48 protein-coding genes and 1 pseudogene (2 of these 49 only partly in view) are annotated in these 57671 nt (G+C 43.7%); 20 read left to right on the plus strand and 29 right to left on the minus strand.

Annotation, left to right across the window (positions count from 1 at the left end; genetic code table 11):
* The 3 genes from DH10bf12_RS01060 to DH10bf12_RS01070 all read right to left on the minus strand — a co-directional run.
* A protein-coding gene (locus tag DH10bf12_RS01060) for a DeoR/GlpR family DNA-binding transcription regulator (protein WP_471736779.1) crosses the window boundary here: on the minus strand, positions 1-342 show its start. It extends 408 nt beyond the left edge of the window; the window shows 342 of its 750 coding nt (coding positions 1-342); the start codon lies at positions 340-342; the stop codon falls past the left edge of the window.
* A 491-nt stretch (positions 343-833) separates the two neighbouring features.
* Positions 834-1334: a YwgA family protein gene (locus DH10bf12_RS01065; protein WP_471736780.1), complete on the minus strand. Its 501-nt coding sequence runs from the start codon at positions 1332-1334 to the stop codon at positions 834-836.
* Positions 1335-1349: 15 nt separating this feature from the next.
* A complete protein-coding gene (locus tag DH10bf12_RS01070; protein ID WP_471736781.1) occupies positions 1350-2657 on the minus strand; it encodes an HD domain-containing protein in 1308 nt (435 codons plus the stop codon).
* Between the two features lie 604 nt (positions 2658-3261).
* On the opposite strand from DH10bf12_RS01070, the gene DH10bf12_RS01075 reads away from it, so the two are divergent.
* Positions 3262-3960, plus strand: coding sequence for an RsfA family transcriptional regulator (locus DH10bf12_RS01075; protein ID WP_471736782.1), 699 nt, complete (start codon positions 3262-3264; stop codon positions 3958-3960).
* Positions 3961-4269: 309 nt separating this feature from the next.
* Here the strand turns inward: DH10bf12_RS01075 and lipL are convergent, their stop codons facing one another.
* The gene (lipL, locus tag DH10bf12_RS01080; protein WP_471738166.1) at positions 4270-5109 is read right to left on the minus strand and encodes an octanoyl-[GcvH]:protein N-octanoyltransferase; all 840 of its coding nucleotides are present in this window, start codon (positions 5107-5109) and stop codon (positions 4270-4272) included.
* Between the two features lie 171 nt (positions 5110-5280).
* Here lipL and DH10bf12_RS01085 point away from each other — a divergent pair, with 171 nt between their 5' ends.
* The 3 genes from DH10bf12_RS01085 (at position 5281) to DH10bf12_RS01095 (ending at position 9130) form a co-directional block, all read left to right on the plus strand.
* Positions 5281-6366 carry a Fe(3+) ABC transporter substrate-binding protein gene (locus tag DH10bf12_RS01085; RefSeq protein ID WP_471736783.1) on the plus strand — a complete coding sequence of 362 codons (1086 nt, stop codon included), beginning with the start codon at positions 5281-5283 and terminating at the stop codon, positions 6364-6366.
* Between the two features lie 407 nt (positions 6367-6773).
* Complete coding sequence (locus DH10bf12_RS01090; RefSeq protein ID WP_471736784.1) at positions 6774-8414, plus strand: ABC transporter permease; 1641 nt, start codon at positions 6774-6776, stop codon at positions 8412-8414.
* 2 nt (positions 8415-8416) lie between these two features.
* Entirely contained in the window at positions 8417-9130 is a 714-nt protein-coding gene (locus tag DH10bf12_RS01095; RefSeq protein WP_471736785.1) for an ABC transporter ATP-binding protein, read from the plus strand.
* A 279-nt stretch (positions 9131-9409) separates the two neighbouring features.
* Here DH10bf12_RS01095 and pta read toward each other — a convergent pair whose 3' ends face one another.
* The gene (pta, locus tag DH10bf12_RS01100; protein WP_471736786.1) at positions 9410-10381 is read right to left on the minus strand and encodes a phosphate acetyltransferase; all 972 of its coding nucleotides are present in this window, start codon (positions 10379-10381) and stop codon (positions 9410-9412) included.
* 612 nt (positions 10382-10993) lie between these two features.
* Here pta and hemQ point away from each other — a divergent pair.
* A complete protein-coding gene (gene hemQ, locus DH10bf12_RS01105) occupies positions 10994-11743 on the plus strand; it encodes a hydrogen peroxide-dependent heme synthase (protein ID WP_039811744.1) in 750 nt (249 codons plus the stop codon).
* Between the two features lie 94 nt (positions 11744-11837).
* A complete protein-coding gene (gerQ, locus tag DH10bf12_RS01110; RefSeq protein WP_471736787.1) occupies positions 11838-12218 on the plus strand; it encodes a spore coat protein GerQ in 381 nt (126 codons plus the stop codon).
* 40 nt (positions 12219-12258) lie between these two features.
* Here the strand turns inward: gerQ and DH10bf12_RS01115 are convergent, their stop codons facing one another.
* The 4 genes from DH10bf12_RS01115 to DH10bf12_RS01130 all read right to left on the minus strand — a co-directional run bounded on the left by DH10bf12_RS01115 (position 12259) and on the right by DH10bf12_RS01130 (position 14762).
* Entirely contained in the window at positions 12259-12630 is a 372-nt protein-coding gene (locus tag DH10bf12_RS01115; RefSeq protein WP_471736788.1) for a DUF423 domain-containing protein, read from the minus strand.
* A gap of 368 nt (positions 12631-12998) precedes the next feature.
* Positions 12999-13283 (minus strand): YwdI family protein, encoded by a 285-nt coding sequence (locus DH10bf12_RS01120; protein WP_471736789.1) that lies wholly within the window; start codon positions 13281-13283, stop codon positions 12999-13001.
* A gap of 199 nt (positions 13284-13482) precedes the next feature.
* Positions 13483-14154, minus strand: a complete 672-nt coding sequence (locus tag DH10bf12_RS01125) for a uracil-DNA glycosylase (RefSeq protein WP_471736790.1) — start codon at positions 14152-14154, stop codon at positions 13483-13485.
* Positions 14155-14168: 14 nt separating this feature from the next.
* Positions 14169-14762, minus strand: a complete 594-nt coding sequence (locus DH10bf12_RS01130) for a DUF4230 domain-containing protein (RefSeq protein WP_471736791.1) — start codon at positions 14760-14762, stop codon at positions 14169-14171.
* Positions 14763-14987: 225 nt separating this feature from the next.
* Here DH10bf12_RS01130 and pdxK point away from each other — a divergent pair, with 225 nt between their 5' ends.
* From pdxK to bshB2, 4 genes are all read left to right on the plus strand, one after another.
* Positions 14988-15827, plus strand: a complete 840-nt coding sequence (pdxK, locus tag DH10bf12_RS01135; RefSeq protein ID WP_471736792.1) for a pyridoxine/pyridoxal/pyridoxamine kinase — start codon at positions 14988-14990, stop codon at positions 15825-15827.
* A 71-nt stretch (positions 15828-15898) separates the two neighbouring features.
* Positions 15899-16174 (plus strand): hypothetical protein, encoded by a 276-nt coding sequence (locus DH10bf12_RS01140; RefSeq protein ID WP_471736793.1) that lies wholly within the window; start codon positions 15899-15901, stop codon positions 16172-16174.
* A gap of 115 nt (positions 16175-16289) precedes the next feature.
* A complete protein-coding gene (locus tag DH10bf12_RS01145; protein WP_471736794.1) occupies positions 16290-16640 on the plus strand; it encodes a YojF family protein in 351 nt (116 codons plus the stop codon).
* 18 nt (positions 16641-16658) lie between these two features.
* Positions 16659-17342, plus strand: a complete 684-nt coding sequence (bshB2, locus tag DH10bf12_RS01150) for a bacillithiol biosynthesis deacetylase BshB2 (protein WP_471736795.1) — start codon at positions 16659-16661, stop codon at positions 17340-17342.
* 50 nt (positions 17343-17392) lie between these two features.
* Here the strand turns inward: bshB2 and DH10bf12_RS01155 are convergent, their stop codons facing one another.
* The 3 genes from DH10bf12_RS01155 to sda all read right to left on the minus strand — a co-directional run bounded on the left by DH10bf12_RS01155 (position 17393) and on the right by sda (position 19551).
* Positions 17393-18328, minus strand: coding sequence for an aminoimidazole riboside kinase (locus tag DH10bf12_RS01155; RefSeq protein ID WP_471736796.1), 936 nt, complete (start codon positions 18326-18328; stop codon positions 17393-17395).
* Positions 18329-18416: 88 nt separating this feature from the next.
* Entirely contained in the window at positions 18417-19286 is an 870-nt protein-coding gene (locus tag DH10bf12_RS01160; protein WP_471736797.1) for a Cof-type HAD-IIB family hydrolase, read from the minus strand.
* A 130-nt stretch (positions 19287-19416) separates the two neighbouring features.
* A complete protein-coding gene (gene sda, locus DH10bf12_RS01165) occupies positions 19417-19551 on the minus strand; it encodes a sporulation histidine kinase inhibitor Sda (protein ID WP_471736798.1) in 135 nt (44 codons plus the stop codon).
* Between the two features lie 278 nt (positions 19552-19829).
* Here sda and DH10bf12_RS01170 point away from each other — a divergent pair, with 278 nt between their 5' ends.
* Positions 19830-21191 carry a YjiH family protein gene (locus tag DH10bf12_RS01170; RefSeq protein ID WP_471736799.1) on the plus strand — a complete coding sequence of 454 codons (1362 nt, stop codon included), beginning with the start codon at positions 19830-19832 and terminating at the stop codon, positions 21189-21191.
* Between the two features lie 389 nt (positions 21192-21580).
* Here DH10bf12_RS01170 and DH10bf12_RS01175 read toward each other — a convergent pair whose 3' ends face one another.
* Positions 21581-22879, minus strand: coding sequence for an ATP-binding protein (locus DH10bf12_RS01175; RefSeq protein ID WP_471736800.1), 1299 nt, complete (start codon positions 22877-22879; stop codon positions 21581-21583).
* Positions 22880-23155: 276 nt separating this feature from the next.
* On the opposite strand from DH10bf12_RS01175, the pseudogene DH10bf12_RS01180 reads away from it, so the two are divergent.
* Positions 23156-24204 (plus strand): annotated as a pseudogene (locus DH10bf12_RS01180) (IS1595 family transposase).
* A 126-nt stretch (positions 24205-24330) separates the two neighbouring features.
* Positions 24331-24666: a hypothetical protein gene (locus DH10bf12_RS01185; protein ID WP_471736801.1), complete on the plus strand. Its 336-nt coding sequence runs from the start codon at positions 24331-24333 to the stop codon at positions 24664-24666.
* A 151-nt stretch (positions 24667-24817) separates the two neighbouring features.
* Here the strand turns inward: DH10bf12_RS01185 and DH10bf12_RS01190 are convergent, their stop codons facing one another.
* The 5 genes from DH10bf12_RS01190 to nikC form a co-directional block, all read right to left on the minus strand.
* Entirely contained in the window at positions 24818-25768 is a 951-nt protein-coding gene (locus DH10bf12_RS01190) for an L-threonine 3-dehydrogenase (protein ID WP_471736802.1), read from the minus strand.
* Between the two features lie 402 nt (positions 25769-26170).
* Positions 26171-27226, minus strand: coding sequence for an ABC transporter ATP-binding protein (locus DH10bf12_RS01195; protein WP_471736803.1), 1056 nt, complete (start codon positions 27224-27226; stop codon positions 26171-26173).
* On the minus strand, positions 27195-28229 hold the full coding sequence (locus tag DH10bf12_RS01200) for an ABC transporter ATP-binding protein (protein ID WP_471736804.1): 1035 nt from the start codon (positions 28227-28229) through the stop codon (positions 27195-27197). The genes DH10bf12_RS01195 and DH10bf12_RS01200 overlap by 32 nt, the downstream gene beginning before the upstream one ends.
* Positions 28230-28258: 29 nt before the next feature.
* Entirely contained in the window at positions 28259-29209 is a 951-nt protein-coding gene (locus DH10bf12_RS01205) for an ABC transporter permease (protein WP_471736805.1), read from the minus strand.
* Positions 29210-29225: 16 nt separating this feature from the next.
* A complete protein-coding gene (nikC, locus tag DH10bf12_RS01210) occupies positions 29226-30119 on the minus strand; it encodes a nickel transporter permease (protein ID WP_471736806.1) in 894 nt (297 codons plus the stop codon).
* A 609-nt stretch (positions 30120-30728) separates the two neighbouring features.
* Here nikC and DH10bf12_RS01215 point away from each other — a divergent pair.
* Positions 30729-32351: a glutathione ABC transporter substrate-binding protein gene (locus DH10bf12_RS01215; protein ID WP_471736807.1), complete on the plus strand. Its 1623-nt coding sequence runs from the start codon at positions 30729-30731 to the stop codon at positions 32349-32351.
* A gap of 385 nt (positions 32352-32736) precedes the next feature.
* On the opposite strand, the gene DH10bf12_RS01220 is transcribed toward DH10bf12_RS01215, so the two are convergent.
* Together DH10bf12_RS01220 and DH10bf12_RS01225 are read right to left on the minus strand one after the other, a co-directional pair.
* Positions 32737-33927, minus strand: a complete 1191-nt coding sequence (locus tag DH10bf12_RS01220) for a glycine C-acetyltransferase (RefSeq protein WP_471736808.1) — start codon at positions 33925-33927, stop codon at positions 32737-32739.
* A 241-nt stretch (positions 33928-34168) separates the two neighbouring features.
* Complete coding sequence (locus tag DH10bf12_RS01225) at positions 34169-36280, minus strand: choice-of-anchor J domain-containing protein (protein WP_471736809.1); 2112 nt, start codon at positions 36278-36280, stop codon at positions 34169-34171.
* A gap of 227 nt (positions 36281-36507) precedes the next feature.
* Between DH10bf12_RS01225 and DH10bf12_RS01230 the strand changes: the two genes are divergently transcribed.
* Positions 36508-37779, plus strand: a complete 1272-nt coding sequence (locus DH10bf12_RS01230; protein WP_471736810.1) for a tetratricopeptide repeat protein — start codon at positions 36508-36510, stop codon at positions 37777-37779.
* 63 nt (positions 37780-37842) lie between these two features.
* Here the strand turns inward: DH10bf12_RS01230 and DH10bf12_RS01235 are convergent, their stop codons facing one another.
* Positions 37843-39135 (minus strand): DUF2254 domain-containing protein, encoded by a 1293-nt coding sequence (locus DH10bf12_RS01235; RefSeq protein ID WP_471736811.1) that lies wholly within the window; start codon positions 39133-39135, stop codon positions 37843-37845.
* A 270-nt stretch (positions 39136-39405) separates the two neighbouring features.
* On the opposite strand from DH10bf12_RS01235, the gene DH10bf12_RS01240 reads away from it, so the two are divergent.
* From DH10bf12_RS01240 to DH10bf12_RS01255, 4 genes are all read left to right on the plus strand, one after another.
* On the plus strand, positions 39406-41055 hold the full coding sequence (locus tag DH10bf12_RS01240) for a PTS transporter subunit IIBC (protein ID WP_471736812.1): 1650 nt from the start codon (positions 39406-39408) through the stop codon (positions 41053-41055).
* Between the two features lie 3 nt (positions 41056-41058).
* Positions 41059-41847, plus strand: a complete 789-nt coding sequence (locus DH10bf12_RS01245; RefSeq protein ID WP_471736813.1) for an endonuclease/exonuclease/phosphatase family protein — start codon at positions 41059-41061, stop codon at positions 41845-41847.
* 274 nt (positions 41848-42121) lie between these two features.
* On the plus strand, positions 42122-43144 hold the full coding sequence (locus DH10bf12_RS01250) for a LacI family DNA-binding transcriptional regulator (RefSeq protein ID WP_471736814.1): 1023 nt from the start codon (positions 42122-42124) through the stop codon (positions 43142-43144).
* A 137-nt stretch (positions 43145-43281) separates the two neighbouring features.
* Positions 43282-46209, plus strand: a complete 2928-nt coding sequence (locus DH10bf12_RS01255) for a carbohydrate binding domain-containing protein (RefSeq protein WP_471736815.1) — start codon at positions 43282-43284, stop codon at positions 46207-46209.
* A gap of 252 nt (positions 46210-46461) precedes the next feature.
* On the opposite strand, the gene DH10bf12_RS01260 is transcribed toward DH10bf12_RS01255, so the two are convergent.
* From DH10bf12_RS01260 to ybaK, 4 genes are all read right to left on the minus strand, one after another.
* Positions 46462-47586 carry an acyl-CoA dehydrogenase family protein gene (locus tag DH10bf12_RS01260; RefSeq protein WP_471738167.1) on the minus strand — a complete coding sequence of 375 codons (1125 nt, stop codon included), beginning with the start codon at positions 47584-47586 and terminating at the stop codon, positions 46462-46464.
* A gap of 274 nt (positions 47587-47860) precedes the next feature.
* Positions 47861-48502 (minus strand): YczE/YyaS/YitT family protein, encoded by a 642-nt coding sequence (locus tag DH10bf12_RS01265; protein ID WP_471736816.1) that lies wholly within the window; start codon positions 48500-48502, stop codon positions 47861-47863.
* Positions 48503-48797: 295 nt separating this feature from the next.
* Entirely contained in the window at positions 48798-49130 is a 333-nt protein-coding gene (locus DH10bf12_RS01270) for a YflT domain-containing protein (protein WP_404405560.1), read from the minus strand.
* Positions 49131-49217: 87 nt separating this feature from the next.
* Entirely contained in the window at positions 49218-49691 is a 474-nt protein-coding gene (gene ybaK, locus DH10bf12_RS01275; RefSeq protein ID WP_471736817.1) for a Cys-tRNA(Pro) deacylase, read from the minus strand.
* A gap of 544 nt (positions 49692-50235) precedes the next feature.
* Here ybaK and DH10bf12_RS01280 point away from each other — a divergent pair.
* Positions 50236-51615, plus strand: a complete 1380-nt coding sequence (locus tag DH10bf12_RS01280; protein WP_471736818.1) for an MFS transporter — start codon at positions 50236-50238, stop codon at positions 51613-51615.
* A 143-nt stretch (positions 51616-51758) separates the two neighbouring features.
* Here the strand turns inward: DH10bf12_RS01280 and DH10bf12_RS01285 are convergent, their stop codons facing one another.
* The 4 genes from DH10bf12_RS01285 to DH10bf12_RS01300 form a co-directional block, all read right to left on the minus strand.
* The gene (locus DH10bf12_RS01285; protein ID WP_471736819.1) at positions 51759-53909 is read right to left on the minus strand and encodes a DNA topoisomerase III; all 2151 of its coding nucleotides are present in this window, start codon (positions 53907-53909) and stop codon (positions 51759-51761) included.
* Positions 53910-54170: 261 nt separating this feature from the next.
* Positions 54171-56006 carry a cation:proton antiporter gene (locus DH10bf12_RS01290; protein WP_471736820.1) on the minus strand — a complete coding sequence of 612 codons (1836 nt, stop codon included), beginning with the start codon at positions 56004-56006 and terminating at the stop codon, positions 54171-54173.
* Between the two features lie 73 nt (positions 56007-56079).
* Positions 56080-56727, minus strand: a complete 648-nt coding sequence (locus tag DH10bf12_RS01295) for a Rossmann-fold NAD(P)-binding domain-containing protein (RefSeq protein WP_471736821.1) — start codon at positions 56725-56727, stop codon at positions 56080-56082.
* Between the two features lie 135 nt (positions 56728-56862).
* Positions 56863-57671 carry the 3' portion of a transglutaminase family protein gene (locus DH10bf12_RS01300; protein ID WP_471736822.1) on the minus strand. 43 nt of this gene lie beyond the right edge of the window, so the window shows 809 of its 852 coding nt (coding positions 44-852); its start codon lies off the right edge, out of view; it ends in the stop codon at positions 56863-56865.

The following is a 57671-nucleotide window of genomic DNA, read 5'->3' on the forward strand; positions in this document are numbered from 1 at the left end:
TCCATTAGGTAAGTACGGAATCATATGACTTGTGGTTGAACCCGCATCAATGAAGATACAGTCACCTTCTTCAACGAATGATGCCGCTGTCTGAGCGATCAGCTGCTTTTGATGAAGGTTTTTGACCGATTTCTCCTCCATGCCGGGTTCATCCATTTTCCGTTCCATTCTTCTGGCTCCACCGTGAATTCTTTTAATGAATTTCTTTTTCTCAAGCTCTGTTAAGTCCCGTCTGATCGTTGACTCTGAAGCGCCCGTGACATCAATGAGTTCCTGAATCTTTACAGTCTCAAATGACTTCAGCTTATCTAAAATGATGGAATAACGCTCTTCAGTCAGCATATCCATTCTCCTTCTTGCGTAATCTATAATTTGATTATAAAGAGAACGCTTTCATAAATCAATCATTTTCTTTCAAAAACATTCAAAAACGTTCATTTTATTTTGATGGTTTTTCTATATCGGTTCATTTCCGCTTCAGGGGGACGCTTTCCGCGGCCGGGCGGTGAGCCAGCAGGCTTCGCCATGCTTTGTCTCACCTGTCCCTTCCTGCCGCAGGAGTCGCCCCCTTACACTCCAATAAATCTGAGTGGTCATCATGGTTAAAATTCACTAATTATATTTCTATCAGAAAGGGGTAGGTCTAATTACACAATTTCAGGAAGCACTTATAAAATTTCCTGAACCACCGTAGTAATCTTCTGAACACCATATGTAATTTCATGAACAAACGATATAATCTCCGGGACACCACCGGTAACCTCCGGAACCACCATCTGTCACGCCAGATTTGCACAAAACAAAAACCCCTCCATCAGTGGAGAGGTTTTCATCTAAGATAATGTCTTCAAATGGGCTATGTAGGCCAAAGCTTCCTGACATTCTTCATCTGTATAGTTCTGTTTTTCTTTCACTTTCCTGACCTTTTCAATACACTCCTGCTCTTCCAGTGAGTCAAAGTAAAGAATGGTTGAAACGAGTTCTAAAAATCTTGAGGATTGCTGGTTGAGGTCTGTCAGGAACGGCTGCAGTTCAGCTGCCGGCAGCTCCTGTGAGGCAAGAAAGGCTCTTCCTTCATCCGTGATTTCGTAGCGGTACTGATAATAGCCGCTCTTTTTCTCGTTATACTCTTTTAAAAAGCCCATATTACAAAGTTCTTCTACTCTTAGCGTCAGTTCTTCCGAGTAGGGTCCGAAGAAGTGGAACTGATATTTTTCATGAAATGCATAATCGTGCTTCTTGGCGATAAAAATGATCTTCTGCAGCTTTTTTCTGCCGACAATTTCATCTACTGCTGAAAATGCCTGCATGAGCCGGGCGTGATCCTTCATCATTGACTTTCTCCCCTTTTAGCGTTCTGATATCCCGAGAATGTCGAGGATTTTCTGCTTTGTTTCTTTATGAGATGAATCATCCATCAGGCAATCTTTTGGATAATACAATTTATGGTCTGTTCTTCTTTTCCCTGAAATCGCGTCTACAATCTCAGACTGGCGTGAAAGTTCTCTAATTTCACCGCCGGGCATTAACAAATGGATCGGAACTCTTTCTTCTTCTTCTCCAGGCCGGTAGAAATCATACGGCAGATCTGAAGACGAGTCAACCACCAGATAATAGTCCGGATTGAGCTCAGCCTCTTTAAATAGCTGTTCAAGCTGATTTAATTTTTTATATTCCTTTGAAGGATCGAATTCCACGTATTTGAAGAGTCTTCTCTGCATAAAACGGTCACACAGATCTCTTAAAATCGGATCCTTTTCATCTTCCCACATTTGAAAATAGTAAGTGACGACGGACTCATCAAGGTTCAGGTAATCTTTCAGTGTTACGTTGCCTGTAAACATTGATTTAAAATGTCTCGGCTCGTAAGCAAATTCGTACCCTTCGGCACTTAATTCCTTTGCGCGGTGAAGGATTTTCGTCAAAATGACCTCTGAGCTTCGCGTAACCGGATGGAAGTAGACCTGCCAGTACATCTGATAACGGCTCATAATATAATCTTCCACTGCGTGCATCCCGCTCGATTTGATGACAACCTGATCATCCACAGGTCTTAACACGCGCAGGATTCTTTCCATATCAAAATGCCCGTAGCTGACGCCTGTGAAGTAAGCATCACGCTGAAGGTAATCCATACGGTCAGCGTCAATCTGACTTGAGATCAGGCTGATGACCTGTTTGTTGTCATACGTTTTCGCAATGACATCTGCCACTTTCTGCGGAAAGTCCAATGAGACTTTCGATAAGACCTGATTCACTTGGGTATTGCCCAAGATAATTTCCTGCGTGAAATCCTCATGATCGAGATCAAACACTTTTTCGAACGAATGTGAAAATGGACCGTGCCCCAAATCATGCAGCAGTGCCGCACAAAGGCATAACAGCCGCTCACTGTGGTCCCATTCAGGTCTGGAGGCAAAAACGTCATCCACGATCCGGCGGATAATTTCATAAACACCAAGCGAGTGATTGAACCGGCTGTGCTCTGCCCCATGAAACGTCAGATAGGTCGTTCCGAGCTGGCGGATTCTTCTCAGACGCTGGAATTCACGTGTCCCCACAAGATCCCAGATCACCTGGTCCCGAACGTGGATATAGCGGTGAACCGGGTCTTTGAATACTTTTTCCTCAGCCAGTTTTTGCTGCGCATACGTCATGTGTGTCCCTCATCTCTTTCATTATTTCTTATTATAACTTGTTATTTTTTTACTTCACGACTTGACAAAATTCAAGGTTTTTCAAATGCCGGCGTCTCAGTTTTTGAGATGGGAAAAATAATTATATAGTCTGGTTTTTTGACTACGGCGTCTGACCTGCGTTTCAGGCGGACGCTTTCCGCGGCCGGGCGGTGAGCCACTTCCATGCTTCGCATTACAGTGTCTCACCTGTCCCTTTCCGCCGCAGGAGTCGCCGCCTTACACTCCGGTCAGCGCTGTAAATAAAATGAATTGGTTCCATGAGATAAATTAAGTAAAAATATTACGTCCTACTTAACATTGGAATTCCTCATAGATTGTATAGGTCCACTCTCAAAATTATTGAAAGTGTCAATATAAACGTAAACCAGCCATCAGTTTTATCCAAATCGCATTTTAAATATGTATGTTCTCTAATGGATTTGTTCGCTACATGTAATTGTAACTGACATGAAGTCACAGTTTCAATTTTATGCGGTGGAATCTTTTTTAAAGCGGGATGTATAAAACTTTTACACTCGGGAGAAAATGGTAGCAGAAAGATTCAAAGATTGGAGTGACGAGGATGAAAAACCGTCAGGATGCATGGATGGAAGAGGATGACTTATTGCTTGCAGACACTGTGCTGCGGCATGTAAGAGAAGGGAGTACACAACTGAATGCATTTGAGGAAGCAGGAGATAAACTGGACCGCACTTCAGCAGCTTGCGGGTTCAGGTGGAATGCCGTTGTACGCAGTCAGTTTGAGCACGCTTTAAGTCTTGCAAAAAAGCAGCGAAAGCAACGAAACCGCCTGCTCGGCAAAGATCATTCAGGCAAAAAGAAAGTATTATATCAGCCTGATTTTTCTGTTCCGGAAGGCTTTGAAATAGAAGAACCCATTTCGCTGAATGAGGAAATTGCGGAGGAGCATGCTGAATCGGTACCTGCTTTTGCACAGCCTGCCCCGCAGCCCGAAAAGCGTGTATCAGAAATATCGCTCAGTGCTGTCATCGCCTACCTTCAGCAGCTGGACCGCAGCGACTCACTGAAGGTTTCTGACAGGCTCTCTTCAGAAGTAAAAGTCTGGCAGGAAAAATGCCGCTCTCTCGAAAAGAAAGTACAATTTTTAGAAGAACGAGAGTCTGCCATGAAAGAGGATTACGACACACTCATGCAGATTATGAACCGCGCAAGAAAGCTTGTGCTGTTCAATGAGCAGGAGCCTCCGAATACTTTTAAGATGGACCGGAATGGGAACCTTGAGAAGGTTGCTGAGAACTAGGCGATCGTATGGTTTCGTCAGATGAAGTATGGCGTGGCAGTTAGAATAAATTAAAAGATGATAGATAAAATTCAAAAGGTGATGGAATAACCGGAAAGCTGACGTAATCCACACCCACTAAAATGCCTTTGATTGAATCCGTTACATTGCTGATGTAATAAACAAAAAGGTGTTGGAATTATCTCTATTGCTGATAGAATTACAAGCCCGGGCCTGCACTCAGCAAAACGTAACAGACAGGCTATCTCACAGAGCCGGACAGCCATATAAAAAAGCGAAAGACCCTCCCCCCGGTCTTTCGCCCATCTTTTATCGCCCCAACACACTCTCATTCCGTTTCACAACCCGGTCATAATAAGCCGCATACAGATCAAGCTCTTCACCATTCAGTGAACCTGCAACCAGCTCGCCGCTCACTGACTTCAGTGCATTTAAAAAGCGCAGCATACCATCCTGGACAGTCAATTCAACGCCGAACAGTTCTGATAATGATGCCATATCTTCCGGATGAATGTCGGGGTAGCTGAATTTTGTCTCTTCCCCCTGGACTGCGCGTTCATAGAAGCGACGCACAAGTTCCGCGCGCTCAGCACCGCTGCCATTCATACACAAATAGATTTGAACTGCGATGCCGCCGCGCAGACGTCTTTGTGAAATACCGGCAAATTTCCGGCCGTTTATACTTAAATCATAGCTTCCCGGACAGTATGAATGGACGATTTCATACGCTTCAATTTCCTGTCCAAAATCAGCAAACATTTCTTTCACCAGCGCATGCATGGCGTCATAGCCGCTATTGATATCAATTCCTTTATCTGCTTCAGAAAATACGAGTGAAATATTTAATACACCTTCATCAAGTACAACCGCAAGACCGCCTGAATTCCGGACGATGTATCGCCAGCCTTCTTCTTCAAGGATTTTTAACCCCTCTTCTAAATGTGGTGTCCGGGCATCCTGTGTACCAAGGACAATTGTCCGGTGATGTACCCACGAACGCGCAGTGGCCGGCGCCTCCCCGCTCCCTGAAGATGCACAGAGCGTATCATCCATCGCAAATGATTGCAGCGCTTCAAATGAAGGTCCGAGACTTGACTGGTCAATCACCCTCCAGACAGGCTGCTTTATAAGCGTTAAACCCTGATCTATCATACGTTTACATTCTCCTCTTATCAAACTGAGAAAATTATATCACAGATAAATTGAGAAAACGTTCACACTAATTTTCAAAAACCTATTGACTTGAGAATGATTATCATTATAATTTGAATAGTGCTGATAATCATTTTCAATTAAATCTACATAAGAGGAGTGTACATCATGAAAAAAGCATGGTATTTATTTGGTTTAGCTCTGATCCTTGCAATCTTAACTGCTTGCGGAAATTCAGGGGACGAGGAAACAACAGAGGAAAACGGTTCTACAGACGATTCTGAAGCAACTGAAGAATCAGCTGGAGAAGTTAATCTTTATACTGGCCGTCATTATGAGACAGACCAGGCGCTTTATGATCAATTTACTGAAGAAACTGGCATTACTGTAAATGTCATTCAGGGTGACGATGATGAATTAATCGCACGTCTTGAGCGTGAGGGTGTGGCATCTGAAGCTGATGTATTCATGACAGCTGATGCAGGACGTCTTCACCGTGCGAAAGATCTTGAACTGCTTCAGGCAATTGAAAGTGATACGCTAAATGAAAACATCCCGGAAAACCTGCGTGATGCTGACAATCAGTGGTATGGACTAACAAAGCGTGCACGTGTATTCGTATACGATCCGGAAAAAGTTGATGCAGAAGACATCCAGACGTACGAGTCTTTAACTGAAGAAGATATGGCAGGCCGCGTACTGATCCGTTCTTCTGAAAACATCTATAACCAGTCATTAGTAGCATCTTTCATCTCACTTAACGGTGAAGAAGAAGCAAAAACATGGTCACAGGGAATTGTGGACAACATGGCCCGTGATCCTGAAGGCGGAGACCGCGACCAGGCTAAAGGCGTTGCAGCGGGTGAAGGTGATGTAGCTGTTATGAACACTTACTACCTTGGTCAAATGCTGAACTCTGAAGATGAAGAAGAAGTGAAGGTTGCTGAAGGTCTTGAAGTTGTCTTCCCTAACCAGGATACAACAGGTACTCACGTAAATATCAGTGGTGCAGGCGTAACAGCAAGCAGTAAAAACACTGAAAACGCTCAGGCTTTCATTGAATTCCTTTCATCTGAAGCTGCACAAAAAGAATTCTCTGAAGCAAACTATGAATACCCTGCTAACGAAAACGTTGAAGCTTCAGAGCTTCTTCAAAGCTGGGGCGAGTTCAAAGAGCAGGACATTAACCTGACTGAACTTGGTGAAAACAATGCACGTGCCCTTCAGATCATGAATGAAGTTGGCTGGAAATAAGATTTAATCAGCTGTATCGCCTGTTATCAGGTGATACAGTTTTTTTATGCTTTTTAAACCACATTTTGTGTTATATCTTTCACCTTCTTATGTATTTCGCTCACCTTCTGTCTTTTTCATCACCGGAGGCTTAACACTGCGATTTTTAAGCCGACTCCGGCGATATATCAATCACCTCGCCTCTTTTTTCAATCATCTTTCTATTTTTTCGAACCAGCACTCCGCCCCGACCCGGTATACGCAATTTGTCTAATTTTTGACACGTAGTACACCCTTTTTCTCGGAAATTCCTGCTAAATAAGCGTTTTCAACTATACAAAACAAATGAGAACTGTTATCATTATCAGGGAACGATTGCAAGCTTTTTGTTTGTACATTGAATTGCAGATTTTAAGGACGTGTCCAGCTTGAAGGTGTTTCGAAAAATACCAGGTTATTTGAATATCTGGTCACTCTTAAGCTTAATCATTGTAATATTGATTTTGCTTCCAAATTTAACGATCTTAATTAACTTTTTTACTGAAAGAGCAGAAAACTGGGCACATATCCAGGAATTTATTCTGCCTGACCTGTTAAAAAATACAGGTTTGATTATGTTATTTACCGGATTGTTCACGATTTTAGTCGGCACCAGCCTCGCATGGCTTGTATCTGCCTATGACTTTCCGATGAAAAAGTTTTTCAAATGGGCACTAATACTGCCGCTTGCGATCCCTCCGTTTATCGCGGGATACACGTATAACGGGATTCTCGATTATACCGGTGTGATTCAGACGACGCTCAGGAATAACTGGGATATCAGGCTGAGCCAGTCATACTTTGATATTATGAATCTGCCTGGTGCAGTATTTATTTTTACCATGTTTCTTTTCCCATACGTATATACAATTACACGCGCGTTCCTTGCGCATCAGTCAGCATCACTTATTGAAAATGCGAGGCTGCTTGGCAGGAATTCATGGGACATTTACTTTAAAGTCGTCCTGCCGATTTCCCGCGGTGCGATTGTCGGCGGTGTCAGTCTCGTACTGCTTGAGGTGCTGAATGATTATGGTCTTGTACAATATTTTGGTGTTCCGACGTTCAGTACAGCCATTTTCCAGACGTGGTTTGGCATGAATGACCTGAACTCAGCGATCAAGCTCGCAGCAACATTAATGTTTATCGTTTTTGCGATTCTGATTCTGGAAAAAGTGATGCGCGGACGGAAAAAATACAGTTCAACGACTGCCAAAACCAGACCGCTTGCACCGATCAGATTAAAAGGTTCGAAGGCATGGATTGCTTTCAGCTACTGCCTGTTTATTTTCATGCTGGCATTTCTGATACCATTTATTCAAATGGTGGACTGGATGATCTTAACGTTTGAAAAAATTGCATCACCTGCATTTATTTCATTTATTTCAAATTCAGTGCTCGTTGCATTTATCGGAGCGGCACTTGTCATGGTGTTTGCGGTGATCATCGCAAACTTTGCCAGAATGCATCAGAGCTTTGTTTCCAAGTCTGCAGCCCGCGTGACGATTCTCGGTTATTCAATCCCAGGAGCCGTTATCGCTGTGGGTATCAGTACGATCTTTATTGACCTTGATAAATGGCTGTTTGCCTTTTATGAAGCGGTTGGCATGGAGCCCACGCTTTTCCTGAGTACAAGCTTATTCATTCTGATCTCAGCATATATTATCCGTTTCCTTGCGATCGGCTACAATTCAGTTGAAGCAGGCTTTGATAAAATCGGTAACAAGTATACTGAAGCGTCAAGAATGCTCGGTGAAAATCTGACGAAAACATTTTTTAAAGTAGACCTGCGTATGATAAAAGTTCCGCTGATCAGCGGATTCATCCTGGTCTTTATTGATATATTAAAAGAACTACCTTTAACCCTGATTTTACGGCCATTTAACTTTGACACTTTAGCCACTAAAGCTTATCAGTACGCCAATGATGAACAGATCCATGAGGCTTCACTTGCTTCAATTCTGATCGTCGTCATCAGCGGTATTGCGATCTATATCTTCCATCAAGTTTTAGAAAAGGAGCCGAATTGATTATGTTCGTAGAAATCAAAGATCTTTGCTTTTGTTATGGAAAAACGAAAAACAATACAATTAACCATTTTCAATTAGAAATTGAACAGGGTGAAATTATTTCAATCCAGGGTGACAGCGGCAGCGGTAAAAGTACTGTACTGCGCCTGCTTTGCGGACTTGAAGTCCCTTCGAAAGGTAAAATTTCAATTGACGGTGCAGTGATGACGGATGACCGCCGCTTTGTGCTTCCTGAAAAGCGCGGAATCGGCATGGTATTCCAGGATTACGCCCTGTTTCCACATATGACAGTGCTTGAAAATATTCAATTCGGTTTAAAAAAACTCAGCCGCCGCGAAAGAAAGCAGCGCGCTGAAGAAGTACTTGAGCTTGTCAATATGACTGCTTTTGCAAAGCGCTATCCGCACGAATTAAGCGGTGGCCAGCAGCAGCGTATCGCACTTGCACGCGCACTTGCACCCAAGCCTTCTCTTCTATTGCTTGATGAGCCGTTCAGTAACCTTGATGCAGGCCTGCAGATCAAAATCCGCAGTGAGCTGAGAGAGATTATTAAAAAGACAGGCATCACATCGATCTTCGTCTCGCATGACCTGGAAGATTCCAAAGCCATCGCAGACCGTATTGTCACTATGCGAGACGGCGCAGCCCATGACTGGGAGTCGATCTGTACGACGAAGAAAGAAAAGCCTGAGCTTCAGTTGGTTGAAATGAAATAAGGTTTTGAACAGCGGAGAGCGGATCTCCGCTGTTTTTTTGTCGAGGTTAAACTGGTGAGGGTTGGTGTGTGATGGCATTCAGGTTGACGGATATCGCACTCGATTGGTTTTATACAGCACTCAACTGGGTTTATGCAGCACTCAACCCGGGTGTATCGCTACCTCAAAACGCTGCATACAACCTCCAATCTAAAACATACGACATTTCAACCCCCAATAAAACGCTTCGCACACCAAAAAAACCCCCGGTCTGAACATCCAGACCGGGGGTTGGTTAAATTACAGTGACTGACCTGCAGTAATTAACGCAAGCTTGTACACGTCTTCTTCGTTACAACCACGTGAAAGGTCGTTCACCGGTGCGTTCAGTCCCTGAAGGATCGGGCCTACTGCTTCAAATCCGCCAAGGCGCTGTGCGATTTTGTAGCCAATGTTACCTGCTTCAAGGCTAGGGAATACAAATACATTTGCATCACCCTGAATTTCTGAATCAGGCGCTTTACTTTTCGCTACTGAAGGAACGAAAGCTGCATCAAACTGGAATTCACCATCAAGTGTCAGCTCAGGGTTCACTTCTTTCGCGATTTTAATGGCATCCGTTACCTTCTCCGTTTCAGGAGATTTCGCTGATCCTTTTGTTGAGAAGCTCAGCATTGCAACGCGTGGGTCTACATCGAACATTTCAGCAGTCTTTGCACTTTCAAGTGCGATTTCAGCAAGGTCGCTGCTGTCCGGTGAAATGTTGATTGCGCAATCAGCGAATACATACTTTTCATCGTCGCGTACCATAATGAATACGCCAGACGTTTTCTTAACGCCTTCTTTTGTCTTGATGATCTGAAGTGCCGGGCGCACCGTATCTGCAGTAGAGTGTGCCGCTCCACTTACAAGACCGTCTGCACGGTTCGTGTATACAAGCATTGTGCCAAAGTAGTTTTCATCTAAAAGAATTTCGCGTGCCTGTTCTACTGTCGCCTTCCCTTTACGGCGCTCAACGAATGAAGAAACGAGTTCGTCGAATTCCGGATAAGATGACGGGTCAATAATATCGCAACCATCTAAAATAACGTTTGCTTCATTAGCTTTTTCAGCAATCGCGTTCGGATTACCGACAAGAATTGGTGTTAAAATATTTTCTGCTGCAAGACGGCTTGCTGCTCTTAAAATACGCTCGTCTGATCCTTCAGGGAATACGATACGTCGTTCTTTACCAGTTAATTTTTCTTTTAATCCTGTGAATAAATCGCTCATGATTCATCCTCCTAAATTGGTCTCTACTTGTAAGCATACCCCATCTGCAAGTGAATTCAACCAATAGCCTTTATGTCAACGTTTTCATTGGAGAAGTTTTAGTTTTCGGACAATTTTATAAATGAGAGAGTTAAAATAAACCGCTGATTTCCGCTGCGGATGGGCGCTTTCCGCGGCCGCGCAGTGAGCCTCCTCGGACGCTTCGCACCTCCGGGGTCTCACCTGTCGCTTCTATGCCGCAGGAGTCGCCCATCCTCCGCTCCAATCAGCTAAAATATCTTTTGGTATAAAGTAGTACAAAGAGACAATTATTAGATAGCTTGTTTTACAGAATGATTGAATTCATATGTCATACTCAGCTTATTGTAGTGGAAGGCGAGGGACTCCGGGAAGATTAGTGTGAAGCTGAGACCCCGCAAGCGGAGCTGAGCGATAAAGATTGGACCACAAAACGGTCCTCCGTCCGGAAAGCCTCTCGCCTGGAACGGAAATAAGCGGGACTAAAACTCCAACAATTTCATGAACCCTCCCCCTCATTAGCTGTCACACATTCCTTTATGATAAGATAGAAACAGTGAGTTTATATGACATTTCATTTAGGAGTGACGGAATATGAGTGAAGCAGCAACTACGCTTGATGGCTGGTATGGCCTGCATGATTTTCGTAAAATGGACTGGACTTCATGGAAGCAGCTGACAAGCGATGAGCGCACAGCAGCGATAAATGAGTTCCAGCAGTTTTTAAAGAAACTGAATGACGTACAGGATCAGGATCAGGGAAGCCATTCGTTCTATTCAATCGTTGGACAGAAGGCAGATTTCGTTTTATTTATTCTGCGTCCGACAATGGAAGAGCTGAATGACCTTGAGAATGAATTTAACAAATTAACGATTGCTGATTATACAGTACCTACTTATTCGTATGTCTCTGTTGTTGAGCTTGGAAGCTACGGTTCTAAGGAATCTGATGAAGATCCATATGAAAACCCTTATGTGAGATCACGTCTGTATCCAAAGCTGCCAAAATCAAAGCACATCTGCTTCTATCCAATGGATAAAAAGCGTGAGGGCAATGATAACTGGTATATGCTTTCAATGGAAGATCGTAAAAAGCTGATGTATGATCACGGCATGATCGGACGACAGTACGCAGGCAAAATCAAGCAGATCATCTCAGGTTCAGTCGGCTTTGATGACTGGGAATGGGGCGTAACGCTTTACGCTGATGATGTACTGCAGTTTAAGAAAATTGTATATGAAATGCGTTTTGATGAAACGAGTGCGCGCTACGGTGAATTTGGTGCGTTCTATGTAGGTAACCTGCTTGAAGATGAGGACCTGCCGAAGTTCCTTCACGTATAACTTTCTTCCTCCAGTCAAATTTGGCTGGAGGTTTTTTTATGTATAAAAACGTTTTACTTTTCATATGGTGTAATTGATTGGAGGGAGAATTAAAATGACAATGAATCCATCTTATTCTACTGGGCAGTACGGGACGGGTCAGTATGGCGGTTACTATCCTAATTATCAATATTACTACGGCCAGCAACAGCAGGCGCAGCAGCCGGCACGTCCGCCTGTGGAGGAATCCTATATTGAGAATATATTCAGGCTGAACCGGGGGAAGCCGACGACGGTCTATATGACATTTGAGAATAACAAGGACTGGAACGCTAAAATTTTTAAAGGCATTATCGAAGCAGCCGGACGAGATCATTTAATATTAAGTGATCCGAATACAGATAAAAGATACTTACTTCCGCTCATTTATCTCGATTATGCAACGTTTGATGGAGAAATTGAATATGATTACCCATTTAACGGCGGAGGCCGGTAATACAAAAGGAGAGTCCGGAATTCCGGACTCTCCTTACTGATTATAAAACTTTCGTAATTGCAATAATCAGGCAAACCCAGCCGCCTAAAAATAATAGACCGCCGATTGGTGTGATGGCGCCGAGTACGCTGATGCCAGTCAGACTTAATACATAAAGGCTTCCTGAAAAGAATACAATTCCCCCGGCAAATAGCCAGCCTGCAGTACCGAAAAGACCTGATGCAGGGAGCGTGCCGATTAATACACCGGTGATTAAGATCGCTGTTGCGTGGAACATCTGATACTGCACCGCTGTGTTCCATGTATCAAGATATTTCGGCTCTACTCTGCCTTCAAGTGCATGTGCACCGAAAGCTCCGAGCGCGACTGATAGAAATGCGTTGATTGCACCAATAATTAATAGAATTTTCATTTGAGACTTCCTTTCCAAGATAAGACTGTGAGAAGCGCTTATGATTTCCGCTTCAGGCGGACGCTTTCAGGACGGCGGTTGCTGAGCCTCCTCAGGCTTCGCCTTGCGGGGTCTCAGCTTCCCGCTATTCGTCCCAGAGTCGCCGCCTTACGCTCCAATCAACGCTTTGTAAAGTTCGTAAATAGTCATCGCAGGATTATATTTAGTATAAATATCCACACTCAGCTTGACCTTGTAGTGGAGGACGGAGACTCCCGCCCCAGGAAGGGACAGGTGAGACCGAGCATGGCGAAGCCTGCGGGCTCACCGCCCGGGGGCAGGAAAGCGTAGTCCTCCACGGAAAGGACAAGCGGTCCAATTCACATATTTTAAAAATCAAACAACGAATCACCATTGCCGCCATCAGTTTCGATCGGCTTTTCCTGCAGCGGGCTTGGCTGCTGGTATGATTGAACCTGCTGTGGCTGCACTGGTTGCTGAACCGGCGCAGGCTGTTGTTTTACAGGTACTGACGATTCCTCATGCCCAAGTGCGAGCTCACATAATGTCTGGATTGAACGCAAATGCTCTCGCTGACGTCCTGGTGCTGCCCCCTGTGCACGATTTGCTTCCTGCGCAATTTTCTGCAGCAGCTGTTCATATGAAATATTCATGTTGATCTCCTTCCCTGTTTTGGTTCGAATGCATAGCATGGCTGTCCTGATGCCCTGAACACTTCCAGTGACGGAAGGTGTCTGGTTTTAAACCCATGCGCTTTGCATCCTTTGGGAAAGTTCGGATCCCAGGTTACATAATAGTATTTACACGCATTGCAGTTAATACGCTTTGATTCAGTCAAAACGGATGCCTCCTTCAATCAAGTGACCAGTCGATTGGATCAATGCCATGATTCTTTAAGAAATCATTCGTTTGGGAAAATGGCTGACTGCCGAAAAATCCTCTGTGTGCAGCGAGCGGACTTGGATGTGGCGAATTAATAATCAGATGTTTATCTGTATCGATTAATCTGCTTTTAGCCTGAGCGGGCTTGCCCCATAAAATAAACACAAGCGGCTCTTCTCTCTCGCCTAAAAGCCTGATTGCCTCATCAGTAATCTGCTCCCAGCCTTTCCCCTTATGCGAATGAGCCTGTCCTTCCTTTACTGTCAGTACCGTATTCAGTAAAAGAACGCCTTGGTCTGCCCATTTCGATAAATCGCCGGACTGTGGCGGATCAACATCTACATCTTCCTTCAGTTCTTTAAAAATATTCTGCAGTGATGGTGGAATTCTCATTCCCTCCTGCACAGAAAAGCTCAGTCCATGTGCCTGACCTTCCCCATGGTACGGATCCTGTCCAAGAATAACCGCCTTTACCTGGTGAAAAGGTGTTCGTTTGAATGCTTCGAAAATATCATTCATTGGTGGAAATACTTTACCTGAGCCGTATTCCTGCTTAAGAAATTCTCTTAACTGCTGGTACACCGGTTCATTAAAGACCGGCTGGAGCTGATCCTGCCAATCGTTTTGAATATTAACACCCATACGTGATCACCTCATTATTCGAAAGTTATGTCTGCATCGTACCCGGTGAATTCAAAGAACTCAGTCAATGCCAGTTCAGCATGGGTTTCTGCACGCTCAAGCACACCCTGATCAATCGCCTCTTTTTTGATTTTTTCCTGTGCTGCAGCTACAAAGCCAACACTTTCTTCAAGATCCACGTTGCTTCTGAAGAGTCCTTTAGTCGTGAAAGTTTCCACTTCATCCATCTGAATGGCAGGCTCCTGGAGCAGCGTTGCACGCGGCAGTGTCAGAGAAACTGTTTTATTTTCTTCATCTACTTTAACATCTCCCTCTGAAAGCTGATCCATGTTTACACCAGCGAGGACTGTTCCTGGAACAACCATAAAGACCCTGCGTTCTGTACCAGGCAGATTAAAATTAATGTCCCACCCGAACACTTCATTATCTTCCTCGTCTATGACTGTTTTAACAAAAGCCTGTGAAGTGGCCAGCGCATTCATATCTTTAATCTGTTCCACGAATGTTGCTGACCGTTGATTGTTACCTCCGGCTACATATTGATAACCAAAGAAACTTACTCCGGCAAGCAGGACGATAAATAATAGCGCAAGAATTGTATTTTTCATTTCATCACCATTTAATAGCCCGAAGGCATTGATTTTTATTACCATCACTCATTATACGGAATTTGCCGAACATTGGAAACCTGTTCCTGATATCAGTTGACAGGCAGTGCTTCCCTGCGACAAAACTCTGTCAAAATTCCTCACTATTTCCCGGGAAATGCAGGACGTTTTCAAACATTCCTCACGCGTGCTATGATGTAGAAAATAATCTTTGGAGGGTTTTTTATGTCCTTAAATAAAACATTAACAATCGCAGGATCAGATACAAGCGGCGGCGCAGGGATTCAGGCTGACCTGAAAACTTTTCAGGAGCACGGCACGTACGGGATGACGGCTCTTACGACAGTGGTAACGATGGACCCGGCAAATCACTGGGCGCATAACGTTCATCCACTGCCAATTGATACGCTGAAAGCACAGATCGACACTGCGCTCTCTACAGGCATCTCTGCTTTAAAAACAGGTATGCTCGGATCAGTTGAAATCATTGAAACTGCAGCTCAGGCAATCGATCGCGCTGAGACTGATAAAGTAGTGATTGATCCAGTTATGGTTTGTAAGGGTGAAGATGAAGTGCTGCACCCGGAGACGGTTGGCGCTATGCAGGAGCACCTTCTGCCGCGTGCAATGGTTGTTACCCCTAACCTGTTTGAAGCATGGCAGCTGTCAGGTGTAGGACCGATCCGCACAATTGATGACATGAAAGCTGCAGCAGCTAAAATTGTAGAGATGGGTGCAAAATCTGTTGTCGTAAAAGGCGGCAAACAGCTTGAACACGATAAAGCAGTTGATCTATTCTATGATGGTGAAACGTTTACTTTACTTGAAGCTGAAAAAGCAGACACTTCTTATAACCATGGTGCAGGCTGTACATTTGCTGCAGCGATTACAGCGAACCTTGCTAACGGTCTTGAGCTGAAAGAAGCTGTATCAAATGCAAAAGAATTTGTTACTTCAGCGATTCATCACGGCTGGCGTTTAAATGAATATGTAGGACCTGTTATGCACGGTGCACACAGCCGCTTCGGCAAGGTAACAGTAAATAAAGAAACACTGAATGCGTAATACAAAGTTTATACTTTCTATTTTAAGGAATATACGTAAGAAATAAGAATTCCTTAAAATGAGGTGAAACGATGATTAACTTTATTATCGCAATTGCTGTCGTGCTTGGCGTATTCGGCGGATTTTATCTAATTACCGGATCTATCGGTATCTCTATTATTGCCGGGCTGATCGGCGGCGTGATCGCTGTTATTGCTGTCGGAGCATATACCGGTCAGCGCAAACAGCAGATCAAGCAAAATAATGAAGCACAGCTCCATACAGACCGCACACCTGAAAGAGAAAATAAATCAGGCTATAATCCTGATAAAGAAAATGAACGCAAAATTAAAGATCCATCAAAATAACAAAAAGCCGCTGAGCGGCTTTTTGTTATTTTCAGGACAATCAAAACAGCCTTTTCGCATTCCGGAAAGTTTTGCAGTAAAATAGAATATATGATGAAAGGCAAGGAGGAGCAGCATGGAGCCTGTCAAAATAGATGACATACAAAAACTGATTAATAGCTTTGCAAATAAGGAAGTATATATCCACTTAGAGACTACGAACGGATCTTACGCTTCTCATTTCGATGAAAAGTTTTTTAACGCAGGGGCTTTTATCAGAAATGCAAAAGTAGAATATGAACTTGGTAAAATCATTGGCGATCCGCCATCACGAGTCGGCTTAAAGCTTGGAAACCTTGGATGGATTTATGCTCAGGGTATTACGCATTATGAGCTGGATGAAAAAGGACGGCTGCTGATGGCTGGACATGACCATCAGGGTAAACTCGCCGTCTCACTGCAAATCAGCGAAACACCTTTTGAGTAACAGGAAGGAGTCAGAAATATGATTGAACAGGAAAATCACGTGTTAGTCGTGTTCCCTCACCCGGATGACGAAGCGTTCGGCGTATCCGGCACGATTGCATCACATATTAAAAACGGTACCGGTGTTACTTATGCATGTCTGACACTTGGACAAATGGGAAGAAATCTTGGCAATCCACCATTTGCAACGAGAGAATCTCTTCCTGAAATTCGTAAAAAAGAGTTAAAAGCAGCTGCAAATGCAATGGGCCTTGCTGATCTTCGCATGATGGGTCTGCGTGACAAAACAGTTGAGTTTGAAGATGATGAATATATGGTTGAAATGATGGAATCCCTTATTGAGGAAACCAACCCTTCACTTGTCATCACATTCTATCCGGATTATTGCGTTCACCCTGATCATGAAGCGACTGCACGTGCAGTTGTCAGAGCGGTCCACCGGATGAACGAGAGCGCACGGCCAAAGCTTCACTGTGTTGCGTTTGCTAATAATACAGCCGAACAGCTTGGCGAACCTGATGTGATCAATGATGTAACTGAGGTAATGGATATTAAGCTAAATGCGATGCGCGCCCATATCTCCCAAACAGCATGGATGCTTGAGGATCTTGAAAAAAGACTTGGCGAAAATGATCCTGAAGCGATCCAGTGGGTGACACAGGAGAGATTTTATAATTACAGATTTGACCAGGGATATATCTAAAAAAGCACCAGAAAAACGCCCATTTGGCATCTGCCAAATGGGCGTTTTTATTATACCTTTTTTAACTCTTCAATCGTCGGCAGTGCAGTCATGGCACCTTTCACCGAAGCAGCAAGGGCACCTGAGCGGCTTGCAAGCTCCACCATTTCAACTGCCTGTTCAAGCTTCAAGTCGCGCACGTCCCCTTCATATTCATGAAGTGAATACAACATACCTGATACAAATGCATCTCCAGCACCAGTTGTGTCAACAGCCTGTACTTTTTTGGCAGGTACATGACGCGTCTCTGTCTGCGTGAATACCCAGCTGCCTTCAGAACCCATTGTGATCAGCAGCAGTGGTATACCGAACTGCTTCATCACTTCCGCACCTTTTTGAATATCGGAGGTACCTGTTAAAAACTCCAGCTCTTCTTCTGAAATTTTCACGACATCCACCTGATCAAGCATAGAAGAAATGGTTTTGCGGGCTTCTTCTTCATTTGGCCACAGTGACATCCGGAGATTTGGATCATATGAAATGATCATTCCTTTTTCACGCGCCAGCTCAACTGCTTTTTTTGTTGCGGTTTTAGACGGCTCACTGATCATTGAAATCGAGCCAAAATGAAGCATTTTTGCTGCTTCAAAAAGTGAAGGATCCAACTCCTCTGCCTCTAAGAATCTGTCAGCACTCGGATCTATGTAGAAATCAAAGCTGCGCTCCCCGTTATCGAGCGTCACAAATACTGCTCCAGTTCGATGATTCTGATCAAAATGAAGATGATCCGTATTTACGCCATACTGATTTAACGTACGTTCTAAAAACCTGCCCAGTACGTCTTCCCCTACTTTTCCTGCAAAATAGGATGGCAGTCCAAGCCGCGCTACACCTACAGCTACATTAGCCGGTGCACCACCTGGACTTTTGTAATAATAATCATTTGTCTCATCTGTTGGAATAAAATCAATTAAAGCTTCACCTAAAGAAATGATACCTTTTTTCATCTGAGATCCTCCTGTGACGATATAATAGTTAAAAGTTTATCATATAAAATAAAAACAAGCCGCTCCCAAAAGAGGATACGGCTCAATTTTAAACTTTCGCTTCAGTTTCAGTTAATTTACGGATGGCTTTTGCTACGCCTTCTTCACGATTTGTTGAAGTGACAAACCGGCAAATTTCCTGAATATCTTTCGGTGCATTGCCCATCGCGACTGACCAGCCGGCAAGCTTCATCATTGAAACGTCATTGTAGTTATCGCCGATCGCCATTACGTCTTTTAGATCAATGCCACGCTGCTTAACGTACCAGTCGAGCGCAATGCCTTTTTGAGCTTCGACACTTGTAATTTCAAGGTTTTCTTTACCTGATGAGCTGATTGCGAGGCCGCCCATCTGATGAAGTGCTTCTTTTGCCTGCTCAAGTTTTTCTGGCTTCGATGAAAACGCCAGAAACTTGTAAACCGTCTCCGATGAGTTAAATACTTCGTGGTAATCATTTACTACATGTACGTGACCATCATCATAGCGGTTTGCAGCTTCTTCCTTTACGTGCGGAAGTGGCGTATCCGGATTAGATGTGAGGAAGATATCGATTAACAGCTGAATGCCGTGTTCTTTATGATTGGTATACGTACCGTTTTCAGTATAAATCTCAAAATAAACGTCCAGCTTTTCAAGGACATCTGCCGCCTCTTCAGCTTTTTCAGGAGTAAGCCCTTTTTGATAAAGCTGCTTTCCTTCTGTATCCCTGATCTCAGCACCGTTCACTACGATTAAAGGAAGTGATAGGCCCGCATCTTTAATAGGGAGAATTGCTTCTTGATAAGCTCTTCCAGTTGCTATGATGACTTCAATCCCGGCATCTTTTGCTTCTTTAATTGCGCTGATCGTTTCCTGACCAACTTCATGACTGCCATTCAACAGTGTCCCATCCATATCAGATGCAATTAGCTTAATCATCTTTTCACCTTCTTATATTTGATTGGACCATTGTATCATAGCGCAGGAAGTGGAAACCTTTTCACTGCTCAGTCTTAACAAATGTTATACAAGTGATCCTGACAAAAATAAAAACAGCAGGCGTCTGCTGTTAAGAACACATTTGTGCGCGCAACCCGCGTTTTTCCACTTCTTTTTCAAGAAGCAGTATAAAATCCTGTTCAAGATTTTGTTTTCTTGCAGATCTTAATGCTTCCAATAGTTTTTCATCTGATAAATGATTCAACGTCTCCACCCAGCAGCACCTCGATTTGTTTTTATAAATTGTTCCCGTCACTTTAATTTATTAAACCTTTAAATGTGCGATTATACGAAATATTGTTCGTGAAAAATTTGACAACATCATTGATTAAACGGGTCGTTAGTGATTAAATTAACCTGAAAGCGCTTACTGAAAGTTTTATAAGTAAATCATTGATTTCACTGGGGGTGTGAATTAAAATTGAACTTGGCTTATTTTTATTCACTTTATTTTAAACAGTCCATTTATAAAGGAGAAAATCGATGAATACATTTACAACAAAAGATTATTTGCGCTTTATTATCCCTTCTATCATCGGGATTTTTCTATTCATGATGCCTCTTCCATCAGAAGATGCAGTTACGATTCCAATTGCCATTCTATCTGATTGGCTTCAGGGATTAATCGGTGGTGCCATTCCTGCAATTATGACCTTCATTATTGTGATTACAGCAGTGCTGTCTCTAATCGCACGTGCAGGAAAGCCTGACTTCATTACGAACAATGACTTTAGAAATACATTATTCAATGTAACATGGTTCTGGGTAATCGTCAGAATCCTTGCAGCAGTATTTGCGCTGATTACATTTTTCCAGATTGGAGGAAGTTCAACAGAGCTGATCTGGTCTGAATACACAGGCGGATTACTATTAGGTGAAGGCGGTCTGATTACGCTATTATTCTCTCTATTCCTATTTGCAGGATTGTTCCTGCCATTACTTCTGAACTTCGGTTTACTGGAGTGGTTCGGTACACTGATGGCTAAGATTATGCGTCCGTTATTCAGACTTCCCGGCCGTGCTTCAATCGACTCTCTTGCTTCATGGCTTGGAGACGGTACGATCGGTGTTATGCTGACAAACAAACAGTATGAAGAAGGACATTATTCAAAGCGTGAAGCTGCAGTTATCGGAACAACTTTCTCAGTTGTTTCTATTACTTTCAGTATCGTAGTCATTGAAACTGTTGGTCTTGCTTCATACTTTGTTCCTTTTTATCTGACGGTTGCATTTTCAGGTTTCATTGCGGCGATCATCATGCCGCGTATTCCACCTTTGTCTTTGAAAAAGAAAACGTATATTTCTGAGGCTGAAGAAGAAGATTCCATTGAAGATGTTCCTGACCATAAATCCCGCATTCAGCACGGTACAGAGCTTGCCATTCAGACTGCAAGAAAAAACAACAGTGTCGGTCACTTCTTTAAAAGTGGTATGAAGAATGTGCTTGATATGTGGCTTGGCGTTGCACCAGTCGTTATGGCCTTTGGTACAATCGCACTGATACTGGCTGAAGAAACGAGCTTTTTCGTGATCCTTGGTACACCATTTGTTCCGATTCTGGAACTGTTACAGGTTCCGGAAGCTGCAGATGCTGCACAAACAATGGTTGTCGGCTTTGCGGATATGTTCCTGCCCGCGATTATCGGTGCTGATATTTCATCTGAAATGACGCGCTTTATTATTGCCGCGGTGTCTGTTACACAGCTGATTTACATGTCTGAGGTCGGTGGTGTTCTACTTGGCTCAAAGGTACCGGTTAACTTCCTGGACCTTGTACTGATCTTTCTTCTACGTACGCTGATCACACTGCCAATTATCGCAGGTATTGCGCATATTTTATTCTAATATCGAAAAGCGGAAGGCGCTTGTTCAGCTCCGACAGGCATAAGACGCGCAGCGGAAAACGGGTGCAGTTTCCCGTTTACCGATGTGTGGCTTATGACCCGAGGAGCTAGCGCCTGAAGCTGGACAATATCGAAAAGCGGAAGGCGCTTGTTCAGCTCCGACAGGCATAAGACGCGCACCGGAAAACGGGTGCAGTTTCCCGTTTACCGATGTGTGGCTTATGACCCGAGGAGCTAGCGCCTGAAGCTGGACAGCCTAGAAAAGCAGAAGCGCCTTGTTCAGACCCGACAAGCGTAAGACGAGCTGAGAGAAATGGGCGACCTTTCCCATTTTCTCAGATTGACTTACGACTCGAGGGTCTAGGCGCTGAAGCTGGACAAAAAAGACACTTACGACGTTGTAAGTGTCTTTTTCTTTGAGTACAGTGGCAGCTGTACAATCGCGTTCGTTCCGCCCTCAGGCAGGTTTTCAAATGCCAGCGAGCCTCCATGGGCATGTACGATACGGTGACAGACTGTCAGACCGAGACCCATTCCTTTTTCTTTCGTTGTATAAAAAGCTTCTGAGATTTTTTCAATCATCTCTTCAGGAATACCAGGACCGCTGTCGCGCAGTTCGACCTGAATTCCATCTCCCTGTATAGAGGGCTTTATTAAAATTTCTCCATTTTCCTCAATCGCTTCTATACTGTTTTTCACTAAATTCATAAATACCTGAACGATCTGATTCCGGTCACCATAGACAAACTTATCGTCTTGATTTAACCTCTTGACTTTAATATCAATATTTTTTGATTCCGCCTGGTGCCTCATAAAATTAATGACATATTCAACTGATTCACAGATTGAGAATTGCTCATGCTTTTTAATTTCAGGCTTTGAAAGGATCAGCAGTTCTTCTGTAATTGCATGTATGCGGTCGATCTCTGACGCCATCATATTAACTCTCTCTTCAGTTAAAGAGCCAGTTTCCTGCATTAGCTGAACATAGCCCTTCAGACTGGTCAGTGGATTTTTGATTTCATGCGCAATCCCTGAAGCAAGTTCCCCCGCTACTGAAAGCTTTTCTCTTCTCAGCAGCTGTTCTTCAGCCGCTTTTTGCTGGGAAATATCACGTCCGATCGTAATCAGTGCTTTCCGACTGCCGTCTTTGTGAAAAATAGGCACTTTTATCACGTCGAAGGATTTATATTCACCTGATTCAACGTAAAAGGATTCCTCACTGCGGTCAGTCTCTCCCTTTTGCCACGTTTGTTCATCCGTCACGACACAATAATCGAACGCTTCTTTAAAAAAGGGATTGACTTCCCCAAGTTCAGCGTCAGTTTTACCGATATAATGCTTACCTTTTAAACCATATAACTCCAGTCCGAAGTCATTCGTTCTGATCCATCTTCCTTTACCATCTTTAAAGCATACAAAGTCAGGCATTGACTGGATCATTGCAGACATTTTAAACTCTTCCTCTTCCATATCCTTAAAAAGACTTCTTAGCGCTGTAGCCCGCCTGTAAATCATCAATGCCAGCCACAGCAGTATAATTGCTACAGCTACCTCAATTACAATGTAGGTTACAGTGGAAAACCACCCGTTAAAGCCTGCAAATATAAAGATGATCTGAACAATAAAAACAAGTCCGATAATCCCAATCAGGCCTTTGATTTGTGAGAACGTATAGGATTGCAGCATTTTATCACCTGCCAATCTTAAAATTAGTCCGACTGTGATTCTTATGTATATGGTAAATATTTGCGTATAACAGCACCAAAAAGAACCATTCAATACTCCTATCATACCATGTCGATTTTTGAAGGAAAAGGTCGAAACAATTACGGATAGTTTTCTCTACCCTTTCCAGTATTGTAAAAGTCCTGTTTTTTTAAAAGGCTATGTTAAAGGCTAATGTTGATATTTGAATTTTACGAACGTTTGTTCTATAATGAAAGTATCAACTAAAGGCTGGTGATGGCAGTGAGAGCGACAGATATTATTAAGGAAATACAAAAATTAAATCCCGCAGAAAAACAAAGACTTCGAGCATTTCTTATAGATGCTCTCACTGCCTCCTCTTCAACAGGAAACGTTTTACAAGAGATTTCTGAACGCAAAAACAAGCAAGGGTACACCTGCCCTCGTTGCCAATCCAAACAAGTTGTCAGATTTGGCAAATACACTACTCTTGTAGATGGTGACGAAGTAAAGAAACAACGTTATCGCTGTAAATCCTGCGCTACCACCTTCACCGATTTAACCAACACCGCACTTTATAGAACCCGCCGTCTGAATAAATGGGTAAAGTTCATTGAATGTATGATTGATGGGTATTCCTCCGTAAGTCAGCTGAAATGGTTAAAGGTGTAACCCACGTCACATTGTTTTACTGGAGACATAAATTATTATCAGCGCTAAAGCAAATTGAAATAGCGGATTTTCAGGGTATCGTTGAAATGGACGAGACCTATTTCCTGTACTCTGAAAAAGGGCAAAAGAAAATTGTAGGCAGAAAATCTCGTAAACGTGGCGGAACAGCAAAGAAACGTGGTATCAGCAAGGAACAGGTCTGTGTTTTAGTAGCAAGAGACCGTGACAAAAATACAGTTTCGACAACCCTTGGTGTAGGTAGAATAAAAAAAGAGCAGTTGGAAAAAGCCATTGGTCAAAAACTGTCATCTCAAAATATTTTATGTACAGACTCTTGGCGAGCGTTCAGAACCTACGCTACTGACAAAGGTATGACCATTTATCAGTTTAAATCAGACGGGAAGGTCCGCACAAAGGGTCTTTATCATATCCAAAACGTCAACAGTTATCACAGCAGACTAAAAGGATGGATACAGCGTTTTAACGGTGTAGCAACCAAATATCTTGATAATTACCTTACGTGGTTCCAGGTGCTTGAAAGCATACAGCACCAACTGAACGAAGTGACAGTCAATGATATGATAATTAAAGGGAATTTAATTCCAATTGTCGAAACATATGATAAACTGAGATTATCCAAATTTTCAGTATAAATATAATAAAATAACAGGGGGAGCATTATGAAAAGTCATTATTTTTCTTACTTATGAGTACAAGTTTGTTGTACGCTTGCCAACATAGCGAAACATTATCGTCTTCTGAGAAAAAGGGTGGATGAATTGCCAAAAGAAGTACGAAACTTCTTTAATAGTGTTGATAAAGAGAACGGAGTGCATTTATACAACGATGAACAGAGCAATTCTGTATTGGTTTATTTAAACGGTTATAACGTTGAACAAGGAGACTCGGCAAATAGTTTCAATAATTTTAACGTAGTAGCAGAAGGGAATAATCTCCATCTTTCTTACGATACAGATACAACAACTAATTATGACTCAGAAATCGAAAATCAATTGTATTATGAAGTAAGTTTAGATAAAGAGTACGATACCATTAAATTGTTTAATAATGGTGATGAAACAGCTTTTAATACTATCTCAGGCAACCTTGAATAAAACAATTTCTAAAAAATAGATATAAAAGATTCCTAAAAAAAGGAATCTTTTTTGTGTTCATAAAATCAACATTAAAATTTAACATAGCCTTTTAAAAAAAAGCTGTTCCTGCAATCCTTCTGAGAGATCGCTGAAACAGCTTTTTATCACGTTAGTTTGTGATGGTTGTTTTTAACTTTGACAGCATATCCTTTGTCATTGAAGACAAGTCATGACGGGCTTTGAATCCCCATTCCTCTTTTGCAGCGGTTGCATCAATCGCATCCGGCCAGCTGTCAGCAATCGCCTGACGCACAGGGTCCGGCTGATAGTGCATGTCAAAAGAAGGTATATGCTTTTTAATTTCCGCTGCTACCATCTCGGGCTCAATGCTCATTGCAGTTACATTGAATGCATTACGGTGTTTAAGTTTTGCAGGATCTGCTTCCATCAGGTCAACAATTGCCTGCAGCGCATCCGGCATATACATCATATCCATATACGTGCCCTTATTAATTGGAGATGTATAGCTGCCTGATCTTAACGCTTCATAATACACTTCAACAGCATAGTCTGTCGTACCACCGCCAGGAGGTGTTACGTAAGAGATCAGTCCGGGGAAACGAACCCCGCGCGTATCTACGCCAAAACGCTTGAAATAATAATCACAAAGCAGTTCACCTGACACTTTATTTACACCATACATCGTTGTCGGACGCTGAATCGTATCCTGTGGTGTACCTGTTTTCGGAGTATCAGGTCCAAACGCCCCAATTGAACTTGGCGTAAAGAACTGGAGATTGTGCTCACGTGCAGTCTCTAGACCGTTCATCAGCCCACCCATATTGAGGTGCCATGCAAGCTGTGGCGCTTCCTCTGCTTTAGCAGAAAGCAATGCAGCCATATGCATCATTGTGTCCACTTTATACTTCGATACGATTTCATTCATTCTTGCACCATCTGTCACGTCCAGAATTTCAAAAGGGCCTCCTGTGACCGCTTCTGTATCTGCTGTACGAATATCAGAGGCAATGACATTGTCTGACCCGTATTCCGCACGCAGCTTTGTAATTAACTCTGAACCAATTTGACCAAGCGCACCTGTTACTAATATACGTTTCATGAGAAACCCTCCATTGCTATTAAATATTAAAAGAACATTTGTCCTTATGAGAAATACACTTAAAGTTGATATATAGTTTTTTCTTTATTAATTTAACATATAACGCGAGAAATGTTTATACCGGAAGGACATTTTATTTGAGTTTGCAAAAGTTTGCGCTGGCGTGATGGGGATGATTCGTATGGATTTTGATTGTGTTCGACACTTAACATGCCGGGTTCGGTGTATAGATAGTAATGTTCGTGGTTTAACTTGTCTGTTTCGTCACTTGAACTGTCTTGTTCGACGTTTAAACGCTGATGTTCGACACTTAGGGTCATTTGACCTATCTCCTACACTTCCATTTCACGCCCCGGCACACAAAAAAACCAGCCCGCAGGCTGGTTTTTCACAATCAATCTATTACACTTCCTGTCCTTTACCGACAATTGCTCCAGCAGAATAGTCTTTTGCTGTATGTTCACCAGATTTAATTTCTTCAATATAGTGACATGCAGCCTGATGACCTTCCTTCATGAAGTCAGTTGTGCGCAGTTCAGGTACGTCAGTTTTACACTTTTCAGTCGCAAACGGGCAACGCGTATGGAAGCGGCAGCCTGTTGGCGGGTTGATTGGAGAAGGTACATCCCCTCTGAGTGCAATACGTTCTTTTTTAGCGTCAGGATCCGGAACCGGAATCGCTGACAGCAGCGCTTTCGTATAAGGGTGCTGCGGGTTATCAAACAGTGAGTGCTTGTCACCAATTTCAACAATTTTACCAAGATACATAACGATTATGCGGTCAGAAATGTGACGGACAACGCCAAGGTCATGTGAGATAAACAGGTACGTCAGTCCAAACTCTTCCTGCAGTTCTTCAAGCAGGTTCAATACCTGCGCCTGAATCGATACATCAAGTGCTGATACTGCTTCGTCACAGATAATCAGCTTAGGGTCTACTGACAGGGCACGGGCGATTCCGATACGCTGACGCTGACCACCAGAGAATTCATGGGGATAGCGGTCTGCCTGAAACTTCTGCAGTCCTACTGTCTGAAGCAGCTCTTCGATTTTTCTGCGGCGGTCTTTTTTCGGTACCGCATTTTGAATATCCATTGCTTCTTCAATCACGGCAGATACGATCTGACGCGGATTGATTGATGCGTATGGATCCTGGAAAATAATCTGAAGATCTTTACGCATTGCGCGCATTTCTTTTTTGCTGAGTGTTGTCAGGTCTTTTCCTTCAAAAGAAACAACACCTTCTGTAGGCTCATCCAGACGAAGGATTGCTCGTCCTGTTGTTGATTTACCACAACCTGACTCTCCTACGATACTGACTGTTTCACCTTCATATACTGTAAAGCTGACATCATCAACGGCTTTAACGTGGTTCACGGTACGACCGAAGAATCCACCTTTAATCGGGAAATACTGTTTTAGTCCCTCAACCTTTAGCAGTTCTTTCTTCGCTGTCATGGACATTCACCTCCGGATCGCCGTCCCACTCATCTGAGTAGATCCAACAGCGAATCTGATTATTATTTTCATCTGTTTCAAGTTCAGGCATTTTATCACGGCAAAGCTCTGTCGCAAATGGACATCTTGGAGCAAAGCGGCAGCCTGTTGGCATGTTATGCGGACTAGGAACTGTTCCATTGATCGGCTTCAGCTTGTCCTGCTCGATATCGTGTCTTGGCAGTGAATTCAGCAGTCCGACTGTATAAGGATGCTTCGGATTCTTGAACAGTGAACGTACATCAGAAAATTCCACTACCTGCCCCGCATACATTACGGCTACATAATCACACGTCTCGGCTACAACACCAAGGTCATGGGTAATCATCATCACTGACATGTGTAATTTATTCTGAAGTTCACGGATCAAATCAAGAATCTGTGCCTGAATCGTTACATCCAGTGCAGTTGTCGGTTCATCTGCAATCAGCATATCTGGATTACATGAAAGTGCGATTGCAATCATAACACGCTGTCTCATCCCGCCTGAAAGTTCGAATGGATACTGGTCCACGCGTTTTTCAGGGGAAGGGATTCCAACTAGCTTCAGCATTTCGATTGCTTTCAGCTTCGCTTCACGCTTATTCAGTCCCTGGTGAATACGGATAGATTCCATGATCTGCTGTCCTACTGTGTATACAGGATTCAATGATGTCATTGGCTCCTGGAAGATCATCGAAATATCGTTACCACGTATTGCACGCATTTGCTTTTCTGAATAGGTGAGAATATTTTCTCCTTTAAATCGGATTTCTCCGCCCTTAATTTTACCGGGCTTAGCCAGGAGATTCAGTATCGAGAGAGCTGTAATACTTTTACCCGATCCGGATTCACCTACAATCCCAATTGTTTTACCGCGTGGCAGTGAAAAACTTACGCCATCAACTGCTCTCACTTCCCCCTCATCTGTGTAGAAAGATGTCTGAAGTTCGCGGATCTCTAAAATGTTTTCTGATGAGCTCATGTGATCACCCCTCATTTCTTTTAAAAATCTTAGTTAAGATCTATACGTTTATTCAGGAATCTATAAGAAATATCAACAAGTAAGTTTACCATTACAAATAGAACGGATATAACAAGTACTGTACCCTGTACAACCGGGAAATCACGCTGTCTAATTGCATCAATTGTCAGACGGCCCATTCCGTTGATTGCAAAGATCGTCTCAGTCAGTACAGTTCCGCCAAGTAGTGCACCGAACTCAAGACCCACAACGGTGACAACCGGAATCATAGCATTTTTAAGCGCATGCTGATAAACAACAACCCGTTCTTTTACACCTTTTGCACGTGCAGTACGGATATAATCCTGGCTGATGACCTCAAGCATGCTTGATCTCGTCATACGGGCAATAATTGCTGCTCCGGCTGTACCAAGTGTAATAACAGGAAGTACGACCTGTCTCCAGTCATCTCCCCAGCCGGATGCACGCATCTGCAGGAATGGCTGTAAAGAGTCTGGAATCCAGTTACCGATTGCAAACCACTGAATCAGCATCAGTCCAAGCCAGAAGTTCGGCATTGAAAGTCCAAACAGGGCCACAATCATGATGACTACGTCTGTCACTGTATAGTGACGTACTGCAGATACGATACCTGCAATCAGACCTAAGAATACACTCAGGATTGTACTATATACCGCAAGTTCGACCGTTACCCAGAACCGGGCACCGATTTCGTCTGCTACCGGCCGGCTGCTTCGTACTGAAGTTCCTAAATCGCCAGTTACGACGTTTCCAAGAAATGTTCCATATTGTACATGAAGGGGATCATTTAACCCCAGTCTTTCACGAATCTGTTCAACCTGACGTTCAGGTGCAGCTTCTCCGGCAATAATCTGTGCCGGGTCACCTGGAATCAGGTGCATCAGAGAAAATACAAGTATCGTTACCCCAAGTAATACAGGGATCGTCTGTAGTAAACGACGGATTATAAATTTCGTCATGTCAAAGCACCTCCATTTATTGTTTCATTTTTGGATCAAGTGCGTCGCGGATTCCATCACCAAAGATGTTGAATGCCAGTACGACAAGCACAATCATCACACCAGGGAAAAACGCAACATGCCATGCATCATACATGTAAGCACGGCCTTCTGAGAGCATTGCTCCCCACTCAGGATCCGGCGGCTGTGCACCAAGACCAAGGAATGAGAGACCGGCAGCTGTCAATACTGCAGTGGCAATACGCAGCGTCGCCTGGACAATAATAGGAGACATAACGTTCGGCAGAATATGACGAAAGATTATTCTGAAATCTGTTGCACCAAGTGCACGGACTGCATCTACGTATTCAAGTTTTTTAACTGACAGCGTAGAACCGCGGACAATACGGGCAAATGCAGGGATTGAGAAAATACCTACAGCTATAATTACATTCTGAATACTTGCGCCCAGTACACTCACAATGGCAAGAGCCAAAAGGATACCAGGGAAAGCAAGGAGTACATCCATTATCCTCATAATAAAGTTATCAAGACGGCCACCATAGTAACCTGAAACAATGCCGAGTGGCACCCCGATTACAAGACCAATGATAACGGAAGTAAAACCTACATATAAGGTAATACTCATTCCATAAATAATACGTGTGAAGATATCTCTTCCAAAGTTGTCTGTCCCAAACCAAAACTCAGCTGATGGACCGGCAAGCTTATTCGCAATATCGGTCGTATTTGGCCCCTTCGATAAAAACATCGGTCCAAAAATTGCTGTCAGTATGAAAAAGACAATTAAATATCCCCCGATTAAAGCTGCTTTATTTTTTTTCAGTCTCTTCCAGATCATTTTGTAGTTTTCTATTCTGGGATTGACTTTCTTAGCAGTAACCGGATGGTTAACCGTATTTTCACTCATTTTTTACACCCTCTCTTTAACATATAAATCGTTTTGTAAAGTAATAGGAAAGAACTTTACGCACCTCAACAATATTAACGTATTTTCAACAAAAATGAAACTATTCTAATATCTTTTTTTATGAAATGATTTGCATAAAATCAGCAATGAAAATTTTCGTAAGGATAATAATGTCACGTTGCTGATATTAGAATAGCTTTATTAAAATCACGTATTTTAATTATATGTTATTTTACAGCCCGTTCTATGCGCCATAAGGCTGTCACTGACTTGCGGAATTTTCTGTAAAATCAAGATTGCGCAGATTTTTTCATTAAATTTAATGCTGAAAAAACAATTCATTCCGGCTAATAAAAACAAAAGCTCTTTTAAAGCATTCATTATTTTAGCAGAGTAACGCTTTAAAGCTAAAACTAAATGCATAAATTATTTTAATATAATTATAGTATTTTCCAATATCATGAACATAGTTTGATATTTTATATAAATAATACTGAAACTATTTTTACATGCTTGTAATATTTTAAAATTTGCGATATATTATTTTTTGAATATTGCGCTTTGTGCGTACATTTCAGAATGACTATTTAAATTTGGGGGGTAATTTTTTTGACAAGTAAAAAAACGCTTTGGGCATTTTTACTGACGCTTGTACTTGCTATGTTCCTTGCAGCATGTGCCGGTGGAAGCGATGACGCTGATTCAGGCGACGGCGGTTCTACTGACGACGGCGAAGAGACTACAGATGACGGCGCCGGTTCAGGCGGCGACTTAATGCTGAATGTACTATCTGATGCATCATCACTTGATCCACACGGTTCAAACGATGTTCCTTCATCAAACATTCAGGCTAACCTTTATGAAACACTTGTATTCCAAAATGCAGACAATGAAATTGAGCCACTACTGGCTGAATCTTGGGAATCTGTAGATGAACTTACTTGGGAGTTCAAGCTTCGTGAAGACGTAACATTCCACGACGGTTCAGCTTTCAACGCTGATGTTGTAAAAGCGAACCTTGATCGCGTACTTGATCCTGAAGTAGCATCTCCACGTGGTTTCCTTTATGAAATGATCACTGAAGTTAATGTAATTGATGAGTATAATGTACAAATCGTTACTGAATTTCCATTCGCTCCACTACTTGCTCACCTTTCTCACAGCGGTGGCGGTATGATCTCTATGGATTCTATTGAAGCTGATTATGCAGCAATGGAAGAAGGCTCTGAGCCAGGTTCTGTTATTGCACAAGAGCCGGTTGGTACTGGATTCTTCCAATTTGAAAGCTGGACACCTGGTGAAGAAGTCGTTCTTTCTAACTATACAGATCATTGGGATGGCGGCGCACAGGTTGATACTGTAACATTCCGTGTTGTTCCTGAATCAGGTACTCGTGTAGCTGAGCTTGAAACAGGTAATGCTCACATTATCGATCCACTTCAGCCAAACGAAGTTTCACGTGTTGACAGCCTTCCTGATGCATCTGCACAGATTCAAGGTTCAACTTCACTTTCTTACCTAGGATTTAACACTGAAAAAGAGCCTTTCAACAACGAACAGGTTCGTCAGGCAATCTCAATGGCAGTAGATAAAGCTTCAATCATTGAAGGTATCTATGATGGCTACGGCGTTCCTGCTGTAGGTCCAATTCCTCCAGGCGTATTCGGTTACGATGACAGCATCGAGCCACTTGAGTACAACATGGACGAAGCTAAAGCACTTCTTGAAGAAGCAGGATTTGCTGATGGATTCTCTACTTCAATCTGGACAAACGATAACCCACAGCGTATGGATACTGCTGTACTTGTTCAGGAAGCACTTGCTGAACTGAATATCGATGTTGAAATTAATGTAATGGAATTTGGTTCATTCCTTGATGAAACTGCTGCGGGTAACCACGACATGTTCATCCTTGGATGGTCAACTCCAACAGCTGACGCTGACTATGCAACATATGCACTATTCCACTCTTCTCAGGCTGGAGCACCGGGTAACCGTTCATTCCTAATGGATGACGAAGTTGACCAGCTTCTTGACCAGGGTCGTCAGGAAACAGACCAGGACGCTCGTGCTGAGATCTACTCACAGCTTCAGGAACGTCTTGTAGAAGTGGCACCAATGGTTTACATTCACCACCAGGAATACCTGACTGGTGTAAGCGATAATGTATCTGGATTCTCTACACTTCCAAATGGTCTTTATCAGCTTAAAGATGTAACAATCTCTGAGTAATCAGATGTGATGAAACCCCCGTCCGGCGAGATCTGGACGGGGGTTCTTTATTTTGCTGAGGTTCTTGAATCCGGGGGAGGCTCCTCCGTGTGACTGGATTCATTCATTTGCGTAGTTATTCCTTCAATTTGTATTTTACTCCTTCAATCTTGTGTGCGATTCCTTCAATTCTGTACTTATTTCCTTCATTGAGATTCAAACCATCCTATTTCCTTCATTTCTATCGTTAATTCCTTCAGCACTGTGAATATTCCCTTCACCCATACACACAATTCCCTCGCGCTCCTATTGGTCATGGCCTACTTCCCGGAACATACAGCCAAATCAAAAAGCCTGCCTCCATCAAATTGGAGACAGGCTCTTATTCCTGGTCATCTTGTAATTTTTACTTAATAATCTCTAATTCCTTACCAACTTTTTCATACACTTTGATTGCTTCATCAAGCATTTCCTTCGTATGAGCTGCTGTTGGCATGTTTCTCACACGTCCCGTACCGCGTGGAACTGTTGGAAAGACAATTGATTTCGCATATACGCCCTCTTCAAACAAACGTTTGCTGAACTGTTGTGTCAGCTTTTCTTCACCGACAATACAAGGTGTAATCGGCGTTTCACTTTCACCGATATCAAATCCAAGCTTCTTCAGACCATCCTTCAGGTAACGGCCGTTCTCCCACAGCTTGTCGTGAAGCTCTGTGCTGTCGATCAGAATTTGCAGCGCTTCTGTAATCGCTACAGTATCTCCAGGTGTTAAAGCTGTTGAGAATAGGAATGGACGTGAGCGTACTTTTAGCAGATCAATTAAATCCTGCGTACCTGCCACATATCCACCTACAACACCAATTGCTTTAGATAACGTACCCATCTGGAAGTCGACTTCTTTTTCAAGTCCGAAGTGCTTCACAGTTCCTGCGCCTTTACCCATCACACCTGAACCGTGTGCATCATCTACATAAGTAATCAAATCAAACTCTTTTGCGATTTCAACGATTTCAGGAAGTTTTGCAACGTCTCCATCCATTGAGAACACGCCATCTGTAATGATCATCACTTTGTTATACTGTCCAGACTCTGTTGCTTCCTTTGCTTTTGCTCGAAGATCTTCCATATCCGAGTGTTTCACACGAATGATCTTCGCTTTAGAAAGACGGCAGCCATCGATAATGGATGCGTGATTCAACTCATCTGAAAGAATCGCATCGTTTTTATCCATCACAGCTGAGATCGCAGCCATATTACAATTAAAACCCGACTGGTATGCGATAGCAGCTTCTGTTCCCTTGAATTCAGCAAGCTTTTCCTCAAGTTTTACGTGAACATCAAGCGTACCATTAATCGTGCGGACAGCCCCTGCACCTACACCGTAATGATCAATTGCCTTTTTTGCTGCTTCTTTTAAATGCTCATTTGTAGCAAGTCCAAGATAGTTATTTGAAGATAAATTAATCAGTTCCTGTCCACGGATCTTAATTTTCGCACCATTAGGACCCTCTACCGGATCAATTTCATTATATAGACCCTTTTCCTTTAAATCATTCAGGTTATCCTGTAAAAACTGATGAAGTACTTTAGACATCGTATTTCCTCCTCGTTTACATTTGTCCTTCTGAAAAAGACATAATTTGTTGTTTTAAAAGTATTTAACACACTTTTTATTTTAACATGTTTATGTATTGCGGACAAAGTAATGCGTATACAGTTTATTTATTACCCTGATGATTGTTTTTATACTCATTGAAAAGAGATTGAAACGGGTTTGTCTCAATCTCTTTTGGTGCTTACATTTTTCAGGTTTCACAGAGGGACTTTGTTGCTGCTTATCTGTTATTCTTATTTCCCTTCGTCAATAGCTCATAAGTAAAGTCGATTGGGCTTGTGATGCCTTCTGGTGCTGCAAATGTTGTGATCATTTTTACGTTATTGTTTTTGAAGAGCTGGTTCAGTTTCAGTGCATCTTCATCATTTACGTTAAATGGATCTACATGCCATACTTTTGGATGTGCGTTTCCTTTTCCACGTTCCTGAATAAACGTGACTGTGTACTCAAGGAATTCTTCATTCATTTCAGCAAGTGAAGTAAATGGTTCAATTGAAGAGCCATCAGATTCAAAGCCTGCTGCTTCTACCTGAATGTTATCAAGATACCATCCTTCATTGCTGTAAGCCCAGTCTTCCATGTAACGGAATGATACAAGTACTTCCTGACCTGCGTAAGCACTCAGGTCAAATGATTCACTTGTCCACTCGTCTACTTTCCCTGTGAATCCTGGTACATTTTCGATAATTGTCGGGTATCCGCCGTCAGCTACATCTGTACGTGTGTTTTCGTTTTCAAGTGATGTCCATGTTTCGCCGTTATCAGTTGATACCTGAACAACGCCATAATCCCAAGTTTCCTCAATATCATACAGGTGATCAAATGTCAGTGTTGCTGAGTCGGTACCGGTCAGATCAGCTGAGAAGATCAGCTCACTGTCGTCTTCAACGCCATTTTGACTGTAAAGCACCTGATTATCAGGATTTAATGGATCTTCAACTGACGTCCACTTCTGAAGGAATTCGATTCCATTAAACTTGAAATCTTTTACCTTATTTGAAAAGTCAATTGACTTGAAGTCTCCACCCCATGCAGGTACGCCTTCTTTTTCAACTTCAAGTGCATTTTCATAGCTGACAGTTGTGCCACGCTTTGTCCCTTCATTATCGACTGGAAGGTCACGCAGGTTGATGCTGTCGAATTCATACAGTCCCTGGTTACCTTTTCCGTCATCAAGTGCAAGTGCTGTCATAAAGTTCTGATAGACATCTTTAAATGTCATGTCGATTCCGTTAGAAGCAAATACTTCATTTACTGAAGCAATTCCCTGAGACTGTGATGTTGCAAGTTCACGGATCAGTTCCTGGCCGAATTGATCATATAGATAAAGTGTAAAAAGGTATACCTGACCGTAGTCAGCAATTGTCTCAGGTCCTGTAGATGCGTTGCGGTGATCATCCCAGTTCACAAGTGAGTTCTCAGGGTGATCAAGGAAGAAATTAATCGAACCTTCTCCGTGACCGTAGCCGCCAAGGTATTCAGAGAACGTTGACATTCCTTCGTTCAGCCATGTTTCTTCCGCCGCATCGTTATCTGCGTGGATTAAATGCTGAAGCTCATGAATGGTTGTAGCGTAAAATGTAGATTCGAGACGCTCTTCCCAGTTGTTGGTATCGATTGTGATGATGTTGCGGTCCATATAATTCTCAAGCGTCTGCCAGAAAAATCCTGCTACAAAGAATGGATAAGTTGAATCATAATATGCATCGTCTTTTACGTTATCGATCATCATCATGACCTTATCGCTGCCTCCATAGTAGTCTTCAGGAAGACCTACTATACCTGGAAGCGTAGCATTTGATCCATCCAGCTGGTCAGGTGTTCCGAAGAAATCAGTCGCAACCGGATACATATTTGAATCGAACTCATCCTTCAGCTGGTCAACCTGCGCCTGCGTCACAACATCTGTCCCGCGCGGATCTCCTTCAGGATAGCTCAGGTCATTTGCCACCCAGATCTCAACATTCTCCCCTACGCTGCGCAGTGTGAATTCTTTAAACTTTAAGTCACGATCTAAAAACTGCTTTGTACCGCCATTAAACGTAAAGTTCTCATCTGATTGTGCAGAATCATCTGCAGTCTCCTGATCAGCCTGAAGATTCCCGGCCTGCTCTTTAATTTTCTTTTCCGCCTGCTTCAGAAAATCTTCATCTTCACTCAGACTCTGAAGATATGTATCTATATCCTGACGATCTCCGTAGCGTTCTGTATCCCAATTCGGTGTATCTGCAGGTGCAGCTGATGCTGTCCCTGGTACCATTGCCGCAGGCGCTAACAGAGACAGTGCAAGTGCACTTGAAGATAGTACTTTTAATACCGGTTTCTTCTTCATATTATTTCCCCTTTCGAACTATATTCTGTCATGCTTTTACAGCTTAACATGCAAAATTTTCAGAAAAAAGTGAAATTTCACATGGTTATATATTCCTAAAAACGGGTATAAATAGTAGTTACCATTTATTTCGACACCCAAATTAACTTTAGTCCTAGTACAAATGGATTAAACTGTTATCTGAAAAGTATGATATAATAAATGAGAACTTGAGAGGAGGAACGAGGATGATGAGTCATTTTTATTTAAAAGAAAAAGATCAGTCACTGACAGCCCTGACACCAACCCGTCTGGCTATTCACGTTCCATGTACAATTCTTGAAGCACAGGATGAGTACCGCCACTTATATCACTTATATTTTAAAGACCAGCAATTCCTTGCCGCTAAAAAGGTGAGCCGCTCCAGAAGGCGCAGCTACACTGAAAAAGCGTTCACGCAGGGAATTGTTTTTTTATGCCCCCATCCGCTTGCTGACCAGCTCATAGCAACTGAGTCAACGGTTACCAATCAGTCATTTACTGCTTTACTCAAAAAAATAGAACATGATCCTCTGCAAACAGTAGAAATCTTCAGCTGCTTTGACGGGCTAATTATAGAAGAAAAGTTGTTTAAAGTGCTGAGGGATCACTACTATACGTATAAACGAGATGGAAAGTTTAAAAAGGCGGCAATTGTCTTCGACCGGATCAGATCGATCTATCCGGATCATGAATGGATTCAGTCAATCCGGTCTGAAAAAATTGATCCGGCGACTGATCAGCGCACGCTGTGGAAAGCACGCAACCTGAAAGAAGGCTTTTCAATTCAGCATCAGCTTGCTGCAGCCGAGGAAGAATACAGATCTTCCCCCGCTCCAGGAACATTTAAAACATTACTAGAATTTACAAACATTCATTATTCACCTTTTCAACAGCAAATGCTGTATGACAGGCTGCTCGCAGATGGATATGATGAACCGGCGAGGAATGCGTATAAGGAATTAATCAGAAATAATCAGCCCGGTGAAGCGATCCTATTACTGGCGGAGTACCCTTTTACACTAAGGGCTTCAGATGTGCGGGATCTGAGAACGCTGTTGCATGACCAGGACAACCTGAGATCCCTTTCGTTCGAGACAATCTGCAGTAAGCTTGCACCGCATCTTGCTGACTACCCTGAAGAAATGAATGAAATGATCCTGACTGCACTAAAATATATACCGGATCATAATCTGGACACGCTGCTGACGCATTTGACTCCACTTGCAAACCTGCCAGTTTACGCACTGCTCAAACAGCTGTCTGACATTGCAGAGGATCCTGAACAGCAGGCTGCTGCGGGTGAATTGTATGAACAAATCGGCTTTTACCGGGAAGCAATTGATTGCTACACATACGAAATGGAGCTGCACCCGGATTCACGGGAACCCGTTGAGCGTCTGTCACGGACTTACCTTGCTGCCGGGCAGGCGGAGGAAGCAAAGGCTTATCAGGATCTGCTGAAATCAATGGTTTCATAGAAAAAGGACATTCCGCGATGGAATGTCCTTTTTGGCATAGCGGGGACGGACTGTGCCGCTTTTTCATCTTCCCGTAATCTTCTCCACAGCCTGCAGCTTCTGATTGATCCATTCACGATCCATCGCAGGCATCTGGTCAAGTTCGGCTTTTTCAACGACGTATCCTGCAATATCTCTTAGTGAATTGAGGTGCTGCTTTGGTGCGCCTTCACCAGCAAATGCAATGGCTTCAAGCATAGCGGTTAAGACTGATACGTCTTCCTTCCCATAATGACGCAGTTGAAAAAATGTTTTGTACAGGATATCTCTGTATGAGGGCAGGTTAAATTTCACTAGGCCTTCACCATCTTTTCCGGTGATCAGAACCGGTCTGATGGGAAACTGTGCCATATTTCCAAGCAGCCTGCCGATATGTCTGATACTGTCATTGGCTGTATTCGGGTCGTTAATACCCGGTGAAATAGCACGCAGCGCGACTTCCACCATCTTTTGAAGAGCAAAAACTGGATCCTGTCTTACATCTCTTTCATTTCCGATCATAAAGCTTTGCGTCAGTGGCAAATCTCGTACTTCAGGCAGTCTTTCCGGTCGTACATATACTGTCAGGAGTGGTGTCGCTTTATGAACATATTCACCAATGGGGACATTCACTTCAATTTGCACACCATGCTCACTTGCATTTTTACCAAGCTGATCGAGGTCAATATATTGTAAATATCCATAGTTCTGTGCCTGGACATGATAAAAAGTTTGTCCAACTGTCCAGTTTTCACCGGGGTGTTCAAGTGAGACATGCTCATTTTGCATCAGCTTGAAATAATATTCCGTTACATCATCTGTATCACCTGCGAGGCGTTCGACAAGACGGCTTGCCTGGATATCATTGGCCACATGGTGAATAAAAATAGCGAAGAACACTAGACACAGAATCGCAATGAAGACACCCACTACACCTGCAATGACCGGACCCTCTGAGAAACTGTCTCTCATAAACAGCATTGAAAGCGTTGAATAAATAAATCCACCCATAAAGATACCAAGCACTCTAAGCGTAAATGGATCTGTTATGAAATTCTTTATCGTCTTGGGTGAATAAAGTGATGCATAAGTCGTCAGTACAACCATAATTGTTGAGAAAGTAAAGGTTGTCATTGTTAATAAAGCTGTGATAAGTGCTGTTAGAATTGCCTGAGCAAGCTCAACTTCTGTATAAAAAATCATTGGCAGACCGGAGATTTCCGGCCCAAAGTTGATATCGACATATCCAACAACAGCTGCAACCACTACTGCAAGTAAACTGTAACCGCCAGGCTTGAGCCAGACTTTATCTTTCAGGTTGATCCACCACGTTTTCATCCCGCTCCACCTCTTTTCTTTTTATCTGTTTCCTTACGCCCTTTAAAGTATGGCTACCTATCAATATTTTACCTCAGTCCTGTTTTTACAGGTAGTTTTGTTTTCATAGGCACAATGAACGAGTAAGAAAAATTTTATATAAAAACGCTTGCAAGTTCTTTATCTTGTATATACAATGTTCTACATGAACAATAGTGCAAACGGTTGCATCAAATTGTACATAACAATATTATTTATCATAACTATACATAAAACCTTGGAGGGCTTGATATGAAAAAGATTTTCGGTTCCTTTGATTTCTGGCAAAAGTTCGGTAAAGCACTGCTTGTTGTGGTTGCAGTTATGCCGGCTGCAGGGATCATGATTTCACTTGGTAAGCTGCTTGCGATGATGACTGGCGACATCGTGTTAATGCAAACGATTGCACGTGTCATGGAAGACATCGGCTGGGCGATTATTACGAATCTGCACATTCTGTTTGCGGTCGCAATTGGTGGCTCGTGGGCGAAAGATCGGGCAGGCGGCGCTTTCGCTGCATTAATCGCATTCCTTTTAATTAATAGAATTACAGGCGCAGTATTCGGTGTAAATGCTGATATGCTCGCTGATCCTTCTGCAACGGTTACTTCTCTTTTAGGAGCAGAGCTTGTTGTTGCTGATTACTTTATTTCAGTCCTTGGTGCACCTGCACTGAATATGGGTGTATTCGTCGGAATTATTTCCGGTTTCCTCGGGGCAGCACTGTATAACAAATATTATAACTTCAGTAAACTGCCACAAGCGCTTGCCTTCTTCAACGGTAAACGCTTTGTACCTTTTGTTGTCATTGCAGGCTCTGTCGTGGTTGCGCTAATCATGTCTCTAGTATGGCCTTTTATCCAGGGACTGCTGAATGATTTCGGTCAGTGGATCGCAGGTTCAAGAAACTCAGCGCCAATCATTGCACCATTTATTTTCGGTACGCTTGAGCGTCTGTTACTGCCATTCGGCCTTCACCACATGCTGACTGTTCCGATCAACTATACTGAGCTCGGTGGTACATATGTGATTCAAACCGGTGCAAGTGCCGGCAGCATGGTATCAGGACAGGATCCACTGTGGCTTGCGTGGGTAACGGATCTTTACAATATGCTTCAGCAGGGTAACACTGCAGGCTACAATCAGCTGACTGAAGAAGTTGTACCTGCCCGCTTTAAAGTTGGACAGTTCATTGCATCATCTGCAGCGCTGATTGGACTTGCGCTTGCGATGTATTTAAATGTCGATAAGGAAAAACGTACAAAGTATAAATCAATGTTCCTTTCAGCAGGACTTGCTGTATTTTTAACAGGTGTAACTGAGCCAATTGAATTCATGTTCATGTTCGCAGCACCACTTCTTTATATCGTATATGCAGTGCTGACTGGTGTTTCATTTGCACTTGTTGATTTAATTGACCTGCGTATTCACGCATTCGGATTTATTGAATTCCTGACAAGGACGCCATTGATTGTAAATGCCGGACTTACAAGAGATCTGATCAATCTGGTATTAGTATCTGTCATGATGTTCGCTGTGAATTTCGGCGCAGCTTACTTCCTGATCAAACGCTTTAACTTCCCTACTCCGGGACGTGCAGGAAACTATATTGAAGAAACAACTGAAGAGAAGATTTCATCTAAAACAACTGAGGGCAACAAAGATTCACAGGCTGTTGCGATTATCGGTCTTTTAGGCGGAGAAGGTAACATTGAAGACGTGGATGCATGTATGACGCGACTTCGTGTAACGGTAAAAGATGTCGGCCTTGTAGCAGACGAGAGAATGTGGAAGCAAAACGGGGCACTGGGACTTGTCCTTCGCGACCGCGGTGTACAGGCAATCTACGGTCCTAAAGCTGACGTTCTCAAATCTGATATTCAGGACGAGTTAGGAGCTTAACCAATGAAACTGCTCACACTGAACTGCCACTCCTGGCAGGAAGATCAGCAGCTTGAAAAACTTGATATTTTAGCTAAAACGATTACTGAACGTAATTACGACGTGATCGCCCTGCAGGAGATCAGTCAGCTGACTGATGCGCCTGCAGAAGGTGATTATAAAAAAGGACATTTCGGACTCGAGCTGATGAAGCGTCTATCAGCATTTGGCAGGAAAGGTGATCAGATGCACTGGTCCTTCTGTCATTACGGGTATGATATTTATGAAGAAGGCGTCGCACTCATCTCACGCCTGCCTGTCATAGAAACTGATTCATTCTTCATTACAGCATCAGAGGACCCTGATCATTGGAAAACACGTGCAGTACCCCGGATCACAGTGAAAGTCGGCGGTCAGCTGATTGACTTCTATTCATGCCACCTCGGCTGGTGGAGTGATGACGAAGAGCCTTATATTGAACAGGTTGACCACTTAATCAAAAAGCAGCACCCAGACAGACTTTCATTTTATATGGGAGACTTCAACAACCATGCGGATTTAAAAGAAGAAGGCTATGACCTCCTTCTCTCAAAAGGTCTGCAGGACACCTACACACTTGCTGACACAAAAGACAGCGGCACAACCGTATTCGGTGAAATCGCCGGCTGGGAAGGAAACGCACAGCCGCTCAGAATCGATTACATTTTTGCTTCGGAGCCTGTAAAAGTAAAGTCTTCTAAAGTGATTTTTAATGGGGAGCATCACCCAGTTGTATCTGATCATTTTGGTGTTGAGGTGGAAATAGAGATTTAATAGATGAAATTGGATCTGTAATAAAACAAATTAATTTTACTGGACAAATTCCCAAAGATCATTAAGTGTAGCGGAGCGGAAGGCGGCGACTCCGGGACGAGTAGCGGGACAGCTGAGACCCCGCAGGCGCTCGCGCTGAGGAGGCTCAGCGACCGCCGTCCAGAAAGCGTCCGCCTGAAGCGCAGCGAAACGATTCGAGAGTCTGAGACATCATTGTCCCAGGCTCTTTTTTTCAGCTATAATAAACTGTATAAGCAACACTCAGGAGGAAAAAATGGATATATTTGATATAGCAAAGCTCGCAGGCGTCTCAAGGAAAACCGTGCAGCGGGTATTGAACGACTCACCACAGGTAAAAAAAGAAACGCGTGAACGCATTCTTCAAATTATGAATGAACACAACTACCACCCTAACGTATCTGCAAGACGTCTCACAAAAAAGAAAACACAGACACTCGGATTATTCATTATTCAGGATCCTGAAAAACATAATATTTACGCAGATGATCTCTTTTACAGCACAGTCATCAGCAGCATGATCAGCTCGTGTGCGGACCACGGCTACAACGTACTTGTGACAACATCAACCATTGACAACACGGCTCCTATTTTAAAACTGTACAGAGAGAAAAGCATTGATGCAGGCATGATCATCAGCTGGTCGAGCGTTCAGAAAACAGTTGATGAAATCAGAGCTGCCGGCTTTTTGATCGGTGTGTTTGACCAGAATAATCTGGATCCGGATCAGCAGGATATTCCGGTACCGACTTTATTAAATGAAGAATCTTCTTTCCGTGCGACTCAATATCTGATTGACCTTGGTCACAAGCAGATTGGCATCATTACCGGCGAGCAGGAAAACCGTGCAGCAGTTGAGCGTCTCGATGGATACAGACGGGCGTTGCAGCTGGCAGATCTTGAGGAAGGTCCCGTTTATACAGGCAGCTTTGTTGAACAGTCCGGGTATGAGGCGACTTTGGAGTGGATTGAAAAAGGTGTACTTCCGACAGCTGTTGTCTGTTCAAATGATCTCATTGCGATCGGTGCTCTAAAGGCGCTTAGTGAACGCGGGATCTCTGTACCAAAGCAGATTTCATTAATCGGTTTTGATAACATCAGATTGACTGAATATACGAACCCTTCCCTCACCACGATGCAGCTGCCCAGGGTTGAAATGGCAGCATACTTGGTTGAGCAGCTGATTCACCGGGTAGAATATGGTGTCCCTGCGCTTGAGCATGATTTTACAGCTGCGTTAATTGAAAGGGATTCTTGCGCACCGATAAAAATAAACTGATTTTTCACACTAGATCAATAGTACCCTTTTACACATGAAGCATTCATTATTGAAAAAACAGGTTGTCAAAAATGATGAATGCTTTTATAGTTATAATCAAATGTCCCACGTAGGACAAAAATGAAGGAGGCAATTGAATGTTAAAAAAGAGTAGCGCACTGCTGTTAGTCTTCTCGCTTTCTATGTCCAGTTTTGCAGGCACCGGTTTTGCCAAAAAGGACGCAGTCAATTTGAAAAATGATGTACTGAGTAATGAAGTCATTAAAGGTGACCTTCATATTACACCAGCTGCAGGAGAAAATATTACACTCGACAATGTGACGGTTGAAGGAACAGTTTACATAAAGGGTAAGGCACCAGAGAGTCTGACGATTAACGACTCCTCCCTCCAGACGCTTTCTGTTAACACGTCTTCTCACGACACATCATTTACAGTGTCAGGTGAATCAGTCATTGAACGCACGCTATATGACGGAAATGGTTCACTGACAGAAACAGAATTGACTGCTGAAGGATTTAAAAGTGTTTCTTTACTGAACGGTTCATCACTGGATCTGTCCGGTGAATTTACTTCAGTCACTGCTGAAGGTAAAAACAAGGGGCAATCAAAACAGCTGAATGAGCTATCTATTGATGGTGTAATCGACCGGTTAATTTTGAATGCGCTTACAGATGTCGATCACCCGCTTGACAGCCTGATCAAGTCACTTTACGCGTCACCGCTTGCAGCCGGTTCAACTTTAACTGGGGAAGGTTTAATTGAAGATGCTGAGCTTGAAACAGCGCTTGAACTGAATGGTGTCCCGACTCAGAATACTGAGGATTTCGTATCTCCATGGTCACTGGTCTGGCATGACGAATTCAACGGTACTGAAATCGACCGCTCTAAATGGGATTTCGAGATTGGTAATGGCTTCTATGATGCAAACGGTACATTTGTGCCAGGGTGGGGAAATAACGAAAAGCAGTATTACACTGACCGTCCTGAAAATGCAAAAACAGAAGACGGAAATCTTGTTATTACAGCTCTTGAAGAAGAGTATGAAGGTTTTTCATACACATCTGCACGCTTAAGAACCAAAGGACTTTTTGCAAAAACGTACGGAAAATTTGAAATGAAGGCCTCGCTTCCAACTGGAAAAGGCTACTGGCCTGCATTCTGGATGCTCCCTGAAGAAGACCGTTACGGCGGCTGGGCAGCATCAGGGGAAATTGATATTTTAGAAGCACAAGGAAGCAACCCTCACCACGCAATCGGCACCATTCACTACGGTGAGACATGGCCGAACAATAAGTACACGGGCGCAGAATACACCTTCCCGGATGGTTCAACAATCGCTGATGAGCACGTCTATTCAGTAGAGTGGGAGCCTGGAGAAATCCGCTGGTATGTAGACGGTGTACTGACTCAGACGCAGAATAACTGGTACAGCAAAGAGCAGAATGCTGCTGCTAACCATACGTACCCTGCTCCATTTGACCAGCCGTTCCACATGCTGCTGAACCTTGCAATTGGTGGTAACTTTGATGGAGATCCGACTGAAGAAACAATGTTCCCGCAGTCCATGAACGTAGATTATGTGCGTGTCTATGACCTGACAGGACGCGATTACATGACACCTGAACTTCCTGTCGTTGAAGCAGAGCCGCTTCCTGAAAATGCAAAGCTGCCACTAGAAGACGGCAACCTTGTTTACAACAATGATTTCACTGAAGACACTGGCTCTGTAAAAGGTGTGGAAGGCGTTCCTGGAACGGATCACTGGTACTTCCTTGCACTGCCTGACTTCGGTGGACAGGCTTCACTTTTACTTGATGAAGTAGATGGACAGACATTTGCAAAAGCCGATATTCAAAGCGGCGGTAATCAGCCTTATGCGATTCAGCTGATTCAGGACGTAACGATTGGAAAAGGCCGTTATTACAAAGTGAGCTTTGATGCAAAATCATCAGCGAACCGTGATATCAACGTAAAAGTAAGCGGTGACGCTGACAGAGATTACGCGACTTACTCAAGCAGCGAATCCTTCTCTCTGACAAATGAAGTACAGACTTACGAAACAGTTTTCCAGATGACAGAAGAAACCGACCTGAAGGCACGCCTTGAATTCAACCTCGGTCTATCAACACTTCCAGTCTGGATAGGCAACGTAAGAGTTGAAGAAACCACTGCACCTGATTTCGATCCGGATGCTTCAAAATCACCGCTTAAAAACGGAAACTTAATTTATAACGGAACATTTGACCAGGGCTTCCCTGACAGACTACTGTTCTGGCACGTTGATGGAGCTGGTGTCTCAGTTGATCCGGACAGCCGCGTGCTGAACGTGAACGGTTCCGGTGAGCTCGTTCAAAAAGGCATTCAGCTGCTAAGCGAAAGCCCTTATGAACTGGCGCTTGATGTAAAAGCAGATCAGCAAAGCGACGTTCAGATCGAACTGCTGAGCGAAGATGGTTCGACTGTTTATGCAAGCGAAACCGTAACAGCAGGTACTGAATGGTCAACGCAGAACGTCGCGTTCACAATGCCTGATGTCACAGACCTGAATGCACAGCTCATTGTTTCGTTTGATGGAGAAGGACATGTTGAACTTGATAACTTATCTTTGAAAAGAGTTGGCGGACCAGCAGGTGATGTATTGATTCAGAATGGAACGTTTAATGGCAGCCTTGAGCCATGGGAAACGTATGAACATTTTGATACCGATGCAACTGTGCAGAACGTTGATGGTCAGGCACTGATTCAGATTGGTCAACAGAGTGCGGAGCCCTGGGGCGTTCAGCTTTACCAGGAGAAACTGTCACTGCTTCCCGGAAAAACATATACGCTGAAGTTTGATGCGAGTTCTACTGTTGACCGTAAGATTGAAGTGACGCTTGAAACTATTAATTATGCAAGGTCACTATCTGAAATCGTCGAACTTACAGGCGATGAGCAGACGTACGAATTCACCTTTACTGCAGGGACTCAGGAAGCGCTCAGCCTGAAGTTTCTAATGGGCACGATTGCCTGTGAAGCAAATGAAGCGCATGACATTAAGATTGATAATGTAACACTGGAATAGGAAAAAGCCGAGATGCGGGGGAAAAACTGTCCCCGGTCTCGGCTTTTTTTGAGGTGTGTGGTAGTGCGGGCGGGCGTGTGAATTAATCAAAAGGTGATGGAATCCGCTTAAAAGATGATGGAATCACGGCAATTGATGACGCAATCCCCGTCGCCGCGGCTGCCAGACGCCGAATAAACTAAAAGGTGCTGGAATTAATTGAAAAGGTGATAGATATATCCCCATTGCCGATCCAATTAATCCCGGTCACCCTCAGCTGCCTTCCGCTTCATCATCCACCATCTGCTTCCCAAACTGCCCTTTCACCATATCTTCCATCGGCGGGTTATGCAGCCCCATCCGTACGTCACGGTAATAGCGCTGCATCGGACTTTTCGCAGACATACTCTGAGGTCCGACGATTCGCATTGATTTTTCTACAATATCGATTGCAGCATTTGTTACTTGCACTTTAGCTGAGCTTAAGAGCGCACGCACATCCTCTTTATTTTCAGCCCGCTCATAGCTTTCAGCTGTATGATAAAGCACCTGTCTCGCACTTAACAGCTTCACCTGCAGATCCCCGAGCTTTTCCTGTACATTAGGCAGGCTGCCGATCGGTTCTCCCAATGAAGCAGGCTCATATGCGGCGGCAAAAGCAGTGGCGTCTTCAAGCGCAGCGCCTGCGATCCCGATATAGCATGCCGGTATATGAAGGAGCCAGCTCATTGGCGGCTTGGCACCGCCTTCTTTCCCGTCCTTTAACAGATACCGTTCAGGCACTTCAACTTTTTCCAAAACGAGATCATGGCTTGCTGTCCCGTGCATCCCGATGCTGTCCCAGGATTCTCTGATCGATACACCGTCAGCTTCGCCTGGAACAATAAAGGTTACCACTTGTTCTGTTCCTTTAATCACTGCTGTGACAAAGATATAATCAAGCATTGGTGCCAGAGATGTGTAGGATTTTTCTCCTGTGATCTCCCAGCCCGATTCAGTTTTAACAGCTGTCGTTTTTGGCAAGGCTCCTCTTGCAGGACTGCCTGCTCCTTTTTCAGTCGCAGCCGTATTAACGATTGCTCCATCTTTGATTTTTTCCAGGATAAAGTCGGCTGCTTCCTTCTTCCAGTGACGTCTTTCGCTGAACTCAAGCAGCGTACCCGTATGCCACCCTATAGAAAGCGCTGTTGCGGCACTCCCTTTTGCGATCGCTTCCTGACCAAGTACAAGTTCGTAAAGCCCTTCTCCCTGACCACCGAATTCCTTTGGCAGCGTCAATGTTGAGTAGCCGTGTTGAATCAGTTCTTTTATATTTTCTTCCGGATAAGCATTTGGTTCATCAAGTAAATGTTCACGTTTTTTAAATGAAGGAATAAGTCTGTTCAAGTCAGCCAGCATTCTCTTCTGTGCATCAGTTTTTGTAAAATCGTACACAAACATCACTCCTGCGTTTTATAGGACTCTGTTAAATGGGGCTGACGACCTCCACTTCAGGGGGACTTCACGGCCGGGCGGTGAGCCCGCAGGCTTCGCCATATGCCTCACCTGTCACTTCAGCCGCCCCCTTACGCTCCGCTCATCAGCTGTGCAGATACATTATTGGACTCTAACAAAGCTTTCGTATTATTTTACAGGACACCTTAATTAACACCAACCGATCTGCTCGGAAAAATCACGCGTGATGTGCTGCAGGCTTTGTATCTTTTGTGAGCAGTTTTTGAAGTGCTACTCTGCTTTGCGGCAGTGACAGATTTACGATTGTACCGGTGAAAAATGCAATCAGAATCGTCCCGATACCGACCGGACCACCTAATAGCCAGCCGATTGCAAGCGCAACAATCTCAATACTGCGGCGTACTTTAGACAGGTTCCATCCTGTTTTTCTCACAATCATCATCATAATTGTGTCACGCGGCCCTTCACCAAGATCTGCAGATACATAAATCCCGACACCATACCCCATCACGACAATACCTGTCAGCAAAATCGCAGTCGCACCGACGAGTGATTGCGGTTCCGGGATCAGCCAGTTAAAGAAATCAATAAATACTCCGATTAACAGCATATTCAGGATCGCACCAATGCGTGGCGGCTTTTTCGTCACAACCACCGTTAACCCGATAATCAGCGCACCGACTAAAATCGCCCATGTCCCGACTGTCAGGCCAAACTGCTGGAACAATCCGACATGCAGCACGTCCCACGGTCCAATACCGAGCTGCTGCCCTTTAATTGTCAGCGTAATGCCGAGCCCTAATATCACAAGACCTGTCAGGAAAAAGCTCCAGCGCAGCGTCTTTTCTCTTCTATTCATATAAAATCCTTCTTTCATTCATTTCAATCATATTTTCACTTAGACTACTTTAACATATTTGATATTTTTTTTGGTTAATAGGGATTTGTGGTGCTGGTTATGGCGGGTTCGGCGAAAAACGTGTAATGTTCGGGGGATGGAGGCTGAGGTTCGACAGTAAATGCTCGATGTTCGAAGGTTAAACAGTTGTGTTCAACGTTTAACCAGCCTTGTTCGACGCTTAGTGAAAATATACCTATACCATCTTTCAACAAAAAAATCTGCCCTGCTAAGAGGACAGATTTCTTATCAAAAGTTATACTGTAAAGCCTGCTGGCGCATCTTTTACAACGACAATGACTTTACCTTCATCAAGTTTTTCTTCTAAGCCTTCTGCTTCAGTAGCTGTGAAACCAAGATCTTTGAACTGGTCACGCAGCTCGTCGCCTTTTTTGCTGAAAATGTTTTTCGCTTTTGTTGCGAATCCGCCTGGCGTATTTGCGTCAGCGTTGTCCGCAATTCGTTTTGTACGGTCGTCATCATGTGTTACGACATAGATCGTATCCTCGTTAACACCTTTTGCTTTAATGGAGCCAATTGCATTTACTACTTCCTCATCGTTTGTGAACTCTTTGTAAAATAGACTCATGCTTATCTCCTCCTGGTTAATTGCTTTAAATTGCTCTACAGAACAATTCTACCCGGCAAGAGAAATAGTTAAACTTTCGAAACTTTTTTAAGTCAGCGCTGCAAAAGCTCCACCCGTGACATGACTGAGGTCATCGGGGTTTATTTCAATTTGTTTACCAATCTGTCCAGCACTTACCAAAATGGATTTTTGCATTCTGGCAGTCTCATCTATAAAAGTAGGAAACTGCTTTTTCATACCGATTGGAGAACAACCGCCTTTTATGTATCCGGTAATTTGCTGAAGGCTTTTCACCTGGATCATTTCCACTTTCTTTTCACCTGCTGAAGCTGCGGCTTTTTTAAGATTCAGCTCACGGTCTACAGGGATCACAAACACATAGTACTGCTTTGATGTTCCTTGAGCGACAAGGGTTTTAAAGACTTCTTCTGTTTTACGTCCGACTTTTTCAGCGACTGACACACCATCCGTCAGACCGTCCTTTGAATCGTAGGATGTTGTGCCGTAGAAAATAGATGCGGCATCAAGTATTCTCATTGCATTCGTCTTGCCTTTTGCCATGACCTAACGCCCCTTTGTTTTTTCTGATTATTTTTATTTTACACGAATCCGGCTAAACCGTTTTACAATTTTCACTTGAGGCTCTATGATTATTTTGGATAGCGAAATATTCATTTCATATAAACGGTGTTGATCTCCGCGGAGGACTGCGCTTTCCTGCCCCCGGGCGGCGAGCCCGCAGGCTTCGCCATGCTTGGTCTCACCTGTCCCTTCCTGGGGCGGGAGTCTCCATCCTCCACTACGATCACCACCTGAATTTATCTAAATATGCTCTTAGACTCAGCCATTATATTTTCACAAAATGAAGCGTTGTTTCTAACAACTTCAGATAGTGATATTGAAACTTAACAAAATTCATTATTGTATCTGCACAGCTGATGAACGGAGCGTAAGGCGGCGACTCCAGCGGCGGAAAAGGGACAGGTGAGACTCTGGAATGCGCAGCATGGAAGTGGCTCACCGCCCGGCCGCGGAAAGCGTCCGCCTGAAGCGGAGTTCATCAGCCACTATTGACAAAGCTAAACAGAAAGTAAGAGGTTTTAACATGACAGATATAAAAGAAGTACCTGATAGTCAGAAGAAGAAGCTGACTTTTTTAATTTGTTTGATACTCGCGTTTACAGTGATGAATGGGACAATGTTCAATGTGGCGATTCCGGATATCGCTGCAGATTTTGATTTGTCCCCTTCCCAGGTCAGCTGGGTGCTGACCGGATATATTTTAGTGTTTGCGATCGGATCGCTGATGTACGGAAAGCTTGCCGACCTGTTTGCCATCCGCACGTTATTTACGGTTGGGATTTCACTTTTTGCAATTGGTTCTTTACTTGGATTTTTATCGCCAAACTTCCCTATGCTAATTGTGGCGAGGATCTTTCAGGCGATGGGTGGCGCGAGTATTCCTGCGCTCTCATTTATTATTCCGGCGAGGTTTATGCCTTCTAGCCGCGGTAAAGTTTTTGGATATGTCGCATCGACTGTGGCATTCGCTTCAGGAGTTGGGCCGATTGTCGGCGGATTGATCGGAGGTGTGCTGGACTGGCGCTTCCTATTCATCCTGTCCATGATGTCTGCGCTGTCTATTCCGCTTTTCAGAAAGTGGCTGCCTGCTGAGGAGAGACAACAGGGCAGTATTGATATCCCCGGGGCGATTTTAATTGCAATCACTGTGGCGAGCTTGCTATTTGTGATTACAACCTATACATTATGGCTTCTTGCTGTGACGGCTGTTGCCGGAGGATTATTCGTTTGGTGGACACTGAAGGCAAAGAATCCGTTTATTCAGCCTGCGATATTGAAAAATAAGCGCTATACAGTGACTGTCCTCACAAGCTTTTTCGGAACTTCCTGCCTGTTCGGCCTGATTTTTATCATCCCGATTATGCTGCGTGATTTAAATGCGCTATCGACAATTGGTATTGGGCTTGTACTTTTTCCTGGTGCAATTATTTCAGGATTTCTTGGCCAGTATGGCGGTCGTGTAATCGATCAGCGAGGCGGCGTGCCGGTTGTGATTACAGCTTTATTATTAATCGCTGGCGGCTGTCTGCTCATTTCAACATTTGCGGGCAGTCAGGCGTGGATTATTTCTATTTGTATGCTGGTTGCATACCTGGGCTTCCCGCTCGTACAGAGTTCAACTGCTGACATCCTTTCGTCAACACTAAGCCGTGAGGAAAACGGGGTTGGTATCGGCCTGTTCAACCTGCTGAACTTTATGGGCGGTGCATTTGCCAGTGCAATCTTTGGTGCCGTTCTTGAGATCCAGGGTGTGACGCTGAGGCTGAATCCACTCTCATCAAGTGGAGAAAATGTCATTTACAGTAATCTGTTTCTTGTGTTGACGCTACTTGCTACTGCAAGTGTGACATTCTTTATGATTTTTTATAAGAGAGCTTCTGCTAAAAGTGTAGAAATGGGTTAGACAATATTCAGGCGGTTCTCGGGGACGGAGGTCAGTGCGCCGCTTGTAGAATCATGACAAAAAAGGGCCAGTCAACTCCGTCCCGGCTGTGCCGCTATCAAAAAAAGCGTTTCCCACCATCAACCGGAGGGAAACGCTTTTTCTTATAGTTTCAAGTTTTTCAGGGCATCAGCAAGAGCTGTGTTAACCGGCTCTTCTTTGTCCTGTTTTTTCATATACTTCTTTACGTCCTGCTTACCAGCTTTGTTTTTCTGATTTTCTTTACGGCGCTTCTGAAAGGCATCCATTTTCTCACGGTAGCCGCAGACACAGCTGAATGTCTGAGCATCACCTTCACCACGCAGGTCCATTTTCTTTTTACATTTCGGACAGCGCGCATTGGTTTTCTTGGCAATGTTCTTACGGTGGCCGCATTCACGGTCCTGACAGACAAGCATTTTGCCATTCTTTCCGTTTACTTCAAGCATCAGCTTCCCGCAGTCAGGGCAGTGTGTACCTGTCATATTGTCGTGTTTGTATTGCGCTTTACTGTTTTTAATTGAGCGCACCACGTCTTTAGAGAACTGCGTCATTTCGCTCATAAATGCCTGCTGCTTCAGTTTGCCGTCAGCAATGGCTGAAAGCTTCTGCTCCCACTCAGCGGTCAGCGCAGGTGATCTTAACTCTTCCGGTACAAGATCAAGCAGCTGGCGTCCTTTTGATGTAAGGAAAATGTCATTGCCACGCTTTTCGATTAAAAAGCTGTTGAATAGCTTTTCAATAATATCAGCGCGGGTTGCAACTGTGCCGAGTCCGCCGGTTTCTCCAAGCTTTTCAACGAGCTCTTTCTTTTCACCCTGCATATACGCTTTCGGGTTTTCCATCGCTGACAGGAGTGTTCCTTCATTAAATCTTGCAGGCGGCTGGGTTTCCCCGGTTGTGATGCTGATATTCTGCACATTCAGGCGGCTGCCTTTTTCAACGTCCGGCAGTGCCGCATGCTGTTCCTCTTCACTTTGATCCAGCTCTTTAAAACCAAGCTTGATGGGAATAGTTCCTTTGGCAGTAAAGGTTTCCCCACTGATCTCAGCTGTTACGACTGTCTGCTCATATTCATAAGGAGGCATCAGTACAGCAAGGAAGCGCTCAGCAATCAGGCTGTAGATTTTCCATTCACGGTCATTAAGCTTCTCAGTCCGCAGTGTTTCCTCTGTCGGAATAATTGCATGGTGATCAGACACTTTAGCATCATTGATAAAACTGCCTGCTTTAATCGGCTTACGCAGCAGCTTTACAACGTGCGGTGCGTATGGCTGCACTTTCATCCCTTTCAGACGGTCAGCAAGCGTCTCCGTCATATCAGATGACAGAAAGCGTGAGTCTGTTCTCGGATATGTCACGAGCTTATGCTGTTCATATAATTTCTGCAAGATGGAAAGCGTTTCTTTTGCTGAAAAATGATAGCGTTTGTGCGCGTCACGCTGCAGCTCAGTCAGGTCGTATAAAGGTTTTGGATACGTCTTTTTCGGCGTCTTTTTCACATCTTTAATGACCAGTTCATGGCCTTTTGTCTTCTCTAAAAGGTTGTCCACTTTTTGCTGATCAAACGTTTGATTGGTTTTTCCGTCTGTCCATTTAAGCGTCAGTCCACCAGCTTTTGCCTGCAGTCCATAAAACTTTTTCGGCTTAAATTGCTTAATTTCTTCTTCACGTATTGCGATCATGGCAATCGTCGGCGTCTGAACACGGCCTGATGACAGCTGTGCGTTAAATTTCGTTGTCAGTGCACGCGTTGCGTTGATTCCTACAATCCAGTCAGCTTCAGCGCGGGCGACAGCTGAATGATAAAGCGGCACATAGCGGTCGCCGTCTTTTAAGTTATTGAAACCTTCCCGAATGGCTTTATCCGTTACTGATGAAATCCATAGACGTTTGACCGGTTTATTCACTCTTGCCTTCTCTAATATCCAGCGCGCAACAAGTTCCCCTTCACGCCCTGCATCAGTTGCAATGACGATCTCACCGACATCTTCGCGCGTCAGCTGGCTTTTAACTGACTGAAACTGTTTCCCGGTTTTCTTGATCACAACAAGCTTCATTTCATTTGGCAGGATTGGCAGATCTTCAAGTCGCCATGACTGATACTGATCTCCATAGTGATCCGGGTCTGCATGTGTCACTAAATGGCCAAGGGCCCATGTAACGATGTATTTGTCTCCTTCAAGATAACCGTTGCCTTTTTTATGACAGTTCAGCACGCGTGCAATATCGCGGCCAACTGACGGCTTTTCAGCCAGTACGACTGTTTTCTTCATTGTCAAATCCGTCCTTTTTTGAGTTGAATTCTGTTAGTGAGTATAACATATTTAAAGTGGTCTGATGGGTATTGGTGCAAGTTCAGCCCGGATCGCTACTGCGTGACCGAATGATTGCTACAAATTTCCGGGTGTATCACGACAATTCAAGGACAGATTGCTACAACTCCATCAAAAACACCAACAAACTGCCCTACCCGCGAGCCCTCACACCATTAAAAAATCCGGAAAGCACACTAGCGCTTTCCGGATTCAAATGAATTATTTGTTCCCATTCATCTTTTGCTTAACCTTCTCGACTTCCTTCGTTTGTGCAGTGAGTCTGATCAGGATATCTCCAGGATTAATGACTTCTTCCCACTCTTTTACGAATGGTTCAAAGTGGCCTGTTTTGTTCAATACACCAATCAGCAGGTCGTCCTCGTTAATTTCTTCTTTATATTTCTCATACGTATATTGTTCAGTGATCTGTGTTTTTCTAAATACGTGACCACTTTCGACGCGCCGATTCAGTTCCTGCAGCGTCGCTTTTTCATTAAACAGCACCCTTCCCCCAACGGTATGACGCAGTCCAGCTAAGTCAGCATCATGCGTTTTTTCCATTGAAACCTGGAACAAATGCTTGCGTCCGATTGACGGTGTAAATGTTGAACATACTAATGCGTTATATGAATCCAGTGAAGTCGCAGCGATGATTGACTCATATGGTGTCATATCCAGCTTGTATTCAGTCTGTTCAGATAAAAGTTCTCCGTGAAATGTCGGCACACCTCTTTGTCTTGCAGGTGCAAGGTTACGCCAGGTTGAATCAACAAGAATAACAGGCACCTTCATTTCGTGTAATGTGTGCGTCAGTCCTCTTGTAAAGGAGTTGCCTCCAACGACAATCACACCCGGCCCTTCATCATTTGCGAGCTTCAGCTTCTTCGCTACCCAGCCGATTGAGAAACCGTGGGCAACGACTGTTGAGAAGACAAGTGCAAATGTTAAAGCAGTCAGAAGCTCAGCATCCTCAAACCCTGTATCCAGCAGGACTGATGCGAAATAACCGGAAACTGTCAGTGCGACAATTCCACGCGGCGCAATCCAGCCGACAAGTGTCCGCTCCTGCCAGGAGAGGTCGGTCCCAATGGTCGACAGCCAAATGGATAGCGGTCTCACAATAATCAGCATCAAGACAACGTAGCCGATAATTCTCAAGTTAAAGATCTCAAGTAACGTTTCCACCTGAAGTGAAGCCGTCAGCATAATGAAAATCGTTGAGATCAGCAGGACTGAAATGTTTTCTTTGAAATGGCGCATATCACCGATAGAAGAGATATGCATATTTGCCATGGTCATTCCCATTGCTGTAACAGAAAGCAGTCCCGTTTCATGCATGACTTCATCTGCCACACTGAAACAGAACAGGACGACAGCAAATAATACAGGCGACTTCAGGAATTCAGGAATATATCCCTTTTCAAACATCCAGCCCATTCCACGTCCGAGTACCCAGCCGAGAACCGTCGCAAATCCAGCCGCTCCAAAGAATAATAGCAGATTGGCAAACGTCACTGATTCATCGACAAAGAACAGAATAATCTGAAATGCGAAAAGTGCGAGAAGGACGCCAAATGGATCAACAATAATGCCTTCCCATTTTAGAATCTTCGCAGGCCTTGGTTTAAGCTTGGCCTGTCTCAGCAACGGTAAAATCACAGTAGGTCCAGTTACAATGAACAATCCACCAATGACAAACGCCACCGGTAAAGACAACCCTGCTATGTAATGTGCTGTTAATGAACCGAGAATCCAGGCGATAAATGCCCCGAACGTAACGATTCGGAAAACAGGCTTCCCGAGATCACGAATCTCCCGGAAATCCAGCTGCAGACTTCCTTCAAATAAAATAATGGCAACAGCCATTGAAATAATCGGTCCGTACAAATCCCCAAATTCCTGTTCCGGGTTAATAAGCCCAAATACAGGGCCTACGATAATACCGGCAACCGACATCACAACAATTGCAGGCAAACGGATCCTCCATGAGAGCCATTGTGAAAGGATTCCTAAAAAGACGACAAGCATCGCCGTAAATAACAAAGAATCAAACAATTCCGTGACACCACCTTTAAATTCAAACTGATATGCCTAATACTTTAACAGTTATCGCAGTTGATAAGAAGAATTAAGTCTCTATCTGACTTCTTTTTGTATTTTCAATTTCACCGGATTGATAGATCGCAACAGATGGATATGTTCCGTTTAACGCCTTTTCCGTCATCGCAAGTGCCAGCTGGGAGGCTCTGATTCCCTTATAGGTTTTAAGAGGACCGACCATTGCCCAGCCCGCAAAAGTCATCGCCTTCTCAGCTGCTGACTCCTTCACACGGTATTCACTTGGATCCGTCAGTAAAATAGAAGGTCGAAAAATATGCAGCGAGGGGAAATTAAGCTTTTGAAGCTGCCGTTCATACTTTCCGTAATGCCGGTTGAGCTTAAGGACTGAACGGGCATCTGCACCCATAGAAGATAACACAAGGTATTGTGCAGCATTACTCTTTTTAACTGCAGCAGCAAGCTTAAGCGGATCAAACCACCGGTCATGTCCAGTCGGCTGAATACAGCAGAATACGTCATCGACCACACCGAAATGAGCCGCTTCTATATATCTGAAATCAATAATCCGTTCTGACATTTTCTCATGACTGTACGGCGTTTTACTTTCAGACAGAACGATCACTTCATCATAAACACGGCGTGAACATAGTTCTTTAATCAGCTCATAGCCTGTTGCTGTTTGTGAGCCGATAACCGTTGCGGTTCTTGACCTCATCCTGTTCACCGCCTTTATCATTATATCGACAACTATCTCGATTTCTAAACAATTCAGGCGGTATGGATGTGCTTTAAGAATCTAAAAAAAGCTATGTGTCAAGCGTACAACACATAGCTTTCCCAATGATTCATATTATTGATCCAACAGCTTCACGCTTACTTTCACATCAAGCTCCTGTTCTCCACCGCGGTATACCCCCTGCAGCGGGCTGACGTCAGCATAATCACGGCCGACCCCAATTCTGATATGATTTTCAAGTGCTTCTACATTGTTTGTCGGATCAAGACCAACCCAACCGATCCCCGGCACCATGACTTCGACCCACGCGTGAGTGGCTGCATCCCCAACAAGCGCTGAGTCTTCGCCTACATAAAGGTAACCACTGATATATCTGGCTGGGATGTTATGTGCTCTCAGTAACCCGATCATCACATGCGCATAATCCTGGCATACGCCTTGGCACCCTTCAATCGATTCAGTTGCTTTTGTGTTCACATTAGTTGCTTCAGGATCATACGTGAACAGATCATATACGTATTTCATCAGATCAAGTGAAAATCTCACAGGGTTCTCAGTATTGCCAATTTCATTAATCACTTTGTTTATCTGATCCTGCGTGACAAATGTATACATGGTCTGATTTAAAAAAGGGAGATACTGCTGTCTGAAAATTTTAGAACGGAAAATAGATTGCATCTCAGGTGAGTAATCGATCCGCTCGATAAATGGACTTCGCTGGATACTGATTGTTGATACCGTCTTCACTTCAAGTGCCTGGTGCATTTCAGCAATAAAGAAAGACTCAACGTTATTGCCCCAGATATCCTGGTACTCTTTTGTTAAAGCAGCCGGCGTCAGTTCTGTACGGTATGCAAGCAGCCGCTGACATTCGTCTGTTCTCGGCTTCAGTCTGATCTCATTCATACTCTGATCTACTGTTG

The sequence above is a fragment of the Jeotgalibacillus sp. 10bf12 genome (genome assembly GCF_055597105.1).

Bases quoted from the DNA above. Each gene is read 5' to 3' on its own strand.
- DH10bf12_RS01065 (WP_471736780.1), bottom strand. From the start codon at position 1,334: ATGATGAAGGATCACGCCCGGCTCATGCAGGCATTTTCAGCAGTAGAT.
- DH10bf12_RS01070 (WP_471736781.1), bottom strand. From the start codon at position 2,657: ATGACGTATGCGCAGCAAAAACTGGCTGAGGAAAAAGTATTCAAAGAC.
- DH10bf12_RS01075 (WP_471736782.1), top strand. From the start codon at position 3,262: ATGAAAAACCGTCAGGATGCATGGATGGAAGAGGATGACTTATTGCTT.
- DH10bf12_RS01085 (WP_471736783.1), top strand. From the start codon at position 5,281: ATGAAAAAAGCATGGTATTTATTTGGTTTAGCTCTGATCCTTGCAATC.
- DH10bf12_RS01095 (WP_471736785.1), top strand. From the start codon at position 8,417: ATGTTCGTAGAAATCAAAGATCTTTGCTTTTGTTATGGAAAAACGAAA.
- pta (WP_471736786.1), bottom strand. From the start codon at position 10,381: ATGAGCGATTTATTCACAGGATTAAAAGAAAAATTAACTGGTAAAGAA.
- hemQ (WP_039811744.1), top strand. From the start codon at position 10,994: ATGAGTGAAGCAGCAACTACGCTTGATGGCTGGTATGGCCTGCATGAT.
- gerQ (WP_471736787.1), top strand. From the start codon at position 11,838: ATGACAATGAATCCATCTTATTCTACTGGGCAGTACGGGACGGGTCAG.
- DH10bf12_RS01115 (WP_471736788.1), bottom strand. From the start codon at position 12,630: ATGAAAATTCTATTAATTATTGGTGCAATCAACGCATTTCTATCAGTC.
- DH10bf12_RS01120 (WP_471736789.1), bottom strand. From the start codon at position 13,283: ATGAATATTTCATATGAACAGCTGCTGCAGAAAATTGCGCAGGAAGCA.
- DH10bf12_RS01125 (WP_471736790.1), bottom strand. From the start codon at position 14,154: ATGGGTGTTAATATTCAAAACGATTGGCAGGATCAGCTCCAGCCGGTC.
- DH10bf12_RS01130 (WP_471736791.1), bottom strand. From the start codon at position 14,762: ATGAAAAATACAATTCTTGCGCTATTATTTATCGTCCTGCTTGCCGGA.
- pdxK (WP_471736792.1), top strand. From the start codon at position 14,988: ATGTCCTTAAATAAAACATTAACAATCGCAGGATCAGATACAAGCGGC.
- DH10bf12_RS01140 (WP_471736793.1), top strand. From the start codon at position 15,899: ATGATTAACTTTATTATCGCAATTGCTGTCGTGCTTGGCGTATTCGGC.
- DH10bf12_RS01145 (WP_471736794.1), top strand. From the start codon at position 16,290: ATGGAGCCTGTCAAAATAGATGACATACAAAAACTGATTAATAGCTTT.
- bshB2 (WP_471736795.1), top strand. From the start codon at position 16,659: ATGATTGAACAGGAAAATCACGTGTTAGTCGTGTTCCCTCACCCGGAT.
- DH10bf12_RS01155 (WP_471736796.1), bottom strand. From the start codon at position 18,328: ATGAAAAAAGGTATCATTTCTTTAGGTGAAGCTTTAATTGATTTTATT.
- DH10bf12_RS01160 (WP_471736797.1), bottom strand. From the start codon at position 19,286: ATGATTAAGCTAATTGCATCTGATATGGATGGGACACTGTTGAATGGC.
- DH10bf12_RS01170 (WP_471736799.1), top strand. From the start codon at position 19,830: ATGAATACATTTACAACAAAAGATTATTTGCGCTTTATTATCCCTTCT.
- DH10bf12_RS01175 (WP_471736800.1), bottom strand. From the start codon at position 22,879: ATGCTGCAATCCTATACGTTCTCACAAATCAAAGGCCTGATTGGGATT.
- DH10bf12_RS01190 (WP_471736802.1), bottom strand. From the start codon at position 25,768: ATGAAACGTATATTAGTAACAGGTGCGCTTGGTCAAATTGGTTCAGAG.
- DH10bf12_RS01195 (WP_471736803.1), bottom strand. From the start codon at position 27,226: ATGACAGCGAAGAAAGAACTGCTAAAGGTTGAGGGACTAAAACAGTAT.
- DH10bf12_RS01200 (WP_471736804.1), bottom strand. From the start codon at position 28,229: ATGAGCTCATCAGAAAACATTTTAGAGATCCGCGAACTTCAGACATCT.
- DH10bf12_RS01205 (WP_471736805.1), bottom strand. From the start codon at position 29,209: ATGACGAAATTTATAATCCGTCGTTTACTACAGACGATCCCTGTATTA.
- nikC (WP_471736806.1), bottom strand. From the start codon at position 30,119: ATGAGTGAAAATACGGTTAACCATCCGGTTACTGCTAAGAAAGTCAAT.
- DH10bf12_RS01220 (WP_471736808.1), bottom strand. From the start codon at position 33,927: ATGTCTAAAGTACTTCATCAGTTTTTACAGGATAACCTGAATGATTTA.
- DH10bf12_RS01225 (WP_471736809.1), bottom strand. From the start codon at position 36,280: ATGAAGAAGAAACCGGTATTAAAAGTACTATCTTCAAGTGCACTTGCA.
- DH10bf12_RS01230 (WP_471736810.1), top strand. From the start codon at position 36,508: ATGATGAGTCATTTTTATTTAAAAGAAAAAGATCAGTCACTGACAGCC.
- DH10bf12_RS01235 (WP_471736811.1), bottom strand. From the start codon at position 39,135: ATGAAAACGTGGTGGATCAACCTGAAAGATAAAGTCTGGCTCAAGCCT.
- DH10bf12_RS01240 (WP_471736812.1), top strand. From the start codon at position 39,406: ATGAAAAAGATTTTCGGTTCCTTTGATTTCTGGCAAAAGTTCGGTAAA.
- DH10bf12_RS01245 (WP_471736813.1), top strand. From the start codon at position 41,059: ATGAAACTGCTCACACTGAACTGCCACTCCTGGCAGGAAGATCAGCAG.
- DH10bf12_RS01250 (WP_471736814.1), top strand. From the start codon at position 42,122: ATGGATATATTTGATATAGCAAAGCTCGCAGGCGTCTCAAGGAAAACC.
- DH10bf12_RS01255 (WP_471736815.1), top strand. From the start codon at position 43,282: ATGTTAAAAAAGAGTAGCGCACTGCTGTTAGTCTTCTCGCTTTCTATG.
- DH10bf12_RS01260 (WP_471738167.1), bottom strand. From the start codon at position 47,586: ATGCTGGCTGACTTGAACAGACTTATTCCTTCATTTAAAAAACGTGAA.
- DH10bf12_RS01265 (WP_471736816.1), bottom strand. From the start codon at position 48,502: ATGAATAGAAGAGAAAAGACGCTGCGCTGGAGCTTTTTCCTGACAGGT.
- DH10bf12_RS01270 (WP_404405560.1), bottom strand. From the start codon at position 49,130: ATGAGTCTATTTTACAAAGAGTTCACAAACGATGAGGAAGTAGTAAAT.
- ybaK (WP_471736817.1), bottom strand. From the start codon at position 49,691: ATGGCAAAAGGCAAGACGAATGCAATGAGAATACTTGATGCCGCATCT.
- DH10bf12_RS01280 (WP_471736818.1), top strand. From the start codon at position 50,236: ATGACAGATATAAAAGAAGTACCTGATAGTCAGAAGAAGAAGCTGACT.
- DH10bf12_RS01285 (WP_471736819.1), bottom strand. From the start codon at position 53,909: ATGAAGAAAACAGTCGTACTGGCTGAAAAGCCGTCAGTTGGCCGCGAT.
- DH10bf12_RS01295 (WP_471736821.1), bottom strand. From the start codon at position 56,727: ATGAGGTCAAGAACCGCAACGGTTATCGGCTCACAAACAGCAACAGGC.